56 protein-coding genes (2 of these 56 running past the window's edge) are annotated in these 53405 nt (G+C 71.7%); 26 read left to right on the top strand and 30 right to left on the bottom strand.

The genetic code is table 11. The features are described 5' to 3' along the window. The 3 genes from AC0IW9_RS02490 to AC0IW9_RS02480 all read left to right on the top strand — a co-directional run. Window positions 1-277 carry the end of a tripartite tricarboxylate transporter substrate binding protein gene (locus AC0IW9_RS02490; protein WP_471646623.1) on the top strand. It extends 692 nt beyond the left edge of the window, so 277 of the gene's 969 nt are visible here — the last part of the coding sequence; the start codon falls outside the window, past its left edge; it ends in the stop codon at window positions 275-277. Between the two features lie 96 nt (window positions 278-373). Next, window positions 374-1369: a Bug family tripartite tricarboxylate transporter substrate binding protein gene (locus AC0IW9_RS02485; RefSeq protein ID WP_471646622.1), complete on the top strand. Its 996-nt coding sequence runs from the start codon at window positions 374-376 to the stop codon at window positions 1367-1369. Further along, window positions 1366-2304: a hypothetical protein gene (locus tag AC0IW9_RS02480; RefSeq protein ID WP_471646621.1), complete on the top strand. Its 939-nt coding sequence runs from the start codon at window positions 1366-1368 to the stop codon at window positions 2302-2304. Before AC0IW9_RS02485 ends, AC0IW9_RS02480 begins: the two co-directional genes overlap by 4 nt. Before the next feature lie 52 nt (window positions 2305-2356). Here the strand turns inward: AC0IW9_RS02480 and AC0IW9_RS02475 are convergent, their stop codons facing one another. Further along, entirely contained in the window at window positions 2357-2695 is a 339-nt protein-coding gene (locus AC0IW9_RS02475) for a hypothetical protein (protein WP_471646620.1), read from the bottom strand. A gap of 141 nt (window positions 2696-2836) precedes the next feature. Continuing rightward, the gene (locus AC0IW9_RS02470; protein ID WP_471646619.1) at window positions 2837-3154 is read right to left on the bottom strand and encodes a hypothetical protein; all 318 of its coding nucleotides are present in this window, start codon (window positions 3152-3154) and stop codon (window positions 2837-2839) included. Window positions 3155-3368: 214 nt separating this feature from the next. On the opposite strand from AC0IW9_RS02470, the gene AC0IW9_RS02465 reads away from it, so the two are divergent. Beyond that, a complete protein-coding gene (locus AC0IW9_RS02465; RefSeq protein WP_471646618.1) occupies window positions 3369-3848 on the top strand; it encodes a DUF1203 domain-containing protein in 480 nt (159 codons plus the stop codon). Here the strand turns inward: AC0IW9_RS02465 and AC0IW9_RS02460 are convergent. After that, window positions 3845-5728: an ABC-F family ATP-binding cassette domain-containing protein gene (locus AC0IW9_RS02460; RefSeq protein ID WP_471646617.1), complete on the bottom strand. Its 1884-nt coding sequence runs from the start codon at window positions 5726-5728 to the stop codon at window positions 3845-3847. The two genes, AC0IW9_RS02465 and AC0IW9_RS02460, sit on opposite strands and share 4 nt — an antisense overlap. A gap of 69 nt (window positions 5729-5797) precedes the next feature. Continuing rightward, on the bottom strand, window positions 5798-6022 hold the full coding sequence (locus AC0IW9_RS02455) for a hypothetical protein (RefSeq protein WP_471646616.1): 225 nt from the start codon (window positions 6020-6022) through the stop codon (window positions 5798-5800). A gap of 115 nt (window positions 6023-6137) precedes the next feature. Between AC0IW9_RS02455 and ndk the strand changes: the two genes are divergently transcribed. Beyond that, complete coding sequence (gene ndk / locus AC0IW9_RS02450) at window positions 6138-6560, top strand: nucleoside-diphosphate kinase (RefSeq protein WP_471646615.1); 423 nt, start codon at window positions 6138-6140, stop codon at window positions 6558-6560. Window positions 6561-6610: 50 nt separating this feature from the next. On the opposite strand, the gene AC0IW9_RS02445 is transcribed toward ndk, so the two are convergent. The 3 genes from AC0IW9_RS02445 to purM are packed head-to-tail and all read right to left on the bottom strand — an operon-like array spanning window position 6611 to window position 8525. Then, window positions 6611-6766 carry a preprotein translocase subunit SecE gene (locus AC0IW9_RS02445; RefSeq protein ID WP_471646614.1) on the bottom strand — a complete coding sequence of 52 codons (156 nt, stop codon included), beginning with the start codon at window positions 6764-6766 and terminating at the stop codon, window positions 6611-6613. 32 nt (window positions 6767-6798) lie between these two features. Then, the gene (purN, locus tag AC0IW9_RS02440) at window positions 6799-7449 is read right to left on the bottom strand and encodes a phosphoribosylglycinamide formyltransferase (protein ID WP_471646613.1); all 651 of its coding nucleotides are present in this window, start codon (window positions 7447-7449) and stop codon (window positions 6799-6801) included. Then, the gene (gene purM, locus AC0IW9_RS02435; RefSeq protein WP_471646727.1) at window positions 7449-8525 is read right to left on the bottom strand and encodes a phosphoribosylformylglycinamidine cyclo-ligase; all 1077 of its coding nucleotides are present in this window, start codon (window positions 8523-8525) and stop codon (window positions 7449-7451) included. The genes purN and purM overlap by 1 nt, the downstream gene beginning before the upstream one ends. A gap of 131 nt (window positions 8526-8656) precedes the next feature. Here purM and AC0IW9_RS02430 point away from each other — a divergent pair, with 131 nt between their 5' ends. The 6 genes from AC0IW9_RS02430 to AC0IW9_RS02405 are packed head-to-tail and all read left to right on the top strand — an operon-like array spanning window position 8657 to window position 15698. Next, entirely contained in the window at window positions 8657-9388 is a 732-nt protein-coding gene (locus AC0IW9_RS02430; protein ID WP_471646612.1) for a hypothetical protein, read from the top strand. Then, window positions 9372-10004 carry a CDP-alcohol phosphatidyltransferase family protein gene (locus AC0IW9_RS02425; protein WP_471646611.1) on the top strand — a complete coding sequence of 211 codons (633 nt, stop codon included), beginning with the start codon at window positions 9372-9374 and terminating at the stop codon, window positions 10002-10004. The genes AC0IW9_RS02430 and AC0IW9_RS02425 overlap by 17 nt, the downstream gene beginning before the upstream one ends. Further along, window positions 10001-11182 carry an AI-2E family transporter gene (locus AC0IW9_RS02420; protein ID WP_471646610.1) on the top strand — a complete coding sequence of 394 codons (1182 nt, stop codon included), beginning with the start codon at window positions 10001-10003 and terminating at the stop codon, window positions 11180-11182. Before AC0IW9_RS02425 ends, AC0IW9_RS02420 begins: the two co-directional genes overlap by 4 nt. Beyond that, the gene (locus AC0IW9_RS02415) at window positions 11179-11946 is read left to right on the top strand and encodes a P-loop NTPase family protein (RefSeq protein ID WP_471646609.1); all 768 of its coding nucleotides are present in this window, start codon (window positions 11179-11181) and stop codon (window positions 11944-11946) included. Before AC0IW9_RS02420 ends, AC0IW9_RS02415 begins: the two co-directional genes overlap by 4 nt. 9 nt (window positions 11947-11955) lie before the next feature. Next, window positions 11956-14145: an RNA degradosome polyphosphate kinase gene (locus AC0IW9_RS02410; RefSeq protein ID WP_471646608.1), complete on the top strand. Its 2190-nt coding sequence runs from the start codon at window positions 11956-11958 to the stop codon at window positions 14143-14145. Window positions 14146-14183: 38 nt separating this feature from the next. Further along, window positions 14184-15698 carry a Ppx/GppA phosphatase family protein gene (locus AC0IW9_RS02405; protein WP_471646726.1) on the top strand — a complete coding sequence of 505 codons (1515 nt, stop codon included), beginning with the start codon at window positions 14184-14186 and terminating at the stop codon, window positions 15696-15698. A gap of 19 nt (window positions 15699-15717) precedes the next feature. Here AC0IW9_RS02405 and AC0IW9_RS02400 read toward each other — a convergent pair whose 3' ends face one another. The 3 genes from AC0IW9_RS02400 to rnd form a co-directional block, all read right to left on the bottom strand. Continuing rightward, on the bottom strand, window positions 15718-15996 hold the full coding sequence (locus tag AC0IW9_RS02400; protein WP_471646607.1) for a YMGG-like glycine zipper-containing protein: 279 nt from the start codon (window positions 15994-15996) through the stop codon (window positions 15718-15720). 13 nt (window positions 15997-16009) lie between these two features. Beyond that, entirely contained in the window at window positions 16010-16495 is a 486-nt protein-coding gene (locus AC0IW9_RS02395) for a Rap1a/Tai family immunity protein (protein ID WP_471646606.1), read from the bottom strand. A gap of 159 nt (window positions 16496-16654) precedes the next feature. Beyond that, window positions 16655-17839 (bottom strand): ribonuclease D, encoded by a 1185-nt coding sequence (gene rnd, locus AC0IW9_RS02390; RefSeq protein ID WP_471646605.1) that lies wholly within the window; start codon window positions 17837-17839, stop codon window positions 16655-16657. Between the two features lie 110 nt (window positions 17840-17949). On the opposite strand from rnd, the gene aspS reads away from it, so the two are divergent. Together aspS and AC0IW9_RS02380 are read left to right on the top strand one after the other, a co-directional pair. Then, complete coding sequence (gene aspS, locus AC0IW9_RS02385) at window positions 17950-19749, top strand: aspartate--tRNA ligase (protein WP_471646604.1); 1800 nt, start codon at window positions 17950-17952, stop codon at window positions 19747-19749. A gap of 30 nt (window positions 19750-19779) precedes the next feature. Then, entirely contained in the window at window positions 19780-20601 is an 822-nt protein-coding gene (locus tag AC0IW9_RS02380; RefSeq protein ID WP_471646603.1) for an EipB family protein, read from the top strand. Window positions 20602-20610: 9 nt separating this feature from the next. On the opposite strand, the gene AC0IW9_RS02375 is transcribed toward AC0IW9_RS02380, so the two are convergent. Beyond that, on the bottom strand, window positions 20611-22182 hold the full coding sequence (locus AC0IW9_RS02375) for an ABC transporter substrate-binding protein (RefSeq protein WP_471646602.1): 1572 nt from the start codon (window positions 22180-22182) through the stop codon (window positions 20611-20613). Between the two features lie 166 nt (window positions 22183-22348). On the opposite strand from AC0IW9_RS02375, the gene AC0IW9_RS02370 reads away from it, so the two are divergent. Continuing rightward, a complete protein-coding gene (locus AC0IW9_RS02370) occupies window positions 22349-23212 on the top strand; it encodes a TauD/TfdA dioxygenase family protein (protein ID WP_471646601.1) in 864 nt (287 codons plus the stop codon). Between the two features lie 4 nt (window positions 23213-23216). Here AC0IW9_RS02370 and AC0IW9_RS02365 read toward each other — a convergent pair whose 3' ends face one another. The 4 genes from AC0IW9_RS02365 to AC0IW9_RS02350 form a co-directional block, all read right to left on the bottom strand. Beyond that, window positions 23217-24395, bottom strand: a complete 1179-nt coding sequence (locus AC0IW9_RS02365; protein ID WP_471646600.1) for a multidrug effflux MFS transporter — start codon at window positions 24393-24395, stop codon at window positions 23217-23219. A 71-nt stretch (window positions 24396-24466) separates the two neighbouring features. Beyond that, window positions 24467-26548 (bottom strand): TonB-dependent receptor, encoded by a 2082-nt coding sequence (locus tag AC0IW9_RS02360; protein ID WP_471646599.1) that lies wholly within the window; start codon window positions 26546-26548, stop codon window positions 24467-24469. Between the two features lie 53 nt (window positions 26549-26601). Then, a complete protein-coding gene (locus AC0IW9_RS02355) occupies window positions 26602-28209 on the bottom strand; it encodes a DUF4214 domain-containing protein (protein WP_471646598.1) in 1608 nt (535 codons plus the stop codon). Between the two features lie 118 nt (window positions 28210-28327). Next, window positions 28328-29065, bottom strand: coding sequence for a maleate cis-trans isomerase family protein (locus tag AC0IW9_RS02350; protein ID WP_471646597.1), 738 nt, complete (start codon window positions 29063-29065; stop codon window positions 28328-28330). A gap of 118 nt (window positions 29066-29183) precedes the next feature. Here AC0IW9_RS02350 and AC0IW9_RS02345 point away from each other — a divergent pair, with 118 nt between their 5' ends. The 4 genes from AC0IW9_RS02345 (at window position 29184) to AC0IW9_RS02330 (ending at window position 31110) form a co-directional block, all read left to right on the top strand. After that, window positions 29184-29636 carry an Rrf2 family transcriptional regulator gene (locus AC0IW9_RS02345; protein WP_471646596.1) on the top strand — a complete coding sequence of 151 codons (453 nt, stop codon included), beginning with the start codon at window positions 29184-29186 and terminating at the stop codon, window positions 29634-29636. A 91-nt stretch (window positions 29637-29727) separates the two neighbouring features. Next, window positions 29728-30120 (top strand): group III truncated hemoglobin, encoded by a 393-nt coding sequence (locus AC0IW9_RS02340; protein ID WP_471646595.1) that lies wholly within the window; start codon window positions 29728-29730, stop codon window positions 30118-30120. An 83-nt stretch (window positions 30121-30203) separates the two neighbouring features. Continuing rightward, window positions 30204-30620: a rhodanese-like domain-containing protein gene (locus AC0IW9_RS02335; RefSeq protein ID WP_471646594.1), complete on the top strand. Its 417-nt coding sequence runs from the start codon at window positions 30204-30206 to the stop codon at window positions 30618-30620. Window positions 30621-30642: 22 nt separating this feature from the next. Further along, a complete protein-coding gene (locus AC0IW9_RS02330) occupies window positions 30643-31110 on the top strand; it encodes a DUF3237 domain-containing protein (RefSeq protein ID WP_471646593.1) in 468 nt (155 codons plus the stop codon). On the opposite strand, the gene AC0IW9_RS02325 is transcribed toward AC0IW9_RS02330, so the two are convergent. Beyond that, window positions 31103-32254, bottom strand: coding sequence for an AGE family epimerase/isomerase (locus tag AC0IW9_RS02325; protein WP_471646592.1), 1152 nt, complete (start codon window positions 32252-32254; stop codon window positions 31103-31105). The genes AC0IW9_RS02330 and AC0IW9_RS02325 overlap by 8 nt on opposite strands. 119 nt (window positions 32255-32373) lie before the next feature. On the opposite strand from AC0IW9_RS02325, the gene AC0IW9_RS02320 reads away from it, so the two are divergent. Then, entirely contained in the window at window positions 32374-33273 is a 900-nt protein-coding gene (locus AC0IW9_RS02320) for a c-type cytochrome (RefSeq protein WP_471646591.1), read from the top strand. Between the two features lie 99 nt (window positions 33274-33372). Here AC0IW9_RS02320 and AC0IW9_RS02315 read toward each other — a convergent pair whose 3' ends face one another. Genes AC0IW9_RS02315 through AC0IW9_RS02300 form a run of 4 tightly spaced genes read right to left on the bottom strand, consistent with a single transcriptional unit; the run spans window position 33373 to window position 36380 of the window. After that, the gene (locus AC0IW9_RS02315; RefSeq protein WP_471646590.1) at window positions 33373-34053 is read right to left on the bottom strand and encodes an amino acid ABC transporter permease; all 681 of its coding nucleotides are present in this window, start codon (window positions 34051-34053) and stop codon (window positions 33373-33375) included. A 4-nt stretch (window positions 34054-34057) separates the two neighbouring features. Further along, a complete protein-coding gene (locus AC0IW9_RS02310) occupies window positions 34058-34738 on the bottom strand; it encodes an amino acid ABC transporter permease (protein ID WP_471646589.1) in 681 nt (226 codons plus the stop codon). A gap of 2 nt (window positions 34739-34740) precedes the next feature. Beyond that, complete coding sequence (locus AC0IW9_RS02305) at window positions 34741-35502, bottom strand: amino acid ABC transporter ATP-binding protein (protein ID WP_471646588.1); 762 nt, start codon at window positions 35500-35502, stop codon at window positions 34741-34743. Next, a complete protein-coding gene (locus AC0IW9_RS02300) occupies window positions 35499-36380 on the bottom strand; it encodes a transporter substrate-binding domain-containing protein (RefSeq protein ID WP_471646587.1) in 882 nt (293 codons plus the stop codon). Before AC0IW9_RS02300 ends, AC0IW9_RS02305 begins: the two co-directional genes overlap by 4 nt. A 259-nt stretch (window positions 36381-36639) precedes the next feature. Between AC0IW9_RS02300 and AC0IW9_RS02295 the strand changes: the two genes are divergently transcribed. Further along, window positions 36640-36858, top strand: coding sequence for a hypothetical protein (locus AC0IW9_RS02295; RefSeq protein WP_471646586.1), 219 nt, complete (start codon window positions 36640-36642; stop codon window positions 36856-36858). On the opposite strand, the gene AC0IW9_RS02290 is transcribed toward AC0IW9_RS02295, so the two are convergent. Further along, window positions 36836-38398 (bottom strand): OprO/OprP family phosphate-selective porin, encoded by a 1563-nt coding sequence (locus AC0IW9_RS02290; RefSeq protein ID WP_471646585.1) that lies wholly within the window; start codon window positions 38396-38398, stop codon window positions 36836-36838. The two genes, AC0IW9_RS02295 and AC0IW9_RS02290, sit on opposite strands and share 23 nt — an antisense overlap. Window positions 38399-38567: 169 nt before the next feature. Between AC0IW9_RS02290 and AC0IW9_RS02285 the strand changes: the two genes are divergently transcribed. Then, window positions 38568-39953, top strand: a complete 1386-nt coding sequence (locus AC0IW9_RS02285; RefSeq protein ID WP_471646584.1) for a hypothetical protein — start codon at window positions 38568-38570, stop codon at window positions 39951-39953. A 9-nt stretch (window positions 39954-39962) separates the two neighbouring features. On the opposite strand, the gene AC0IW9_RS02280 is transcribed toward AC0IW9_RS02285, so the two are convergent. From AC0IW9_RS02280 to AC0IW9_RS02265, 4 genes are all read right to left on the bottom strand, one after another. Continuing rightward, the gene (locus tag AC0IW9_RS02280; RefSeq protein WP_471646583.1) at window positions 39963-40553 is read right to left on the bottom strand and encodes a hypothetical protein; all 591 of its coding nucleotides are present in this window, start codon (window positions 40551-40553) and stop codon (window positions 39963-39965) included. A gap of 75 nt (window positions 40554-40628) precedes the next feature. Further along, window positions 40629-41714 carry an S-methyl-5-thioribose-1-phosphate isomerase gene (gene mtnA, locus AC0IW9_RS02275; RefSeq protein ID WP_471646582.1) on the bottom strand — a complete coding sequence of 362 codons (1086 nt, stop codon included), beginning with the start codon at window positions 41712-41714 and terminating at the stop codon, window positions 40629-40631. Window positions 41715-41927: 213 nt separating this feature from the next. Next, window positions 41928-42455, bottom strand: coding sequence for a UPF0262 family protein (locus tag AC0IW9_RS02270; protein WP_471646581.1), 528 nt, complete (start codon window positions 42453-42455; stop codon window positions 41928-41930). Next, window positions 42448-42957 carry a DUF983 domain-containing protein gene (locus AC0IW9_RS02265; protein WP_471646580.1) on the bottom strand — a complete coding sequence of 170 codons (510 nt, stop codon included), beginning with the start codon at window positions 42955-42957 and terminating at the stop codon, window positions 42448-42450. Before AC0IW9_RS02265 ends, AC0IW9_RS02270 begins: the two co-directional genes overlap by 8 nt. Window positions 42958-43287: 330 nt before the next feature. On the opposite strand from AC0IW9_RS02265, the gene AC0IW9_RS02260 reads away from it, so the two are divergent. The 3 genes from AC0IW9_RS02260 (at window position 43288) to AC0IW9_RS02250 (ending at window position 47640) form a co-directional block, all read left to right on the top strand. Then, window positions 43288-43797, top strand: a complete 510-nt coding sequence (locus tag AC0IW9_RS02260) for a ferritin-like domain-containing protein (RefSeq protein ID WP_471646579.1) — start codon at window positions 43288-43290, stop codon at window positions 43795-43797. A 95-nt stretch (window positions 43798-43892) separates the two neighbouring features. Further along, on the top strand, window positions 43893-44555 hold the full coding sequence (locus tag AC0IW9_RS02255) for an aspartate/glutamate racemase family protein (protein WP_471646578.1): 663 nt from the start codon (window positions 43893-43895) through the stop codon (window positions 44553-44555). A 121-nt stretch (window positions 44556-44676) separates the two neighbouring features. After that, window positions 44677-47640, top strand: a complete 2964-nt coding sequence (locus AC0IW9_RS02250; RefSeq protein WP_471646577.1) for a PAS-domain containing protein — start codon at window positions 44677-44679, stop codon at window positions 47638-47640. Between the two features lie 15 nt (window positions 47641-47655). Here the strand turns inward: AC0IW9_RS02250 and AC0IW9_RS02245 are convergent, their stop codons facing one another. Continuing rightward, window positions 47656-47955: a hypothetical protein gene (locus AC0IW9_RS02245; protein ID WP_471646576.1), complete on the bottom strand. Its 300-nt coding sequence runs from the start codon at window positions 47953-47955 to the stop codon at window positions 47656-47658. Between the two features lie 83 nt (window positions 47956-48038). Further along, window positions 48039-49001, bottom strand: a complete 963-nt coding sequence (locus tag AC0IW9_RS02240; RefSeq protein ID WP_471646575.1) for an N-carbamoyl-D-amino-acid hydrolase — start codon at window positions 48999-49001, stop codon at window positions 48039-48041. A 99-nt stretch (window positions 49002-49100) separates the two neighbouring features. Here AC0IW9_RS02240 and AC0IW9_RS02235 point away from each other — a divergent pair, with 99 nt between their 5' ends. Both AC0IW9_RS02235 and AC0IW9_RS02230 read left to right on the top strand, forming a co-directional pair. Next, entirely contained in the window at window positions 49101-50072 is a 972-nt protein-coding gene (locus tag AC0IW9_RS02235; protein ID WP_471646574.1) for a Bug family tripartite tricarboxylate transporter substrate binding protein, read from the top strand. 78 nt (window positions 50073-50150) lie between these two features. Further along, window positions 50151-50339 carry a hypothetical protein gene (locus AC0IW9_RS02230; protein WP_471646573.1) on the top strand — a complete coding sequence of 63 codons (189 nt, stop codon included), beginning with the start codon at window positions 50151-50153 and terminating at the stop codon, window positions 50337-50339. A 99-nt stretch (window positions 50340-50438) separates the two neighbouring features. Here the strand turns inward: AC0IW9_RS02230 and AC0IW9_RS02225 are convergent, their stop codons facing one another. The 3 genes in view from AC0IW9_RS02225 to AC0IW9_RS02215 are tightly spaced (at most 32 nt apart) and all read right to left on the bottom strand, a layout consistent with a single transcriptional unit that may run on beyond the window. Next, a complete protein-coding gene (locus tag AC0IW9_RS02225) occupies window positions 50439-51386 on the bottom strand; it encodes an N-carbamoyl-D-amino-acid hydrolase (RefSeq protein WP_471646572.1) in 948 nt (315 codons plus the stop codon). Between the two features lie 3 nt (window positions 51387-51389). Beyond that, entirely contained in the window at window positions 51390-52778 is a 1389-nt protein-coding gene (locus AC0IW9_RS02220) for a dihydroorotase (RefSeq protein ID WP_471646571.1), read from the bottom strand. A 32-nt stretch (window positions 52779-52810) separates the two neighbouring features. Then, on the bottom strand, window positions 52811-53405 hold the 3' portion of the coding sequence (locus tag AC0IW9_RS02215; RefSeq protein ID WP_471646570.1) for a LysR family transcriptional regulator. It continues 314 nt past the right edge of the window; the window shows 595 of its 909 coding nt (coding positions 315-909); its start codon lies beyond the right edge, outside the window — the gene reads right to left on this strand; it ends in the stop codon at window positions 52811-52813.

Below are 53405 nucleotides of genomic sequence, written 5' to 3'. Positions count from 1 at the left end.
CTTCCCCGAGATCCCCACCCTGCGGGAGGTCGGCATCGATATCGTCAGCGCCTCCCCCTACGGCATCGCCGGCCCGAAGGGCATGGATGCGGGGCTGGTCCGCGCCATCCACGATGGCTTCAAGGCGGCGCTGGAGGACCCCGCGCATCTCGCGGTGCTCGAGCGCTTCGACATGCCGGTGATGTACAAGAACACCGCCGACTACCAGGCCTTCGTCCGCCAGCAGATCGAGGAGGACCGGGTCATGATCCAGAAGCTCGGCCTGCGTATCAACTGACCCGGGGAGCGTGACAGGGGGTGGCGGACCGGCGCGGTTCCGTCGCATGCTTCCACGAGACCGGCCGTGCAAGCCGGCGATCCAGTGGAGGATGCCATGCCCCAGCCGGGACTTTCCCGCCGCGCGATGCTCGGCGCCTTGGCCACGTTGCAAGGCGCCGGCCTTGCCACGCCGGCGCTGGCCCAGTCGCGCTCGGCGGAGGCGCGCTACCCCGACCGCCCGATCCGCATCTACGTGCCCTGGACCCCCGGCGGAGCGACCGACATCCAGATGCGCTCGGTCTGCGACATCGCTCAGCGCCATCTCGGCCAGCCCATCGTGGTGGAGAACCGGCCCGGCGCCAGCGGCACCCTCGGCGCCGTGACGGTGCGGGAGGCGAAGCCGGACGGCTATAGCCTCTCGCAGATGGCCCAGGGCGTCTTCCGCCTGCCGGCGATGCAGGCGAAGCCGGCCTGGGACCCGGTGCGGGACTTCACCTGGATCGTCCGCCTGGTCGGCTACATGGGCGGCGTCGTGGTCCGCCCCGATGCGCCCTGGCGCACGATGGCGGAGCTGGTGGACTTCGCCCGCGCCAATCCGGGCAAGGTCAACTACGGCACCCCCGGCGCCAATACGACTGACGTGCAGATGCAGCGCCTGGCCAGGGTCACCGGGGTGGACTGGGTCCCGGTTTCCTTCCGCGGCGCCGCGCCCAACCTGCAGGCGCTGCTGGCCGGCGACATCCACTTCTCCGCCGAGACCAGCGCCTGGGCCGAGATGGCGCTGGAAGGCCGGGTCCGCCCGCTCGCCGTCTGGACCAGCGACCGGGCCAAGCGCTTCCCCGAGGTCCCCACCTTCCGCGACCTCGGCTGGGACGTGCTGGGCGAAAGCGCCTATGGCATCGCCGGTCCGCGCGGCATGGAGCCGGAGGTGGTGGAGATCCTCCACCAGGCCTTCCGCCGCGCCGTCCACGACCCGGCCCATCTCGCCGTCCTCGCCCGCTTCGACATGCCGGTGCGCTACATGCCGCCCGAGGATTTCGCCAACGACGCCGTGGTCCAGGCGGAGGAAGCGCGACGGGTGGTGCAGGAGCTGGGGCTGCGCATCGGGTGACGCCGCTTCTCCACCTGCGCTGCGGGGACGACCTGCGCGGCCGCCTGCAACAAGCCGGCATCACCGGCGAATACCAGGCCTTCGCCGATCCGGTCTGCATGGGCCCGGCGCCCGGCGAGACCCGGGACGAAGGCGAGCTGATGGCTTGGCTGGGGCTGCGCGCCCGCTACGTCGCCCTGCATACCGGGCAGGATGCCGCCGCGGTGCGGCTGCGGCTCGGCCGGGAATATGCCGCGCTTTTCGCCCTGCACCGGCGGGAAGCCGTCTGGCTCTGGTTCGAGCACGACCTCTGGGACCAGGCGGCGCTCATCCGCATCCTCTCGCTGCTGGCGGAGAAGCGGCTGCTGCGCGGCAAGCTGCTGCTGGTGCCGGCCGATGGCCATCGCTGCTTCCCCGAGCTCAGCGATGCCGAGCTGGCCATGCTGAAGCCCGCCCCGCTCTCCGACCTGCAGCTGGAACAGGCGGCCGAGGCCTGGGCCGCCTTCGCCGCGCCCGATCCCGGCGCGCTGGATGCCCTCAGCCGGCGCGAATTGGCCCTGCCGCACCTGGCCGCGGCGATGCGCCGGCACCTGCGGGACCTGCCATGGACCACGGATGGCCTGGGCGAGACCGAGCGCGCCGTGCTGCGGGCCATCGCCGCGGGTGCCGCGGATGAGGCGGCGGTCTTCCAGGCGGTCGGCCGCGCCGACCCCATCTTCCACCTGACCGACCTCATCGTGCGGGAGATAATCGGCCGGCTGCGGCAAGGCCCGAAGCGGCTGGTGACGCAGGCCGCGCCCCTGCGGCCGACCCCGCGGGGCGTCGCCGTCCTGGCCGGGCAGGACCGCCACCGGCCGGCGCCGCGGGCCCATGCCGGCATCGCCGTCCTGCCCGACCCGCCCTGGCTCTGGGATCCGGATCAGGCCGGCACCGTCGCCGGCAAGCCGCGGAATTGAGAACGGGGAGGGACCTGCGTCCCTCCCCGTCATCGTGCCAAGCCGTTGGGCTTTAGCTACGCGGCGCGCCGGTCTCGACGCTGGCGAGGCCATTGGCATGCTGCACCGGCTCATAGGCCACATAGGCATCGGCGCCGCCGCCGACGAGCCGGCCGACCTGGCCCGGGAAGGCATTCACCCGGCCATACTGGTAGGTGCGGTCGCGGTCGCCGCCGCTGAGGCGGACCTGGGCGCTGCCGACGACATTGTCCGGCAGGCCGGTGCCGTTGCCATAGACGACTTCCGGGCCGCCATTGCCATTGCCACCGACCAGTCGCGGGCCTTCCTGGGCCACGGCGGCACCGGCGGCGCCGACAGCGATGACGGAAGCAAGCAGAAGATTGCGGAACATTTTAACTCTCGATCCTTTGTCTCGGATGGCGCTGGCCCGGGATACGGGGGGCCATCCTTCACAGTCGAAGATGGGACGCATGGCTCGGCTCCGCCAATGCGTTTGACGCATGATGAGTATTTGCGCCGTGGATGGTAACCTTCAGCCGCCGAGGCTTGCGCTGCCGCCCTGCGCCAGTCCGGCGGGAGCCCCGCCGGGCAGGTAGACCAGCCGCGCCTCATCGCCGCCGCCGACCAGCACCGCCACGCGGCCCGGCTGCGCCCGGAGGCCGGCATAGCCATAGCTGCGGTCCGCACCGCCGCCGCTCAGCGTCACATCGCCGCCGCCCACCAGCGAACCGCCCGGTGCAAACCCGTATTCGACATGGGAATCCTCGCCGCCGCCCACAAGCTGCGGGGCGGCCTGGGCGGTGCCGAGGCCGAGGGCGACGGTGGAAGCAAGCAGGATGCTGCGGATCATGACGGGTCTCCTTCAGGTCCGGGATGGTCGTGCCATCCCCTTGACCCGGAAGATGCGCCGCCGCGGCGCCCGCGCCCAATCCTCGTTACGGATCCTGCCTATTCATATGACAAATGAGTGAGCAGATGCAGCATAATGTTCGCATGCCGGCGCAACCGCCGGATGGCTGTCCTCCCGGCCCCGCCGCATCCTCCGCCCAGCCCGAGGAGCCGCCATGACCGCCTTCCGCTGCATCCCCATCGAGACCGCGACCGCCGAGCGCTTCCGCCGCACCGGCCGCGACGACCGCGGCCTGCCGCTGCACCACCGGATCGTGGATGGCCCCGGCTACCCCTGCCGCCACTGCCTGCAGCTGGGCGAGCCGGGCGAGGCGATGCTGCTCGGCAGCTACGACCTGCCGCATCCGCAGGGCGTCTACTGGACCCCGAGCCCGATCTTCCTGCATGCCCGGGATTGCGCGCCCTTCGACGCGGCAAACGAGATCGCCCCGACCGTGCTGGCCAATGGCATCGTCTCGGTCCGCGCCTACGACGCGGCGGAGCTATGCCTCTACGACCTCGGCGCCATCGGCGAGGGCAGCGCCGTGGCGCCGCTGCTGGACCGCGCCCTGGCCGATCCGCGGACGCGCTTCGTCAACATCCATACCGCCCGGCCCGGCTGCCTGCTCTGCCGGGTGGAGCGGCTGGCGGCCTAGGCGGCCTCCAGCTTCTCCGTCAGCTCCAGCCACTCGGTCTCGAGCCCCGGCAGGATCTTGCCGATCACCGCCCGGCGCGTCGTCGCCCGGTTCACCAGGTCCGACTTGTTGCCGGCATAGAGCCGCGGATCGGCCAGCGCCTTGTCGAGGACATTGGCCTCGTCCTGCAGCTTGGCGATCTGCGCCTCGAGCTGCTTCAGCCGCTCCTTCAGCGGCGCCAGCGCCCGGCGTGCCTCCGCCTGGCCCTTCTTGTCGACCGCCCGGTCGCCGCCGCCGCGCGCCGCCGTCCCCGGCTCGGCACGGGAGGCGCGGCGGCCGCCGCCGCCCAGCATGGCGCGGTAGTCGTCGAGGTCGCCGTCGAAATTGGCGACCACGCCATTGCCGACCAGCCAGAGCCGGTCCGCCACCAGCTCCACCAGATGCGGGTCGTGGCTGATGAGGATGACGGCGCCGTTGTACTCGGCCAGCGCCTTCACCAGCCCGTCGCGCGCATCGATATCCAGATGGTTGGTCGGCTCATCGAGGATCAGCAGCTGCGGCGCATCCCGCGTGCAGAGCGCCAGCAGCAGCCGCGCCTTCTCCCCGCCCGAGCAGGCCGAGATCCGCGTCGTCGCCCGCTCCACGTCGAGGCCGAAGCGGGCGAGCTGGGACCGGCATTGCTGCACGGTCGCCCGCGGCATCACCGCCTGCATGTGGGACAGCGGCGTGCCGTCCATGTCCAGCTCGTCGGTCTGGTGCTGGGCGAAGTAGCCGACCTTCAGCTTGGGCGAGCGGAACATCGTGCCATGCATCAGCGGCAGCCGCCCGGCGAAGAGCTTGGCCAGCGTGGACTTGCCGTTGCCGTTGGCGCCGAGCAGGGCGATCCGGTCATCCTGGTCCAGCCGCAGGTCCAGGCCCTTGAGGACCACCCGCTTATCGTAGCCGATGCTGCCCTGGCTGATCGACAGCACCGGCGGGGCCAGCTCGGCCGGCTCGGGGAAGGCGAAGCGGGTGACGTGGTCCTCGACGATGCTCTCGATCGCCGGCATCCGCTCCAGCGCCTTGATGCGGGACTGCGCCTGGCGAGCCTTGCTGGCCTTGGCCTTGAAGCGGTCCACGAAGGACTGGATATGCGCCCGCTCGGCGGTCAGCTTCTCGTTCTGCGCCGCCTGCTGCGCCTGGCGCTCGGTCCGGACCCGGACGAAATTGTCGAAGGCGCCGGGGTAGAGCGTCAGCTTGGCCCGATCCAGATGCGCGATCGCATCGACGCAGCGCTCCAGCAGCCCACGGTCGTGGCTGACCACGATGGCGGCGCCGGAGAAGCGCTGCAGCCAGCCCTCCAGCCACATGGTGGCCTCAAGGTCGAGGTGGTTGGTCGGCTCGTCCAGCAGCAGGATCTCGGGCTCGAGGAAGAGCACCCGCGCCAGGGCCACCCGCATCCGCCAGCCGCCGGAGAATTCCGTGCTCGGCCGCGCCTGGGCGGCGGCATCGAAGCCGAGGCCGGCGAGGATGGTCGCGGCGCGCGACGGCGCGCTGTCGGCGCTGATGGCGATCAGCCGCTCATGAATCTCGGCCATCCGGTGCGGCTCGGGGTGGCCCTCGGCCTCGGCCAGCAGGCTGGCCCGCTCCTCGTCCGCAGCCAGCACCGTCGCCAGCAGACTCTCCGGCCCACCGGGCGCCTCCTGCGCCACATGGCCCATGCGGGCCCGGGCGGCGAGGCGGATCTCGCCCCCATCCGGCTGGATCTCGCCGGTGATGCATTTCAGCAGGGTGGACTTGCCGGCGCCGTTGCGCCCGACCAGACCGACCTTGCGGCCGGGGTCGACGATCAGGTCGGCGTTTTCCAGCAGCAGCCGGCCGGCGATGCGAAGCGTGAGGTCGCGGATGGCAAGAACGGTCATGCGGAGGCTTCTAACGCCGCCGCCGCGCCCCGTCACGCATCGCCGGCAGCACGGCTGCCCCGCGCGGGGCTAGGCCGGCTTGGTCGGCAGCGCTTCCGGGTCCGCCGGCTCCTGGGACGCATCCGGTCGCGGCCGCTGTTCCGGCCCGGCGGTGCCTTCGCTCCATTCGTCGGTGATCAGCCCCTGCTGGCTGCTGACCTGGTCGACATCGGCCTGGCTCGGCGGGCGCGGGATATAGCCGGCCTTGGTCTGGCCCCCGGCGGCATCACCCTGGGGCTTCTCGTCATTGGCCATGGCGGCATTCCTCCTGTGTGTCGGAGGCCCAACGCAGCCCGGCGCCCCGGGTTGGGCTTGCATCGCGCCCTTGGCCCGCCTATCCCGCCGCCACCGTCACAAAGGAACGCCGCCCATGGCCATCGAGCGCACCCTCTCCATCCTCAAGCCCGACGCGACCCGCCGCAACCTGACCGGCAAGATCAACGCCAAGTTCGAGGCCGCCGGCCTGCGCATCGTCGCGCAGAAGCGCCTTCACCTCAGCGAGGCCCAGGCCGGCGCCTTCTATGCCGAGCACAAGGCCCGCCCCTTTTACAAGGATCTGGTCGGCTTCATGACCAGCGGCCCGGTCGTGGTGCAGGTGCTGGAAGGCGAGAACGCCATCGCCAAGAACCGCGAGATCATGGGCGCCACCAACCCGGCCAATGCCGCGGAAGGCACCATCCGCAAGGAATTCGCCGAGAGCATCGAGGCGAACAGCGTGCACGGCTCGGACGGAACCGAGGCCGCCGCCCGCGAGATCAGCTTCTACTTCGCCGGCACCGAGATCGTCGGCTGAGGCGTCATGGGCCGGCCGCAAGGCCGGCCCATCGGTTTCAGGCCCCGTCTTCAGGCCACGAAGACCAGCAGCGCCAGCAGGATCAGCACGGTCACGCCGATGCCCCAGGTGGCGAATTGGACGAAGCCTTCCCAGCCCCGCTGCCGGTCGGCCAGGATCTCCTGGGTATCGGTCGCCGCGAATTCGTAATGCGTGTCTTCGGCCACGGGGCTGGTCCTCATCGGGTCTCGGGTTGGGTTTAGAAAGCGCCAGCCGGCTTCGCAAGGGGGCTGCAATCCGGGTTCCGTAGCACCGCACCGGCCGGCGGCAGCGCCACCGCCCCGCCCGCCGCCTGGCGCAGCGCCGCCGGGTACAGCAGGTGCTCCTGCGCCAGCACCCGCGCCGCCAGGGCCGGCTCGTCATCCTCCGGCAGCACCGGCACCGCGGCTTGGGCGAGGATCGGACCCTCGTCCATCCCCTCCGTCACCCAATGCACCGTGCAGCCATGCAGCTTCACCCCCGCCGCCAGGGCGCGGGCATGGGTGTCGAGGCCCGGGAAGGCCGGCAGCAGGCTCGGGTGGATATTCAGCATCCGCCCCGCCCAGAGCCCGACGAAATACGGCGTCAGCAGCCGCATGTAGCCGGCGAGGCAGACCAGCCGCACCCCATGCTGCTCCAGCACCGCCTGCACCGCCGCCTCATGCGCCGCCCGGTCGCGGCCGAAGTCGCGGCTCGGCACCACCGCGGTCGGCACCCCGGCGGCGGCGGCCAGCGCCAGCCCGCCGGCATCCGCCCGGTTGGCCAGCACCAGCGCAATCTCGGCCGGGAAGTCGGCCGCCCGCGCCGCCTCCAGCAGCGCCACCATGTTGGAGCCGCGGCCGGAGATCAGGATGGCCGTCTTCACCCGCATCAGCGCGGCCAGCTGGCCGGCAGGTTGTCGATGCGGACCTGCGCCTCGCCGCTGCCGGCCTCGAGCTGGCCCAGGCGGGATACCGTCTCGCCGGCGCCCTCCAGCAGCGCGGTCGCCGCGGCCACCGCTTCGGCTGCGACCACCACCACCATGCCGATCCCGCAGTTGAAGACCCGCAGCATCTCCTCCGGCGCCACGTTGCCGGTCCGGGCGAGCCAGCCGAAGACCGGCGGCACGGCCCAGGCCCCCGCATCGACCACCGCCGCCACCCCTTCGGGCAGCACCCGCGGCAGGTTGCCCGGCAGGCCGCCGCCTGTGATATGCGCCGCCGCCTTGAGCAGCCCCGCCTTGTGCAGCGCCAGCACCGATTTGACATAGATCCGGGTGGGCGCCATCAGCGCCTCGCCCAAGGTCTGGCCCGCCGCGAAGGGCGCCGGGCTGCCCAGCCCGGCATTGCCCGCCTCGACGATCCGCCGCACCAGGGAGAAGCCGTTGGAATGCACCCCGGTGCTGCCCAGGCCGAGCAAGACGTCCCCCGGCCCGACATCCGGCTTCGGCAGCAACCCGTCCCGCTCCGCCGCGCCGACCGAGAAGCCGGCGAGGTCGTAGTCCTCGGCCGCGTACATCCCCGGCATCTCCGCCGTCTCGCCGCCCACCAGGGCGCAGCCGGCCTGGCGGCAGCCCTCGGCGATGCCGGCGATGACCGCCTTGGCCACCTCCAGCCGCAGGCGGCCGGTGGCGAAGTAGTCCAGGAAGAACAGCGGCTCGGCGCCCTGCACCACCAGGTCGTTGACGCACATGGCCACCAGGTCGATGCCCACGGTGTCGTGCAGCCCGGCATCCAGCGCGACCCGCAGCTTGGTGCCGACGCCATCGGTGGAGCTGACCAGCACCGGGTCGGTGAAACCCGCCGCCTTCAGGTCGAACAGCGCGCCGAAGCCGCCGAGGCCGCCCATGACGCCGCGGCGCCCGGTGGATTTCGCCAGCGGCTTGATCGCCTCGACCAATGCATCGCCGGCGTCGATATCCACCCCGGCGTCACGATAGGTCAGGCTCTTATGGGTGGAACTGGTCAGGTCAGCCTCCGATCGGCTAAGGGGAGTTGGCGGCTTTCTAGCGCGCCTTGACCGGCGCGTCCCGCCCCGGCGACGGCGTAATGCAGGAGATGAGCGGAATGCAGGGCAAGCATCGGCGCCTGGGGTGCGGCATGGCGCCATGGCGCCTGGGCTGCGGCATGGCGCTGGCGGCCCTGGTCACCCTGGGTGTGGCCGCCCCGGCCGCCGGGCAGTACCTGCCCCCCGCCGCCGCGCCCTTCACGGCGGCCCCGGCCGCGGAAGCCCCGCCGCCGATCAACCTCAGCCAGCGCGGCATCCCGGCCGAGGCCAGCGCCGAGAACGGCGTGCTGGCCCGCGACAAGGCGCTGGCCGCTGGCCGCCGCCTCGCCTGGGAGAAGGCGCTGTCCGAGGCCGGGCTCCCCGCCACCACCCTTTCCGACCAGCGGATCGAGGGTCTCGTCTCCTCCATCGTCATCGAGCAGGAACGCACCGCGCCGACCCGCTATACCGGCCGGATCACGGTGAATTTCGACCCGAACCGGGTCCGCTCCGCCCTCGGCGGCAATGCCACCGTCCCCGGCGCCACCCAGCCGGCAGTCGCCGCCGCCCCGGCCTCGAATTGGCTGGAGGCCAGGGCCACCTATCGCGGCATGGCGGAATGGCTCGACCTGCAACGGCGGCTGCGCATGGCCGGCCCGGTGGCCTCGGTGGATATCCTGGCGATCTCGGTCGATCAGGCGCGGCTGCGGCTCGGCCTGCGCGCCCCGGCGCCGGATGCCGCGGCCAGCCTCATCGCCGCCGGCATCGCGCTGGAGCCGATGATGACCCAGCCGGGCATGCCGGCCGATGCCTCCTGGCGGCTTGGCCTTGCCGGCGGAGGCTGAACCGCCGCCGGCCCCCGTGGCGGCGGAGACGCCCCCGCCCGAGGCCCCGGCACCCGACCCGGGCCCGCCGCATGTGCTGGTGACGCTGCCGAATCTCATCACCCTGGCCCGGCTCTGCGCCGTGCCGGCCACCATCTGGCTCATCCTGCACCAGCGGCTCGACCTCGCCTTCTACCTCTTCATCGGCGCGGGCGTGTCGGATGGGGTGGACGGCTGGCTGGCACGGGTCCGCAATGCCCGCAGCGCGCTGGGGGCCCTGCTGGACCCGGTGGCGGACAAGGCGCTGCTGGTCTCGGTCTACCTGGCGCTCGCCGGGATCGGCGTGCTGCCCGATTGGCTGGCGATCCTGGTCGTCTTCCGAGACCTGCTGATCGTCGGCGGGATCCTGGTGCTCTGGGTGCTCGGCCAGCCGCCGGCGATCCGGCCGCTGCTGGTCTCGAAGCTCAATACCTGCCTGCAGATCGCCCTCGCCGCGGTGGCGCTGGGGCTGGCCGGCTTCGGTTTCGATGCCCCCGGCGTGCTGGGCGCCTTTATCTGGGCCACCGCGGCCACCACCCTGGCCTCCGGCGCCGCCTATGTCGGCTCCGCCCTGCGGCATCCGCGGTCGACGCCATGACCCTGCCGCCCGCCGCGCCGCAGCGGCCGGAGCCTCCGGGGACGCCGGTGCCGGCGCCACCCGCCGCCATGTCCCTCGGCCGGCCGCGCATCGCCCCGCCGGTGGCGACCCGCCTGCAGCGCGCCGCCCTGGCCTTCGGCCTCGGCACCGGGCTGCTGCTGGTCTTCTGGCTCTTCTCGCCGATCCTGACGCCCTTCGTCCTGGCCGCCGTCATCGCCTATTTCCTCGACCCGCCGGCGACCCGGCTGACCCGCATCGGCATCCCGCGCGGGCTTTCGGCCCTGCTGATGATCCTGGCGCTGGTCGCCGTCGCCTTCCTCTGCCTGCTGCTGCTCTACCCGCTGCTGATCGCCCAGGTGACCGTGCTGCTGCAGCGGCTGCCGAGCTACGTGCTCGGCATCGGCCAGGCGGTGCGGGATGCGCTGACCGCCCTGTCCGAACGCCTCGGCCCGGATGTCTTCGACGCCAGGCTGCAGGACCTAGCGGTGGGGCAGGCGGGGGCCATCATCTCCTACCTCGGCACTTCGCTGGCGCGGATGATCAGCGGCGGCATCGCCATCTTCAGCGTCTTCACCCTGGTCACCGTCACCCCCGTGGTGGCCTTCTACCTGCTGCGGGACTGGCCGCGGATGATCCGGCGGATCGATGCCTGGCTGCCGCGCCGCTCCGCCGCCACCCTCCGCCAGCTGGCACGGGATACCGACCGGGTGCTCTCGGCCTGGCTGCGCGGGCAGCTGCTCTGCTGCGCCCTGCTCGCGGTCTACTATGCCGCAGCGCTCTCGGCGGTCGGGCTGGAACTCGGGCTGACCGTCGGGCTGATGTCCGGCGTGCTCTCCTTCATCCCCTATGTCGGCTCCATCACCGGGCTGCTGACCGCCCTGGCCCTGGCCCTGGCGCAATTCGGCACCTGGAACGGGGTGCTGGTGGTGCTCGCCGTCTTCATCGTCGGGCAGGTGGTGGAGGGCTACATCATCTACCCCCGCCTGCTGGGCGACCGGGTCGAGCTGCACGCCGTCTGGGTCATCTTCGCGCTGTTTGCCGGCGGCGTCGCCTTCGGCTTCCTCGGCGTGCTGCTGGCGGTGCCGCTGGCCGCCGTCATCGGCGTCATCGCCCGCTACTGGCTGCGCCGCTACATCGAAAGCCCGCTCTACCTGGACCCGCCGCGGACGGGCTCATGAGCGACGCCGTCACCCTGGTGCCCCCGGCGGGGTCCGTGCTGGCCCGCCAGCTCGCCCTGCCGCTGCCCCCGGCCACCCGCTACGAGCCCGGCGTCCTCCTGGCCGACGAGAGCAACGCGGAGGCCCTGGCCTGGCTCGACCGCCCGGAATCCTGGCCGCAGGGCCGGCTGGCGCTGCACGGCCCGGCGGCGGCCGGCAAGTCCCTCATGCTCCGCACCCTGGCGGCGCGGCGCGGCTGGCCGGTGCTGGAAGGCGCCGCGCTGCGCGGCCTGCCCGCCATGCCCGCCGGCCCCGGCCTCGCGGTGGACGATGCCGATTGCATGGCCGAGGAAGCGGCGCTGCTGCACCTGCTGAACCTCGCCGCCGAGGCCGGGCAGCGGGTGCTGCTCGCCGGCCGCGCCCCGCCCGCCCGCTGGCCGGTCGCCCTGCCGGACCTCCGCAGCCGGCTGCGGGCGATGACCGCGGTCGGCATCCGCCCGCCCGGGGAAGCCCTACTGGCCGCCCTGCTGCGGCAGGACTTCGCCCGCCGCCAGCTGCGGGTGGAGGATGGGGTCCAGGCCTGGCTGCTGCTGCACCTGCCGCGGGAAGCCGCCGCCGTCGCCGAGGCCGCCGCCCGGCTGGACCGCGCCGCCCTGGCGCATGGCGGCCGGGTCACCCGCGCCCTGGCCCGGGCAACCCTGCCCGAGCTGGTGGGTTTCGGATCCGATGACGAATCCATGGCACTGGCCGAGGGCGACTGCCCGCAACCACCGACCCTGCTGTAGGGTGGGGGCATGAGCCTCACCGAAACCCGGTCGCCGCCCGCGCCCGATGCTGCCCAGACCGCACTCCCGGAGGATCCGGACCGGTTCATCAACCGCGAGCTGTCCTGGCTCGACTTCAACACGCGGGTGCTGGAGGAGGCGGGCAATCCGCAGCATCCGCTGCTGGAACGGCTGCGCTTCGTCGCCATCTCGGCCGCCAACCTCGATGAATTCTACTCCGTCCGGGTCGCCGGGCTCATCGGCCAGGAACGCGCCGGCATCACCAGCCAGTCGCCGGACGGCCGTACCCCCTCGCAGCAGCTCACCGCCCTGCATGCCCATGCCCAGGTGCTGATCGAGGCGCAGCAGGCGGAATGGGGCAAGCTGCGCGAATTGCTGCGGGACGCCGGGATCGCCGTCTGCCGCAACGAGGAATTGACCGAGGCCGATCGCGGCTGGCTCGATACCTGGTTCATGGAACGGGTCTTCCCGGTGCTCACCCCGCTGGCGGTGGACCCGGCGCATCCCTTCCCCTTCATCCAGAACCTCGCCGCCTGCATGGTCCTGAAGCTGGTGCGGGAGGAGGATGGCGGCACCATGCGCGCCCTGCTGCCGCTGCCCTCGCAGATCGAGCGCTTCATCCGCCTGCCCAAGGTGGACGGCAGCACCGGCATCCGCTTCGTGCTGCTGGAGGACCTGATCCAGCTCAGCCTCCGCCGCATCTTCCCCGGCTTCATCCCGGCCGAGCATGGGCTGTTCCGGCTGATCCGCGACACCGACGTGGAATTCGAGGAGGAGGCCGAGGATCTCGTCCGCTCCTACGAGACCGCGCTGAAGCGCCGCCGCCGCGGCCGCGCCATCCGCCTCTCGGTCACCACCGCCACGCCGCCCGACATCGTCGACTTCGTCATCGAGGAGCTGGATGCCGAGCGCGGCAGCGTCTTCGTGGTGGAAGGGCTGCTCGGCCTCGACGACCTGAAGCAGCTCATCGTCGACGACCGCCCCGACCTGCTCTTCACGCCCTATGCCCCGCGCTTCCCGGAACGCATCCTGGATTACGGCGGCGACTGCTTCGCGGCGATCAAGGCCAAGGACATCGTCGTCCACCACCCCTACGAAAGCTTCGACGTGGTGGTGCAATTCCTGCGGCAGGCGGCGCGGGACCCGAACGTGGTGGCGATCAAGCAGACCCTCTACCGCACCAGCCGCGACAGCCCCATCGCCCGCGCACTGATCGAGGCGGCCGAGGCCGGCAAGTCCGTCACCGGCATCGTCGAGATCAAGGCCCGCTTCGACGAGGAGCGGAACATCGCCCTGGCGCGGGAGCTGGAAGCCGCCGGCGTCCAGGTCGTCTTCGGCTTCGTCGAGCTGAAGACCCATGCCAAGATGTCGCTGGTGGTCCGCCGGGAAGCCGGCAACCTGCGCAGCTATGCCCATTTCGGCACCGGCAACTACCACCCGATCACCGCCCGCATCTATACCGACCTGTCCTTCTTCACCGCCGATCCGGGCCTGACCGGCGATGCCGCCCGCCTGTTCAACTACATGACCGGCTATGCCCGGCCGGACCGCATGGAAGGCCTGGCCTTCGCGCCCCTGACCATCCGCCCGACCCTGCTGGGGCTGATCGAGCAGGAGCGGCGCTATGCCGAGGAAGGCAAGCCGGCCGGCATCTGGCTGAAGATGAACAGCCTGGTCGACGAACAGCTCATCGATGCGCTCTACAAGGCCTCCCGCGCCGGGGTGAAGGTGGATTGCGTGGTGCGCGGCATCTGCTGCCTGCGCCCCGGCGTCCCCGGCCTGTCCGAGAATATCCGGGTGAAATCCATCGTCGGCCGCTTCCTCGAGCATTCCCGCATCTACTGCTTCGGCAATGGCCATCGCCTGCCCTCCCGCCGCGCCCGGGTCTTCATCTCCTCGGCCGACTGGATGGCGCGCAACATGGACTGGCGGGTCGAGACCATGGTGCCGGTCGAGAATGCGACGGTGCATGCGCAGATCCTCGACCAGATCATGGTGGTGAACCTGAAGGACACCGCGCAGAGCTGGGAGCTGAGCGCCGACGGCAACTGGCGCCGGCTACCGCCCGGCCCGCATCCGGTCTCCGCGCATGAGTATTTCATGACCAACCCCTCCCTCTCGGGACGGGGCAGCGCCCTCAAGCGGACGGCCCGCAGCGCCCTGCGCAAGCCGCGTCCCGACCGCCTTGCCCAAGACTGATGACCCAAGACTGATCTCCGGGATTGAACCGCTTGTCCGTGTCACCACCCCATTCGCATCCCGCCCATCCGCACCCCGATGTCGCCCGCTGCGGCGTCGTCGACCTCGGCTCCAACTCCGTCCGGCTCGTGGTCTTCGAGGGCCGCGGCCGGAATCCCCAGGCGATCTTCAATGAGAAGGCGGTCCTCGGCCTCGGCCGCGGGCTGCAGACCACCGGCCGGCTGAACGAGGATGCGATCGGCCCGGCGCTGACCGTGCTGGCCCGCTACCACGCCGTCGCCGCCGCCATGCGGGCCGATCCGCTGCAGGTGGTGGCGACCGCCGCCGTCCGCGACGCGACCAATGGCCCCGCCTTCGTCGCGGCGATGCAGTCCAGCATCCCCGGCCTCTCGGTCCGCATCCTGACCGGGGAGGAGGAGGGGCGGCTCTCCGCCGATGGCGTGCTGCTCGGCTTTCCCGGCGCCGATGGCATCCTGGGCGACCTCGGCGGCGGCAGCCTCGAGGTGGTGCGGCTGACCGGGGGCAAGGTCGCCCGCGCCGCCTCCCTGCCCATCGGCGCCATCCGCCTGGCCGAACGCGCCGGCGGCGAGGTGATCCGCGCCCGCGCCATCGCCGAGGCCGAGATGGCCAAGGTGCCCTGGCTGGCCGAGGGCGGCGGCCGCGACCTGTATCTCGTCGGCGGCGCCTGGCGCGCGCTGGCGCGGATGCACATCGCCCAGACCGGCTATCCGCTGGCCATCGTCCACCACTACGTGCTGCGGCGCGAGGAAGCGCGCGACCTTTCCGGCGTGGTCATGGCCGCCTCGCGCCGGGTGCTGGAACGCATGCCGGGGGCACCGCAGAAGCGGCTCGGCGATCTGCCCTTCGCGGCCGTCACCATGCGCCGGCTGCTGCGCGCGACCGGCGCCGCCCGCGTGGTCTTCTCGGCCAATGGCCTGCGGGAGGGCTGGTATTCCCGGTTGCTGACCGAGGCGGTGCGCCGCGAGGATCCGCTGCTTGCCGCCGCCCGCGGCCTGGCCGAGGCCTGGGGCCGCGAGCCCGCGCTGCCGCCCGCCCTGCTCGCCTGGACCGATCCGGTCTTCCCCGACCAGGACGCGGCAAGCCGCACCCTGCGGGAGGCCGCCTGCTGGGTTTCCGACATCGGCAGCCACGACCACCCGGAATACCGGGCGGAACAGGCCTTCCTGCGGGTGCTGCGCCAGCATGGCGTCGGGCTGGACCACCATGCCCGCGCCTTCCTCGGCCTCTGCGCCGCCCTGCGCTACGAGGCCGACCCGGGCGCTGCCTTCCTCGGTGCGACGCGGGTGCTGCTGGATGTGGCGACCATCCGCCGGGCGGAGGCGATCGGCGCCGCGCTGCGGCTGGCCTATACGCTCTGCGGCGGCACCCCGGCGCTGCTGGCGGGCACGGTGCTGGAACGCAGCGGCGGCCGGCTGGTGCTGCGGCTCAGCGAGGGCACCGGCGTCTTCGCCGGGGAAAGCGTGCTGCGCCGGGTGGAACAGCTCGGCGCGGTGCTGGGTCTGGAAGCCGTGGTCGAGGTGGCGGAGGGCTGACGCCCCCCGCCGATCGGGCTCAGTAGCCGCCGCGATACCCGCGCGGGCCACGGCCGCCGTAGCCGCCGCCGTAACCGCGCGGCTGCGACTGGTCGTAGAGATAGCCACCCGCGCCGCCGACGCCGGCGCCGAGCAGCGCGCCCAGCCCGGCATTGCCGCTGAAGGAGCCGATGATGCCGCCGACCGCGCCGCCGCCGAGGGCGCCGGTCGCCGTCCGCTGCTGGGTCTGGTTGAGGCCGCCGCAGGCCGAGAGGGCCAGCGCGCCGAGGAGGGGAAGGGCGAGACGCATGCTGCGCATGATCATGATCCTCTCAGCGTGCCGCGTTCGGCGCAGCGGGGTGGGCCGGGCGCGTGGCGCGGCGGGCCGGGGCGGCCGCATCCGCCGGGCAGGGATATTTCGACTGGGCGAAGCGCAGCAGGCCGTCGAGCGCCGGTTCGGCGTTGTAGTTCGGGTTGGCGCGGCTCCAGGCGGCAAAGGCCAGGCCGGCCTCGGCCACGGTCGGCGCCGGATTCGGCACGCAGTACAGCGGCTTGCGGGCGCCACCGGCCGGATGCAGCAGGGTGTGGTACTGGCCGGCGCTGGTCAGGAAGCCCTGGCAATAGGCGATCGCCTCCAGCCGCGGCACGCCGGACCAGCCGGGATCGCAGACGGCGGCGAGATCGGCGACGGTCTGGACATGGGTCACGGCCGGCGTCGTCGCCGGCGCGTTGGCGGCCGGCATCTGGGCCATGGCGGGCGCCAGGGCGAGTGGCCCGCAGGCTAGCAGCGCGGCAGCAATTCGGGTGCGCATGGTCATTCCCCCTTTTCAGGCATGGGCGTGCCACCACGGCAAAGGCCTCGCCGTAAGGCGGGCGACCGGCGCCGTAGCAACCTATCCGATAGTGGATAGTGGCAGCTTAACCAGTCATTAGCGGACCGGTTCCCTCAACCCAGGGAAGAACCGCGTGAGCGGCTGTCACCCTGCGGCGATGAGCTTGATCTTCCGCCCTTCGACGCCGACCGCCAGGCGGCCGGCCTTCAGCGCCAGCGCCGCCTCGCCGAAGACCTCCCGCCGCCAGCCGCGCATGGCGGGCAGGTCGGGCTCGGGCTCGGTCGCCAGCCGGTCCAGGTCGTCCGAATTGGCCAGCAGCTTCGGCGCGACGTTGTGCTCCTCGGACTTCGCCGCCAGCAGCACCTTCAGCAGCGCGACCAGCGCCGGGGAAGGGGAGGGGCCGCCCCGGTCCTTCGGTGCTTCCGGCATGACGCTGTCCGGCAGCGCCTTGGCCTCCCGCAGCGCGGCGATCAGGCCGAGCCCGCTGCGGCCCTTGGCAAAGCCCTCCGAGATGCCGCGCGCCCGTGCCAGGTCGGTGGGATTGTCCGGCCCGGTCGCCGCCAGCTCCAGCAGGGTCTCGTCCTTCACCAGCCGCTGCCGGGGAATGTTGATCCGCTGCGCCTCCAGCTCCCTCCAGGCCGCCGCCGCCCGCAGCAGGCCGAGGAAGCGGCGGTTGGTGGTGCGGGGCTTGAGGCGTTCCCAGGCGGTGGCCGGGTCGGCGCGATAGGTCTCCGGCCGGTTCAGCACCGCCATCTCCTCGGCGACCCAGTCCAGCCGCCCCTCGCGCTCCAGCCGGGCGCTGAGCGCGGTGTAGATCCGCCGGAGATGCGTCACATCCCCCGCGGCATAGACGATCTGCGAGGCCGAGAGCGGCCGGGCCGCCCAGTCGGAGAAGCGGTGCGCCTTGTCGATCTGGGCATCCGCCAGGGACCGGCAGAGCTGGTCGTAGCTCACCTGGTCGCCGAAGCCGGCCACCATGGCGGCGACCTGGGTATCGAACAGCGGGGTCGGCACCGCATCGAATTTCAGCAGGAAGATCTCCACGTCCTGCCGCGCGGCATGGAAGACCTTGACCACCTTGGGGTCGGCCAGCAGCGCCCCGAGCGGCGCCAGGTCGAGGTCCGGCGCCAGGGCATCGACCACCGCCGTCTCCTGCTCGCCGCCCAGCTGGACGACGCAGAGCTCGGGCCAGTAGGTCCGCTCCCGCATGAATTCGGTATCGACGGTGACGAAGGTTTCGGCGCGCAGCCGCTCGCACAGGGCGGCGAGGGCGGCGGAGGTGGTGATCAGCGCCGGAATCGGCTCTGCGGCTGGCGGACGACGGCTCATGCATGCGTGTCTAGCCCCCCTGGCGGGGAAGGGAAAGCCGGCGCCGCTTGACAGAAGCCACCCCGGGCGCCTCTTACCGCGTTCCGACGCAATTGCAGGTCCCGAGCCCCATGCACGCCTATCGTACCCATACCTGCGGCGCCTTCCGTGCGACCGATGCCGGCAGCCCCGCCCGCATCTCCGGCTGGGTGCATCGCAAGCGCGACCATGGCGGGCTGCTCTTCATCGACCTGCGCGACCACTACGGCCTGACCCAATGCGTCATCGCCCAGGGCAGCCCGGTCTTCGAGCAGGCGGACCGGCTGCGCCCGGAAAGCGTCATCACCGTCACCGGCGACGTGGTCCACCGCGAAGGCGCCACCATCAACCCGAAGCTGCCGACCGGCGAGATCGAGCTGCGCGTCCGCGAGCTGGTGCTGCAATCCGCCGCCGAGGTGCTGCCCTTCCAGATCGCCGGCGAGCAGGAGGCGCCGGAGGAGATGCGGCTGCGCTACCGCTTCCTCGACCTCCGCCGCGAACGCCTGCAGCGCAACATGATCCTGCGGGCCCAGATCATCCAGGACATCCGGGAACGGATGATCGCCACCGGCTTCAACGAGTTCCAGACGCCGATCCTGACGGTCTCCAGCCCCGAGGGCGCCCGCGACTTCCTGGTCCCGGCCCGGCTGCATCCCGGCAAGTTCTACGCCCTGCCGCAGGCGCCGCAGCAGTACAAGCAGCTCACGATGGTGGCCGGCTTCGACCGCTACTTCCAGATCGCCCCCTGTTTCCGCGACGAGGCCGGCCGCGCCGACCGCACGCTGATGTTCTACCAGCTCGACGTCGAGATGAGCTTCGTCACTCAGGAAGACGTCTTCACCACCATGGAGCCGGTGATCCGCGGCACCTTCGAGCGCTTCGCCGAGGGCCGCCACGTCGATGCCGGCCCCTGGATCCGCATCCCCTATGCCCAGGCGATGCTCGACTACGGCTCGGACAAGCCGGACCTGCGCAACCCGCTGGTGATCCGCGACGTCACCGCGCAATTCGCCGGCTCCGGCTTCGGCCTGTTCGCCAAGATCGCGGCTTCCGGCGGCGTGGTCCGCGCCATCCCGGCCCCGGGCGCGGGCGCCAATCCGCGCTCCTTCTTCGACAAGATGAACGAGTGGGCGCGCGAGCAGGGCGCCGGCGGCCTCGGCTACATCACCTTCGACGCTGAAGGCCCCAAAGGTCCGATCGCCCGCAACCTCGAGGCCGATCGCGCCGAGGCGATCCGCGCCGCCTGCGGCCTGAAGGCGGGCGATGCCGTCTTCTTCGCCGCCGGCAAGCCGGCCGAGGCGGCGAAGCTCGCCGGCCAGGCCCGGCTCAAGCTCGGCCACGACCTCGGGCTGAGCGAGAAGACCGGCTTCCGCTTCTGCTGGATCACCGACTTCCCCTTCTACGAGCTGAACGAGGAGACCGGCCAGGTCGACTTCAGCCACAACCCCTTCTCCATGCCGCAGGGCGAGATGGCGGCGCTGGAAGGCCAGGACCCGCTGACCATCGGCGCCTATCAGTACGACGTGGTCTGCAACGGCTACGAGATGGCCTCGGGCGCCATCCGCAACCACAAGGCGGAGATCATGGTGCGCGCCTTCGGCATCGCCGGCTACCCGCCCCAGGCCGTCGAGGACCGCTTCGGCGGCATGCTCAACGCCTTCCGCTACGGCGCCCCGCCGCACGGCGGCATGGCCGCCGGCATCGACCGCATCGTCATGCTGCTGGCCGACGAGCCGAACCTGCGCGAGATCAACCTCTTCCCCATGAACCAGCAGGGCGAGGAGCTGATGATGGGCTCGCCCTCCCCGGTGGAGGAGGCGCGGACCCGCGAATTGCACATCCGCACGGTGATGCCGCCGGCGAAGGGTGCAGCCGGGCCGAAGGCTTCCTAGATCATCCTCTTCGCCCTGAAGGACATCCGCATGCCCATGCGCCGCCCGTTGCTCGCTGCCGCCTTCCTCTCGGCCGCTCTCCTCCCGGGTGCGCCAGGCGCCGCGGAGCCGGGCGTGGAGGCCATGGTCGGCCATCGCGCCGCCTATCGCCTCACCCTCGACCGGGTGCGGGACGGCTCCGACATCGCCCGGGCCGAGGGGGTGATGCTGTACGAGGTGATCGATGCCTGCGACGGCTGGGCCACCCGCCAGCGCTTCCAGCTCACCCTGACCGACCGGGACGGGACGGATGTGGAAACCACCTCCGACTACTCGACCTACGAGACCAAGGATGGCCGCAGCATCCGCTTCTCGCTGACCCAGACCTCCCAGGGCGCCGTCTCCCAGCGGGTGGCGGGGGAGGCCGAGGTGACGCCGCAAGGCGGCACCGTCCGCTATACCGAGCCCGATACCAAGCAGGAGACGCTGCCGCCCGGCACCCTGCTGCCGATGCTGCATACCATCCGCACCCTGGCCGCCGCCCGCGCCAACCAGCGGCTGCTGGTGGTCCCGCTGTTCGACGGCACCAGCGCCGACGGCGCGCAGGACACCACCAGCGTCCTCCAGGCCTTCCAGCCGCCGCAGCCCAATGCCCGCTTCCCGGCGCTGTCCAGCCTCGGCAGCGCCCGCATGCGCATCGCCTTCTTCGACCGCACGCCGAGCAGCAGCGCCGGCGGCGCCAGCAGCCCGGACTACGAGGTCGGGCTGCGCTACTACGAGAATGGCGTGGCGGATGAGCTGAAGATGGAATTCGGCGAGTTCAGCGTGGACGGCAAGATGCAGGAGCTGGCGGTCCTGCCCAACCCCTGCTGATCCGTCCCGCTACCCCCGTCTGAGGTTCCACAGGAAGGGGTTCGGCCCCTGCAGCACGCCGGTCAGGTCGCTGCGGAAGGCGGTCCGCAGCCGGAACAGCCCGGTCGGCGCGAAGGGCACGCTCTCCCAGGCCGCGGCCTGCAGCGCCGCCATGGCGCTGGCCTGGGTTTCCGCATCGGCGGCGCCGATCCAGCGCTCCACCTCCGCCTCGCTGGCCGCATCGGTCGGCCAGCCGAACCAGGCGCGCTCGCCATGGCCGCGGATGATCGGGCTGACCGCCGGATTGGCGATATTGGCCGCGGGGAAGTTGGTGTTGTGCAGGTTCCAGCCGCCTTGCGCCGGCGTCCCCTTGTTGGCCCGGCGGGCGATGATGGTCGCCCAGTCGCTCTCCACCAGATCGATGTTCACCCCGAGCCGCCGCATCAGGTCGGCCGTCACCCGCCCCTGCTGCGTCACCGCCGGGAAGTCGCTCGGGTTGATGTGGACGATCTTCTCCCCGGCATAGCCAGCCGCCTTCAGCGCCGCCCGCGCCCGGTCCATCGTCGCCTCGCCACGCGGGGCCGGGCTGAACTCCCGCACCTGCGGCAGCCCGCAGGGGAAGACCGCATGGCATTCCACCCAGTCGCCCGGCAGCGCGACGGCGGCCATGAAATCCGGCTGCACCAACACATCGCAGATCGCCCGCCGCACCGCCACGTCGTTGAAGGGCGGGTGCAGGTGATTGAACCGCAGAAAACCCAGAAAACCGTTCGGGTCGTAGACCTGGGTGCTGATGCCCCGTTCCCGCTGCAGCACCGGCACCAGGTCGGGCAGCGGATACTCGATCCAGTCGATCTCCCCGGTCCTGAGCGCCGCCGCCGCCGTGCCGCCATCCGGGATCCAGACCAGTTCCAGCCGGTCGAAATGCACCCGCTTGCCGCCCGAGGCGGCCTCGGCCGGCTCGTCCCGCGGCCGGTACTCCGCGTTGCGGGCATAGGCGGCGCGGGCCCCCTGGTTGAACTCATCGGCCAGGAAGCGCCAGGGTCCGCTGCCGATCATCTCGGTGATGGGCTTGTCGGCCGGGGTGGCGGCGATCCGCTCCGGCATGATGAAGGCGGGGCTGGCGCCCGGCTTGGCCAGCGCATCCAGCAGGGCGGGGAAGGGCCGGTGCAGCCGGATCACCAGCGTCCGGTCATCCGCCGCATCCCAGTCCGCCACGGCGCGGGCCAGCACCTGGCCGAAGCCGTCCCGCACCGCCCAGCGCTGCAGCGAGGCGGCGCAATCCCGCGCCCGCACCGGCGCGCCGTCGTGGAAGCGCAGGCCCTCCCGCAGGCGGATGCTCCAGGCCAGCCCATCGGCCGAGACGCTGTGCCCCTCCGCCATCTGCGGCCGCGGCCGCAGCGCCGCGTCGCAGCCATAGAGCGTGTCGAAGACGCAGTAGCCATGGGTGGTGGCGATGGTGGTCGGGTTGAACATCGGGTCCAGCACCGCTGGCGCCGCCTGCGGCATGAAGCGCAGGGTGCGGGCGCGGGCCGATTGCGCCAGGGCCGGCGCGGCCAGCGCCGCCAGCCCGGCGGTCGTCAACAGGGCGCGTCGCTGCATGGCCGTCTCCTCGGGGTTGCGCTGCCGATAGGCCAGCCACGGCCCAGGCGGAAGGGGGTGGGCTATCCCGCCGCCGCGCTTCGGCGCCATACTGCATCCACAGCCGTCGCAGAACGGCCCGCCCGTCACCCGGCCAGCGCAGCCCTGCCCCGGAGGCCACCCGGCCATGGACATGATGGTTTCGACCCGCTTCGAGGAACATCCCCTCGGCGAAAGCTTCGGCGCGGAATTGCGCGGCCTCCGCATCGCCGGCGACCTGCCGGAGGCGGAATTCTCCGCCTACATGGATGCCTTCCACCGCCACCACCTGCTGCTGGTGCGCGACGTGCCCTTCGACCCGACGGCGCAGGTCGAATTCAGCCGCCGCATGGGCCCGCTGGAGCTGCATTCGCAGAACCGCGCCACGCTCGAGACGCATCCCGAGATCTTCTGCGTCGGCAATTGGACCGTGAACGGCGAGCTGAAGGCCAATTTCGCCCGCGGCATCGAGCAGTGGCACGCCGACAGCAGCTACCGCGAGATCCCCAGCGCCGCCTCGCTCTTCTATGGGGTGATGTGCCCGCCGGAAGGCGCCGAAACCTGGTTCATCGATGCCGCCGGCGCCTATGCCGACCTGCCGGAGCAGACCAAGGCCAGCATCGACGGCCTGCGGACCGTGCATTCCCTGGCGACGCTGGCCGAATGGGGCCGCCGCCACAATCCGGACAAGCCGCCGCTGACCGAGGAGCAGACCCGCAAATGGCCGCCGGTCTCCCAGCCGCTGGTCCGTACCCATCCGGTCAGCGGGGTGAAGTCGCTGTTCCTCTGCCCCGCCGTTATCAGCCATGTCGAGGGGCTGGATGCCGAGGCCAGCCGGGTGCTGATCGATGGCCTCATGGCCCATGCCGCCCAGGAGAAATACATCTACCGCCACCGGTGGCGGGCGGGCGACCTGGTGATCTGGGACAACCGTTGCCTGTTGCATACGGCGACGCTGTTCGACCACGAGAAGTACCAGCGGCTGATGCACCGCACGACCGTCGCCGGCTGAGCCGTTAACTTCCCCGTCGCAGCGCCCAGAAGCAGGCCTGCGAGACCACCCCGGCGACCGCCAGCACGCTCGCCGCCGCCAGCGCCGGGTCCGGCCCGATCCCGGCCAGGGAGGTGCAGATCGCCCCGATCCCCATCTGCGCGAAGCCATAGAGCCCAGCCGCCGAGCCGATGACCTTCGGGTTGACGCTGACGGCCCGGGTCAGCGCCGCCGGGCTGGCCAGGCCGATGCCGAGGGTGAACAGCATCATCAGCCCCACCATCGGCCAGACCGCCAGCCGCCCCGCCAGCACCAGCCCCAGGAAGCCGAAGGCCGCCAGCACGCTGAGGAGATTGGCCCCCAGCATCGCCTTCGCCACCCCGAAGCGGCCGACCAGCCGTGCCGTCTGCACATTGCCCGCCGCCATGCCGAGGATCAGCAGCCCAAGATAGAGCCCCACCTCCTGCACCGGCACATGCAGCTCCTCGACGAAGATGAAGGGCGCCGCGGCGACGAAGGCATAGAGCGAGGTGGTGGCGCAGCCGCCGCCGATCGCCAGGGAGAGGAAAGTGCGAGAGCCCAGCAGCGCCCGGTATTCCCGCGCCAGCCCGCCGAGGCTGAGCCGCCCGCCACCGCGTCCCGTCTCCGGCAGCAGCCACCAGGCGCAGGCCATGCCCAGCGCTCCCATCGCCGCCAGCAGCAGGAAGATCGACCGCCAGCCGAAGGTCGCCGAGAGCAGCCCGCCCAGCATCGGCGCCAGCCCGGGCCCGACCAGCATCATCAGGGTCAGCAGCGCCATGCGCCGCACCGCATCCTCGCCGCCCCCGGCATCCCGCACCATGGCCCGGCCCAGCACCAGCCCGGCGCAGCCGCCCAGCGCCTGCACCAGCCTTGCCGCCACCAGGGATGGCGCATCCGGCGCGAAAGCCGCCGCCAGCCCGGCCAGGGTATAGAGCACCAGCCCCACCATCAGCACCGGCCGCCGGCCGAAGGCATCCGACAGCGGCCCATAGGCCAACTGCCCGAAGGCCAGGCCCAGCACATAGAGGCTGATGGTCATCTGCATGGTCGGCATGCTGGCGCCGAGGTCCCGCGCCGCCTCGGGCAGGGCCGGCACGAACATATGCATCGCCAGCGTGCCGCTGAAGGTGATCAGGGCGAGCAGCCACAAGGGCGCCTGGGTCTGCGGCAGCTTCTCCGCCATCGAGGGCCTTATCCCGGGAAGACCCCGAGCCTAGACCCCCGATGCTGCAGCGCGAAAGCCCCCGGCGGCTGTCAGAAGGCCCGGCTGAGCCCGCCGAAGATGCCGCGCCGCGTGCCGTACTGCGGCGCGCCGACGCCGATCCCGCTGCCGTCCCGCAGCTGGTAGGCGGTATCGAAGACGTTCAGCACATCCAGCCGCGCGGTCCAGGTGCCCTTGTCCGGCCCGGTGAAATCCTGCTGCAGGCCGAGGTTCACCGTCGCATAGGGCGACAGCTTCTCGGTATTGGCGAAGCCCCGCCGCAGCCCGCTGCCATAGAGCGAGCTGACCGAGACGCGCCCGCCCTCCCAGGCATTCAGCACCGCCCCGGCGGAGCCGGTGAACAGCTGGTCATGGTCGGTGCGGATCCACTTGCGGGCGATATAAGCCAGCTCATCCGCCTCGAAGGTGAATTGGGCCGAACGGATGTCCCGCGCGGTCGAGCGGCTGATGGCGAGGTTGCCGTAGAAGAGCCAGCGCTCGTCCCGCCAGTTGCCGCTGAACTCGACGCCATAGACCTTCCCTTCGCGGTAGTTGAAGGGGGTGAAGATCAGCGCATTGCCGAACTGGCCGAAGTCCAGCAGGTCCCGCACGTCCTTGTAGTAGGCATCGACGCCCAGCGTCAGGTTCGGGCCGATCCGCTGCGAGATGCCGGCATCGAAGCGATGCGCCCGCTCCGGCCGCACCGTGTCGTTGCGCAGGCTCTCGGGTGCGTTGGTCGTGTTCTGGAAGCGCTCCAGGGTCGGGCCCTGCACCAGCTCCTGCTGCGGCGGGGTGAAGGTGCGGGCATAGCCGGCATGGACCGTGGTGGTCTCGGTCGGCTTCCACACCAGGTTGGCGCGCGGCGAGAGCTGGCCATTGACCGTGTACTGCACCATCTGGTCCGCCCGCAGGCCGAGGTTCAGCGTCACCGCATCGCTGATCCGCCACTCGTCCTGCAGATAGACGCCATAGAGCCAGCCGACCCGGTTGGTGCGGTCGGCCAAGCCGAAGGGGTCGTCCTGCGGATCCCCGTTGGCATCCAGCGGCAGCACCGTGGTCTGGCTGCGGAAGCGGCTGGCCTCCCGGCTCGCCTGCATGCCGAAGCGCAGCGTGTGGTCGGCCGAGGCCCGCCAGGAGGCATCCGCCTGGCCCCCGACGGTGACGCTGCCCCGGTACACATCCGAGGCGACGCCGTTGAACCGTGTCTCCCCCACCACATCCGGCACGTAGTGGATGGAGCTGCTGCGGGTGAAGCCGGCCACCTGCAATTCCACGTCGCCGAGCGTCTTCTGCACCGCCGCCACGCCGTACCAGTTCCGCTCCCACTGCCGGGCGCGCAGGTCGCGGCTGTCGAAGGCATTGTCGCCGAAGGCGGTGAAGCCGGTCTCCTGCCCCGGCGTGACCGGGATGCGGAAGCGGTTCAGCGAGGTGCCGGCGATCACCGAGAGCCGCGTCGTCTCATCGAGCTGCCGCGCCGCATAGGCGAGGCCCCGGGTCTGCGAGGATTGCCCGTTCAGCGCCGTCCGCGTCCGCGCCGGATTCTCGATCCCCTGATCCGTCCGCAGCAGGCTGCCGGTGGCAAACACGTCCCAGCCGCCGGCGATCCCGGCCCAGCTCGCCGAAGGCTGCAGCGTCCCCCGCGATCCGCCGTACATGCCGATGCTGCCGCCCGGGTCGAGCGCGCCGCTGCGCGTCTCGAGGTCGATCACCGCATTGGTGCGGAAGCCGAATTGCGCCGGCAGCGCGCCGGTCAGGACGGAGACGCTGCGCAGCGCCCGCGCGTCGAAGACCTGGCCGAAGCCGGACAGCCCCTCCGGCAGGACCACGCCGTTCAGCCGGTATTGCAGGTTGCGGTGCTCGCCGCGGACATGGATGTCGCCGAAGCTGTCCTGCACCACGCCGGGGGTCTGGGCGATCAGCGCGTTCAGCGGCTGGTTGCCGCCGCCGGGCAGGCCCTCGATGGTGCGGCGGTCGATCGTCACCTCCCGCGCGCCGAAGCGGGCGAGGATGCCCTGGCGCGCCGCGGCGGCGCGCTGCGCCTGCACCACCAGCTCGGGCAGGGTGGCTTCGGTCGCGTCCTGGGCCGCGGCAGGAAGGGCGAGGAGCAGCAGGGGAAGTGCAAGGCGGCGTGTCATGGCGTGACGTTATGTTATAACGTCCCATCCTGACAATCCCATCTCTGGCCGATTCAGGCAAACAGGACCCCATTCGCGCTGACCGTCACCCAGGGGTGGTCCGGCAGCGCCTCCGCCATCGCCACTAGCAGCCCGGCCGCATCCAGCCCGCCCGCCATCTTCGCCAGCCAGGGTGCCGTCTCGGCCTCGCTCGCCGCATGGCCCAGCGCATGCTCCAGCAGCAGCGGCACCAGCGCCGCGGCATCCGCCCCGGCAGCCGGCGCCATGCCCAGGAATTCGGCTGCCAGCGCCTCCGCCGTGCCGCCGCCGGCCAGGGCGGCGGTCCAGGCGGTCCAATCCTCCGGCGCCGGCGCATGGCCCAGCGCCAGCCGGTACAGCACCGCCACCTGCTCCGCCGTCGCATGTTCGTCCCAGAGCCCGGCCGCCACATCCGCCGCCGTCGCCCGCCGCGCCGCCCAGCCATCGGCCAGCGCGACCAGCGCCTCCGCCCGGCTCGCCCCGCCGGCCAGCGCATCCCGCACGTCCCAGGCGAGGTCCGGCGCGCCCAGATGCCCGGCCAGCAGCCCGGCGAAGCCGGCATCGTCCAGGCTGCCGAAGCGTTCGGCGAATTCGGCACTGTTGATGAAGCCCGCCGCCACCGCGGCCTTCGAGGCCCCATGGTCCAGCGCCAGGGTCCAATGCGCCAGGCCGGTGTCATCCGGCAGCCGGTCCAGCGCGACGCGATAGAGCCGCGCCACCAGCGCCACCGTGTCATCCGCATCGGCCACCAGCCGGCCATCGGTGAACTGCACCACCTCGATATCCGATATCCGGTCCACCCCGTCCGGCGCGGCCACCCGGCCAGCGGCGAGGTCCACCGCCACCGCGGCCCGGACGAAGTCCAGCCGCAGCACGTCGATCCCGCCGCCGCCGAGGAGGGTGTCATCCCCGGCGCCCCCGACCAGCGTATCGGCCACCGCGCCACCCAGCAGCAGGTCGTCCCCGTCGCCGCCCAGCAGCAGGTTCGGCAGGTCCGTCCCCACCAGCCGGTCGTCGCCGGCGGTGCCGGTGCCCTGCACCGCGCCATCCTGCCAGGACCAGCGCTGCCCCAGCGCCTGTTCCGCCGCATCCGTCCCGTATAATTCCTGCACCGCCGCCGCATCCAGCGCCCGCGGCGCCACCGGCTGCGCCAGTCGGCCGGTTGTGCTCGACATCACCGTCAGGTCGCGGGTCGCGCCGGGGACCTCATCCGGGTGGTCGAGGCCGAGCGTATGGCCGATCTCATGCAGCAGCGTGGCGAAGCCGACGCGGGTGGCGCTGGGCGCCAGGCCATCGCCACGGAACAGGGGGAGGCTGAGGGCGATATCCCCGTCGCCCGGCCCCGTCGCGCGGCCCAGCACGCCGAGCGCCATGCTTTCCAGCCGGAAGCGCAGGTCGATCCCCGCCCCGCCGATGGTATCCGGCACCTCCAGGAAGCCGAGACCCGAGGCCGCCGCCCAGGCCGCCAGCGCCAGCCGGGCGGAGGCCTGCTGCGCCGCCGTGAAGGCCGCCCAATTCCCATCCACCAGCCGGTTGCCGAGCTCGTCCAGCCCATCGGCGGCGAAGCTATAGGTCAGCACCAGGGCGCCGCCGCCCCGCCAGGGGGCGCCGCCGAGAAGGATGCCGGGATCGGGGTTGCTCATGCGGTCTTGCCTGGTCTCGGGCCGCCCGGGGCAGGCGGCCGTTCCGCAGACGTAAGGCCGCGCTTAACCTCTCATCAATAAAAAAAGAGACTGTTAATGTTTTAAAGACATCTTCATACTATCGGGGCAGACCGAAGAGCCGGCCGAAGCGCGCCAGGCCCCCCGTCTCCGCCCCTGCCGCCCGCATCGCCCCCCAGAGCGAGACGGCAACGCTGTCCAGCACCGGGATGCCGGTCTCCGCCTCCAGCCCCGGCGCCACCGGGGCGCCGCGGAAATTGGTGCAGTGGATGGCGATCGCCTCCGGCCGCGCCGCCGCCACCTCCCGCACCAGCCCGGCCACCACCGCCTCCCCATGCTCGGCGAAGCTGTAGTTGCCGGGATCCTCCAGATGCCGCTCCGCCACGCAGTCGAGCCCGGCCTCCGCCCAGCGGGCGACGATCGCCTCCTGCACGCTGCCGAGATAGGGCGTCACCAGCCCGATCCGCCGCGCCCCGAACAGGGCGAAGGCCTCCATCAGCGCCATGGTCGCGGTCAGCGCCGGGATGCCGGTATGCGCGGTGATGGCGGCGCAGACGCGGCGGTCCTGTTCCAGCCCCAGCCAGGCGCCGGAGGTGCCGTTCCAGCAGATGGCCTGCACCTTCGCATCGGCCAGCAGCTCCGCCGCCGCCAGCATCGGCGCGATGTCGAATTGCGCGCGGGAGCCGGCGCCGAGGTCGATCGCCACCACCCGGATCCGGGCGAAATGCGCGGTGACCTGGGGTCCCTTGGGCGGCATCCCCGCCAGCATCGCCGCCGTCGCCGGCTCCAGCACCGTATTCGAGGAGGGGGTCAGCATGCCGAGGCGGATCGCATTCATGCCGCATGGTCGCGGCGGCCCCGCCAGGGGTCAAGCATTGCTCCTCTGGCATTGCCCCTCTTGGCATTGCCCCTCTTGGCATTGCCCCGACGCATCGCCGGACCCTAATAGCCAGGCCATGCGCCTGACCCTGCACACCGACTACGCGCTGCGCCTGCTGATGCTGCTGGCGATGGAGCCGGGGCGGCTGCATACCATCGAGGAAGTCGCCCGCCGCCACGGCATCTCCCGCAACCACCTGATGAAGGTGACGCAGACCCTGGCGCAATCCGGCTTCGTCGAGAGCCTGCGCGGCCGCGGCGGCGGGCTGCGCCTGGCGCGGGAGGCCGCGGCCATCGCCCTCGGCGACGTGCTGCGCGCGACGGAGGACAGCTTCGCCCTGGTCGAATGCTTCGATCCCCCGCGCAATACCTGCGTCCTCGCCACCGCCTGCGGCCTGCGCGGCCCGATCGAGGAAGCGCTCGCCGCCTTCCTCGCCGTGCTGGACGGCTACAGCCTCGCCGATCTCCTCCGCAGCCCCGGCACCCTGCGGCAGATGCGGCGGCTGCTGCCGGATGCCGCGCCCGGATGACGGCCCGGATGACGGCCCGGATGATGGCATTGACGGGACCCGTCCGGCGGCGCGATATAACAGGCATCTGATCTACCTCTTTGAGGCCGCCATGTCCCCGCAACCGCCCGCCGGCCTCGATGAGGCGATGATCGAAACCCTGGTCCATGCCTTCTACGACCGCATCCGCGCCGATGCCGTGCTCGGTCCCATCTTCGCCGCGCATATCGAGGACTGGGCGCCGCATCTGCGGCAGATGACCGCCTTCTGGTCCTCGGTCGCGCTGACGAGCGGCCGCTACCAGGGCAACCCGATGCAGAAGCACCAGCCGCTGCCCATCGGCCCGGCGCATTTCGCCCATTGGCTGGCGATCTTCGAGGCGACCGCCCGCGACCTCTGCCCGCCCGCCGCGGCCGAGCACCTCATCGTCCGGGCCCGCCGCATCGCCGATAGCCTGCTGCACGGCATCGCCGCCTCCCGCGGCGAATTGCCCCGGGTCGCCTGAGGGTCCCTGGGCGACAGGGCGGCCGGCATTGCCCTGACGGCCCCCGGCCGCCATTCTCCGGCGAACCGCAGGAGATCCCGCCCATGCCCGGCGTGCCCGACGTCACCCCCGCCGCCACCTGGGAATCCCTCTCCCAGGACCCCGCCGCCGCCCTGATCGATGTCCGCACCGATGCCGAGTGGAATTTCGTCGGCGTCCCCGACCTCGCCGAGCTCGGCAAGCAGGTCGTGCTCATCCCCTGGCAGGTCTATCCCTCCATGCAGGTGAACGGCGCCTTCGCCGAGCATCTCCGCAAGGCCGGGCTCAACCCCGAGAGCAAGCTCTACTTCATCTGCCGCTCCGGCGTGCGCAGCCTGGCCGCCGGGCAGGCGGCGCAGGCGGCCGGCTTCCCGCTGGCCTACAACGTCGCCGGCGGCTTCGAGGGCCCGGTCGATGCCGAAGGCCACCGCGGCCAGGTCGCCGGCTGGAAGGCCGATGGCCTCCCCTGGCTGCAGCGCTGATCCTGGGCTGAAGGAGACCCGCATGACCCCCTTGCCGCTTGCCAGCGAATTCCTCTTCCGCGCGACGCTCTCGGTCGGCGCCCCCCAGGCCGTCGGCACCACCCGCACCGGCGAGCTCCGCATCATCCCCGTCACCGGCGGCACCATCGAGGGCCCGGCGCTGACGGGTGAAGTCATGCCCGGCACCGCCGCCGACTGGCTGCGCGTCGACCCGGACGGCACCGCCCACATGGATGTCCGCCTCACCATCAAGACGACCGAGGGCCATGTCGTCTTCATGCACTACAGCGGCATCCGCACCGGCAAGCCGCCGGTCCTGGCCCGGCTGAATGCCGGCGAGGCGGTGGACCCGTCCGAGTACTACTTCCGCACCGCGATCCGCTTCGAGACCGGCGCCGCGCCGCTGTCCTGGCTGAACCGTATCCTCGCCATCGGCATCGGCCAGCGCCCGCCGAGCGGCCCGACCTACGACGTCTACGCGATCAAGTAGGACCCAGCGCCCGCCGCACCTCCGCATAGGCGACAAAGAGGTGATAGAGCGAGGTGGCGGGGATCGGCCCCGCCACCGGCCGCAGGCCGGCATCGAAGGTCTCGGTCCAGAGCCCGCGCGGCCGCCGCGCCAGATGCAGCGCCATCAGGCCGCGGAGAAGCCCCGGCGCCCAATCCGGCCGCAGCGCCAGCGCCGCCTTCACCGCCTCCGTCTGCGGCCAGAGCCGGATGCCGGGGTCGAGCGACACCCCCGCCTCCGTCACCGCATAGCGCAGCAACCCGTGCCGCGGCTCCCGCCCATGCCGCCGGGCGAAGCCGACCAGCGCCCGCGCCTCGCCCCCCGCATCGCTGCCGAGCAACAGCCGGGCCTGCTCCAGCAGCCAGACCCATTCGCAGTGATGGCCCGGCCAGATGGTGCGGCCGGGCCAGGGCTCCGGCAGGCGCTGCCAGGCCGGGCCGTAGTATTCCGCCAGGGTGCCGGTGGCGGGGTCAAACAACCGTTCCCGGAACAGCGCCACCATCGCCCGCGCCGCCGTGGCGAAGCGCGCCTCGCCGCTGGCCGCATGCAGCGCCAGCAGCGCTTCGAGCAGATGCATATGCGGGTTCTGCTGGCGTGGCCCCGGCGCCTCCGGGGAGGCATTGGCGAAGCCCGGCGTATCGCCCAGCCGCATCCGCCGCTCGATCGCATCCAGCGTCCGATGCGCCCAGCCCAGTGCCCCGGCCTCGCCGGCGCGCGCCAGCCAGGCCAGCGCCAGCAGCACGAAGGCCTGGTCGTAGAGCTCGACGACCGGGTCGAGCACCGCGCCATCCGCCCCGGTTTCCCGCACCCAGCCGCCACCGCTGCCCTCGGCCCAGCCGGCATCCCGCAGCCGGTGCCAGGCCGCGACGGCGGCCCCCGGCCCCAGCCCTGGCCCCGGCCCCGGCCGCCAGCCGAGCACCGCCGCATGGGCGAAGACGTAGATCTGCCGCGCCTGGGCCAGGGTGGTCCGCCCGGCCCGCGGCACCGGCCGCCCGGCGGCATCCAGCTGCTCCACGAAGGCCCCGTCGGGGTATCGCGCCGCGCCCCAGAGCGGCAGCGCCGCCGTCTCCATCCAGTCGAGAAAGGGCGCCGCGGCCTGCCGCAGCGCCGCCGGGTCCTGCGCCATGGCCGCAGGGTGCCGGAGGGCCAGCCCCGGGCGCGACCAACAGGAACGTGATCCCGCCGCCCCGTTGCCTCTCCGGCCCGATCGGTCTGTCCTGACCGCAACGAAGCGGGAGCGGTGCGATGCGGGCTGGAGTTGGGATCATGCTGGCGGCCTGGCTCGGCCTCGCCGTCCCCGCGATGGGCCAAGGGGCGGACCATGGGGCGGGCCAGGGGGCGGGCCAGGGGGCTGTTCAGGAAGCCGCCCTGCTGGAGCGCGGCCGCTACCTGGTGGAAGGCATCGCCGGCTGCGGCAATTGCCATACCCCCAAGGGCCCCGGTGGCGAGGTCCCCGGCATGGCGCTGGCCGGCGGCTTCGTCATCGAGGAGCCCAATGCCTTCCGCGCCGTCGTCCCCAATATCACCCCCGACATCGAGACCGGCATCGGCGCCTGGTCCGATGCCCAGGTCGCCCTCGCCATCCGCGAGGGCCGCCGCCCCGACGGCAGCCTGATCGGCCCGCCCATGCCGATCGAGCTCTACCGCGGCATCGCCGACCGCGACCTGGCGGCGATGGTCGTCTACCTCCGCAGCGTGCCGCCGGTGCGCAACGCCGTGACCGGAAAATCCACCTATCAATTCCCGCTGCCGCCCGCCTATGGCCCCGCCGTCGGCATGGTGCCGCTCCCGGCCGAGACCGCCGTGGCCCGCGGCGCCTATCTCGCCGGCCCGGTCGGCCATTGCATCGAATGCCACACGCCCATGGCCCCGGGCGGCGGGCGGGACTGGTCCCGCACCGGCGCCGGCGGTGCGCCGCTCGCCACCCCCTTCGGCCCGGTCGTCCCGCGCAACATCACGCCCCATCGCACGGAGGGCATCGGCGCCTGGAGCGACGACGAGATCCGCCGTGCCGTCACCGAGGGCATCTCCGCCAACGGCCATCCGCTCGGCCCGCCGATGGGCTATGCCTATTACGCCCGGATGCGCCGCGCCGACCTCGACGACGTCATCGCCTACCTCCGGTCGCTGCCGGCCTTGCCCTAGAGCGCGATCGTCTGAGGTGGCATCACCGAAGACGTGAATCGCGCGATAAAACCAAGGGGCTAGACCGTGATCCGCGCTTCTGCCAGCGCGGATCGCGGTCTAGCGCCGCCCGGCGAGCTGCCGGTTCTCCAGCCGGCTCAGCAGCCGCACCACCGGCCAGAGCAGGATGAAGTAGACCACCGCGGCGGCGACGATCGGCGTCGCGTTGTAGGTCACGCTCTGCGCCTGCCGCGCCTGGAACAGCAGCTCCGGCAGCGCCACCACGCTGGCGATGGAGGTCAGCTTCACCACCTCCAGCGTATTGCTGATCAGGTCCGGCAGCACGTTCCGCACCGCCTGCGGCAGCACGATATAGGCCAGCGTCTGCGCCCGGGTCAGCCCGGTGGAGCGCGCCGCCTCGAGCTGCCCGCGCGGCACGCTCTCGATCCCCGCCCGCAGCACCTCGCCGTAATAGGCGCCGGTATTGAGGAAGAAGCCGATGGCGACCGCGCCGATCGGCGAGACCTCGATCCCGGCGAAGGGCAGCCCGGCATAGACGAAGACCAGCAGGACGAGGGGAGGGATCGCGCGGAACAGATCCACCCAGGCGATCAGCGGAAAGCGCACCCAGCGGCTCCGCACCGTGGACAGCAGGGCCAGCACCGTCCCGCCCAGCAGCCCCAGCGGCACGACGATGGCCGAGAGCAGCAGGGTCATCCGCAGCCCGGCCCAGAGGATGGGCCAGGCCTGTTGCAGGATATCCAGGCTGAAGAAGGCCAGCAGGAAGTCGTCGAAGGTCATGCCGTCACCGCTTCCAGGCAAAGCGCGTCTCGACCCAGCGGCCGAGGATCACCACGGGCAGGAACAGCACCACATAGGCCATCGCCCCCAGGGTCAGCGGCGTCGGGTTGAAGCTGAAGGAGACGCCGGCCTGCGCCGCGCCGAGGATATCCGGCACCGCCACCACGCTGGCCAGCGCCGTGCCCTTGGTGATGGCGATGGTGCGGTTGGTCAGCGGCGGGATGGTCATCCGCATCGCCTGCGGCAGCACCACCATCCGCAGCGTCTGGAAGAAGCCGAGGCCGGTCGAGCGCGCCGCCTCCCATTGCCCGCGTGGCACCGCGGTGATGCCGGCCCAGAAGATCTCCTCGGTGAAGGCCATCAGCACCAGCGACAGCGACAGCCAGGCCGCGGTGAAGCCGTCCATCGACAGCCCCGCCGCCGGCAGGCCGAAGTAGAACAGCGCGATCAGCACCAGCGGCGGCAGCGCCCGGAACAGGTCCACCACGAAGATGATCAGCCAGTTCAGCGGCCGGATGGCGAAGCTGCGCACCACCGCCAGCCCCAGCCCCGCCGCCAGGCCGGAGAGGATGATGCAGCCTGCCAGCAGCACGGTGAGCCAGAAGCCCTCGATGATCTTCGGCAGGTATTCCGCCGCCACCCGGGCATTGAAGAAGCTGTCGAGGAAACGGTCCCAATTCGTCAAGGTCAGTGCCGATCAATCTGGCCGATGAAGGCGCGGGTCCGCTCATGCTGCGGATTGCCGAAGATCTCGGCCGGCGGCCCCTGCTCGACGATGCGGCCGTCGTCCATGAAGATCACTCGGTCCGCGGCGGCCTTGGCGAAGCCCATCTCGTGGCTCACCACCACCATGGTCATGCCGCTCTCGCGCAGCTCCCGCATCGCCGCCAGCACGCCGCCGACCAGCTCCGGGTCCAGTGCCGAGGTCGGCTCGTCGAACAGCATCACGCGGGGCTCGAGCGCGATGGCCCGGGCGATGGCGACCCGCTGCTGCTGCCCGCCGGAAAGCTGCCCCGGGTAATGCCCGGCTCGGTCGGCCAGGTGCACCCGCTCGAGCGCCGCCCGGGCCCGTTCCTCGGCCGCCGGCTTCGCCAGCCCCTGCACCTTGCGCAGCGCCAGCGCCACGTTCCCCAGCGCGGTCATGTGCGGGTAGAGGTTGAAGGACTGGAAGACCATCCCGATCCGCTGCCGCGCCTTGTTGATGTCCGTGGCACGGTCGAGCATGTCGATACCATCGACGGTAATGGACCCGCCGCTCGGGTCCTCCAGCCGGTTCAGGCAGCGCAGCAGGGTGGACTTGCCGGAGCCGCTCGGCCCGATGACGAAGACCAGCTCCCGCTCCCGCACCTCCAGGTCGACGCCCTTCAGGACATGCAGGGCGCCGAAATGCTTGTGGATGCCCCGTGCTGCAACGATGGGGGCGGCGACGATGGGGGAGGCAGCGCTCACCCGCAGGCGGCCCGGCTCGGCGTCGCGTCGTAGCCGGGCAGGCCGGGCGGGCCATAGCCCGGGAAGACCACGCGCTCGGCGTCATCCTCCTTCGGCGGCGCGCCGAACCACTTCTCGGACAGCCGCGCCACGGTGCCATCCTTCTTGAGGCATTCGATCGCCTCCTCCAGCGCATTCCGCATCGCCGTGTTGTCCTGCCGCACCGGCGTGCCCCAATGCAGCCGCGTCCCCGGCAGCACGAAATCCGCCACGTATTGCGGCGCCCGGCTGGCCGAGTACTTCACCACGGTATTGCCCGAGAGATTGGCGAAGGCGCGGCCCTGGATGACGGCCTGCACCGCATCCGGCTGGGTCTCGAAGGCCAGCAGGGTCAGGTTCAGCCGCTCGGCGTTGCGGGTCACCCATTGCTCGTAGGGCGTGCCCTTGTTCACGCTGATGGTCTTGCCGCGGAGATCCTCCTCCGAGCGGATCGGCGTGCCGCCGCGGCGGATGCCGAATTGCAGCTCGGTCCAGAGATAGCCCTCGGTGAAGATCAGGCTGGCGGCGCGCTCCGGCGTCACCGTCGTCGGTGCGCAGAGGAAGTCGTAGCGCCCGGCATTCATCGCCGGGATCAGCCCAGAGAAGGTGGCGCTGTCGATCACCAGCGCCCGGCCCATCCGCTTCGCCACGGCGTCGAAGAGGTCGATCTGGAAGCCCTGCACCCCGCCCGACAGGTTCTGGAAGGCATGCGGCGCGAAGGTGCCGTCGACGGCGCAGCGCAGCGGCGGCTGGCTGGAATTGGCCGCGCCCACGGTGGTCTGCGCCAGGGCAGGGGCGGTCCAGGCGGCGGGTGCCAGGGCGGCGCCCAGCAGCAGGGCGGCAAGCAGCTTGCGGGTCACTCGGCGTTTCTCCGGCCTGAGGGGAAGGGGCGGCCGGACGATCCTGCATTCCCTGCTGCGGCGCAACCCGGGGCCTGTTGCGGCGCAACCCAGACCCTGCTGCGGCGCAACCCGGGGCACCCCGGACCCACATGCCATGAAATGGCCGCACCATCTCCGCGAAGCCGCCAAGCCAGGGGGGTTAATCAGGGTGAGCGCCAAGGCAGCCCACCCGCCCTGGCCCCGTCATCGAGCCAACCCTTCCGAAGGAGCTTCCCCCATGCAAAGGATCGCCTGCGGCCTGATCGGAGCCTCCCTGTCGGTCATCGCCGCCCTGGTCGCCCTGCTGCTCAGCGATGCCTTCTCGCCCGGCCGGCTCCCGCCGATGCTGGCCTTCTGGGCCGCCTCCGGCGCCGGCGGCCTGCTGATCGCCGGTCTGCTGCTGCTGGAACGCAGCAGCCGGCATGCGCCCGATTTCAGAAGGCCAATTGCGTCCTGAGGGCGACGGTGTGGAACCGCTGGCCGATCTGCGTCGTGCCGCCCGGGTTCAGCCGGTCCACGTTCACCATATCCCAGTTGAGCATGAAGCGTAGCAGGCTGTTCGGGTACCAGCTCAGCCCCATCCCCACCACTTCCTGACGGCCGCCATAGACGCCGCCGGTGGTGCTGGAGGCGATGCCGCGGGTCACCTTGTCGTTCAGGTCGGCGACGCTGTAGCGCGCCATGACCTCCCAGGCGCCCCAGCCGCCTTCCGCCATGCTGAAGGGCTGGCGCGGGCTGGGCCGGGTGAAGGCCCCGGAGGAGGCGCTGTAGCGCCGCGGCTCGCCGGTCAGCACCCAGCTGCCCTCGACATAGCCGCCGGTGAAGCCCAGGTCCGGCCGCGGTGCCGCCCCCGCCTGGGACTGCTCCAGGCCGATCTTGATGTATTCGCCCTGCAGCATGAAATTCCGCCAGCGGACGCCGAATTCCGGCCCATAGGTATAGGCCCGGTCGGCGGCGATCGAGCCGGTATCGATCAGCCGCGACTGGTCGATCCGCAGCTCCGGCCGGTCCCGCAGTTGCAGGGTCTGGCCGCTGGAGCTGCGGCGGATATCCGAGGCATAGGATCCCGAGAAGCCGAGATGGACGTCCATGTCGTCCGTCGCCACCGGCCGCCCGGCGATGCGCGCCACGCCGCCGGTCTGGTCCGGCGTGCTCTGCGTCGCATTGCCGCCGTAGCTGCCGCCGGTGAGATAGGCGGCCAGGAAGTAGCGGTCCGCCGCCCAGCGCCCGCCCACCGAGGACCGGCCGTCGCCGCCCGCCACATTCCGGGCAATCTCGACGATGCTCGGCCGTTCCAGGAACAGGAAGTCGTTCGAGCTGGTCGAATCGCCGAGCGTCACCCAGGGCTTGAAGTAGCCAAGCGTCAGGGTCAGCGGCTTCACCGGGTTCCAGTTGAAATTCGCCTCGTAGAGGCTGGGGGAGCCATCCGGGGAGCCGCCGAAATCCGGGGTGAAATTCAGGGTGAAGTCATCGTAGCGGAAGCTGAACAGCAGCCGGCCGCGCCGCAGGTTCTGCCCGAAGCTATCGAGGTCGCGGACCCCGCGGTTGTTCGGCGTTCCTGGCGAATCTCGAAGATAGCCGCCCAGGTCGTACTGGAACTGCCCGCCCATCGAGGCGGAAAAGCGGCCATCCGCGGAGGTCAGGGTCGGCCGGTTGCCGGGGAAGGTCAGCCGCCCGGTATCGGGGGCCGCGGCGGGCGCCGGGGCCGGCGCTGCCGCCGCCACGGCCGGGGCGGTATCCAGCCGGCGCCGCGTCTCCCGCGCCTCCGCCCGCACCGCCTCGGTTTCCTGCCGGGCGGCGCGCGCCTCGGCCTCCCGCGTTGCCGCATCGCGGCGCAGCCGGCCCAGCTCGGATTGCAGCGCGCGCAGCTGCCGCTCGATCGCCTCCATCCGGGCGGCCTCCTGCGCCTGGGCCGGCCGCGGCAGGGCGGCGGCCAGCAGCGCCCCGCCGAGCAGGAGGCGTGGGGCAACCGAGACGATACGTGATGGCTTGGTCATGTGTGGGCTATCCGGCAATAGGGGTCGGCAGTGGACTAGCCCCGGCCTATAGCCGAGGCGTGACGTTCAGGTTGCCGATAAAATACAATACGCTCAGGCATTTGCCGCAATCGCCATGGAACGATCCGCGCCCGCGCGCGCTGCGGTTGAGGCAGGACGAAGTGGGGCCATGTTGCGCGCGATGACGGGGTGGGGCAGGCGGGCGGCACCGCTTCTGGCGCTGTGGCTCGCCGCCTGCAGCGTGGTGGATTTCGCCCGTCCCGGCACCCGCGACCCCGAGGCCACCTATGCCGGCACCTATCGCTACTACGCCGAGTTCTGCGCCCTGTCGCAGATCCGCAAGCTGCCCGGCTTCGGCGCCGAGATCCGCGGCGAGATCGGGGGCCATGCCGTCTTCTGGCTGAACGGCGCCTGCCGCAGCACCGGCCCCGACCCGCAGGTGCTCCGCCTCTGCGAGCCGGGCGAGGCCGATGGCGTCGGCATCAGCATGAACGAGCATTTCCGCAACGCGAAATGGGTCGCCATCCCCGGCCGCGACTTCTTCTTCGACGGCGGCCTGCCGCCCGGCGCGCCCTTGACCCGCGCCAGCTATGGCCAGACCCAGGCCGAGGCCCGCCGCCTCGGGATCTACGACGGCATCGATTTCCACCCCCGCTTCCTCGCGGACAGGCCGGCCGGCACCTCGCCGGAGGCCTGGAAATACGAGATCTCCGTCGCCACCGACTATGCGATCAGCCATGGCCGCGGCCGCTACTGCGCGCGCGTCCCGGTGGACCAGGCGCAGATGCTGGCGATGATCGGCTTCCTGAATGCCGAGAACGCCCCCTACCGCAGCGGCGCCCGCGAGTTCCGCTGGAGCCTGTTCCAGGACAACTGCATCCACCTGGCGCACAACGCCCTGGCCGTCGCCGGCGTCTGGCCGCGTTGGCCGACCAACCGGCCGCTGCTGGTCTCCATCCTCGACTTCCCCGTCCCGAAGAACGAATTCGTCAACCTGATGCGCCGCGCCAACGATGCCGCGCTGCTCGACCCGATCGCCGCCTGGCGGGACCCGGCGGCGCGCCGCGCGGTGCTGGAATTCGGCCAGCTTCCGGTGCGCCCCGGCAGCCTCGCCCTGTCCTGGCCCGCCCGCATGCCGAACGATCTCTACGAGACCGCGCTGAAGCTGGTCTTCTACGACGAGCCGCATTTCGGCCCCTACCGCTTCTGGCTCGAGGCTATCCTCGCCGACCCAAGCCAGACCGACCTCGCCGAGAACCTCCGCCACGTCGCCGGGCTCTACCGCCGGCAGCAGGCCGCCTGGCAGCCGCTGTCCTGGTGGCTGGCGCAGCCCGAGTTCCGCGACCTGCCGCCGGCCGAGGCCCGCCGCTTCCGCGACCGCTTCGCCGCGGCGCTCCGCCGGGATATCGCCGGGCTGGACCGCCAATTGGCGCAGGTGGAGCGGGCCCGGGGCGTCGCCCGGCTCGGGCAGGCGGCATGGCAGGCGCCTGGGCCGCCACGGATCAGCCCATCGCCGCCCGATCCGATCACCCCCCGGCCCGGAAAGCCGGGCTAGGCCGGCCCGTCAGACCGTATCGAGGTATCGCGCGATCTTCTCCCGATCGTCATAGGCCGCCGATTCGCCGAGGAAGAAGGATCCGTTCGGGATCGTGGCAACGCCATTGGCATCGACTGCCAGCGCGATCAGGAATTTGCATCGCCGCCGCAACCTCCATTGCAGGCCGCCGCCTCCCATCGGGTATTGCCGGTCCGGGGAGATATCTGGGGAATGCCTGGTGACCGGAAGGACCTTGACGATCCGGTTCTCGCCCTTCGGCGTTATGGACGTCAGCGCGTTCCTCCTGGCCCTTTCGTATCCCTCGGGCCCGAGCCTGGCCAAAACCTCGTCATGGACGCGCGAGCGCTTCTCGTCGGCCTCCCAACTCGTGGCCGGCAGGCCGAGCCTTCCGCCGGACCGCAGGGTGATGCCGCCGAACTCGAAGTCATCCGGCTCCAGCCCGTCCTGCAGCACGGCCACCCACCAGCCAGCGGACAGCCGTCCCGTGCCATAGCCCAGGCTTGCTTCCAGCGCCCGTGCCGAGCGGGCGCCGACCCAGCGGTTCTGGGTGACGTCGCCGTCCAGATAGACGATCTGGCCAAGCGCCAGGGCAATCATGTCGGTCATGGTCGGGCTCCGCCGGCAGCATCGCCCCATGATTCCGCTAGGCTTCCGGGTGATGCAACGACGTCTTCAGCCGGAATGGTCGGGATAGAGCCCCGCCAGCCCCGCCTCGCTGGCCTCGCAGCGCCCGCGCTCGGTGATCAGCCCGGTCACCAGCCGCGCCGGCGTCACGTCGAAGGCCGGGTTGGCCGCGGCGCTGCCGGCCGCGACCACCCGGATGGTCTCGATCCGCCCATCGGCGGTGCGACCGGTCAGCTCCGTCACCTCCGCCTCGCCGCGCTCCTCGATCGGGATCTCGGCCACGCCGTCCCGCACCTTCCAGTCCAGCGTCGAATGCGGCAGCGCCACCCAGAAGGGGACGCCGTTGTCATGCGCCGCCAGCGCCTTGAGATAGGTGCCGATCTTGTTCGCCACGTCGCCCTGCCGCGTCACCCGGTCGGTGCCGACGATGCAGAGATCGACCTCGCCATGCTGCATCAGGTGGCCGCCGGCATTGTCGGCGATGACCGTGTGCTTCACGCCATGGGCGCCCAGCTCGAAGGCGGTCAGCGCCGCGCCCTGGTTGCGCGGCCGGGTCTCGTCCACCCAGACATGCACGTCGAGGCCCGCGTCATGCGCCTGGTAGATCGGGCTCAGCGCCGTGCCCCAGTCCACCGTCGCCAGCCAGCCGGCGTTGCAATGGGTCAGGACATTGACGCGGCCCTTGCGCGCCGCGACCTCGGCCAGCAGCGGCAGGCCATTCTCGCCGATGCGGCGGCAGGTCTCGGCATCGTCGTCGGCGATCGCCGCCGCCTCGGCATAGGCGGCCGCGGCGCGGCCCTCCACCGGCAGGTTGTGCAGCTTCGCCCGCTGCCGGTCGAGAGCCCAGCGCAGGTTGATGGCGGTCGGCCGGGTGGCATTGAGCGCCGGCAGCACCGCATCCAGGCTGGCCGGATCCGCCCGCATCGCCAGGGCCACGCCATAGGCGGCGACGGCGCCGATCAGCGGCGCGCCGCGCACCTGCATGGAGCGGATGGCATGCGCCGCCTCCTCCCAGGTGGTGAGCCGCAGCACCTCCACCGCCCAGGGCAGCCTGGTCTGGTCGAAGATGCGGATGGACCAGCCATCGGCCGGGTCCACCCAGACGCTGCGATAGGGGGTGCCGTCGATCTTCATGGGTCAGTTCCCTGGTTTCGCCGCTCGATAGCCCGCGCCGGGTCAGGCCACCAGCCGCACCTGGCCGGGATGCCGCGCGACCAGGGCAGCGGCGGTCGGCAGGATCGCGCCCCCGGTCTCCGCCTGCGCCACCAGCATCCGGCCGAAGGGGTCGCGGTGCGGCGGCGGCCGCCGCCGCGGTTCGGCTTCGCCCAGCCCGACAGGACCGCCGCCTCAGATCCGCTGATGCAGCGCGCAGACCAGGGTGAAGACCCGCCGCGCCGTCTCGAAGTCGAGGCCGATCCGCCCCTCAAGCCGCGCCATCAGCAACTCGGCGCCCTCGTTGTGCAGGCCGCGCCGGCCCATGTCGATCGCCTGGATCCGCGCCTCGTGGCCGCCCTCGGTCACCGCCTGCTCATGGCTCTCCACGATCATGTGGTAATCCTTGATCAGCCGGCGGAAGGGCCCGAGCGCCAGCGCCACCGCCCGCACCGGTGCCTCCAGCGCATCGCGGATGTCGAAGACCAGTCGGCCGTCCCGCACGCAGAGGTAGAGCACGAAGGGCCCGCCCGGCACGCCGAGCGGGTCGAAATTATTGCCCATCAGCAGGTCGGCCACCGCCTGCCGCCGGTCCGCCTCGGCATAGGCCGAGGGCAGCGCCGTCGCATCCGGCAGCACGATATTCTCGATCCGCCGGACTTCCGGCTGATGCGGCGCCGGCTCCGGCCCCGCGGCCGGCAGGCGCCGCCCGCGTTCAGGCATGCGGGCCGGGCACCCGCGGCGCCATCGGCGGCACCGCCTCGTCCGCGCCCTGGTCGATCCCCAGCGTGCTCATCCACCCCACCACCGCGCCCTTGATGGGCCGCAGCAGCAGCATGCAGAGGATGGTGAAGAGAGGCAACCAGACGACCATGTGCAGCCACATCGGCGGCTCATAGGCCTTCTCGATCCAGAAGACCGGCGGCACCAGCACATGGCCGACCAGGAAGATGGTGAAATAGGGCGGCGCATCATCCGCCCGCAGCCGGCCGAGCGGCGCATGGCAGTTGCTGCATTCCGGCACCACCTTCAGGTAGCCCGCGAAGACCTTGCCCACCCCGCAATAGGGGCAGTGGTTGCCCAGGCCCCGCCGCACCGCGGTCCAGAAGGGTGCCGGCACATGGCCGGTCACCGGGTTTACCCCAATCGGGTTCACCCCGGCTGGAGCTGCCACGGGCGTCGTCGCGGGCATACTAGTCGCGGGCATCGTCGTCTGGCCGGGCATGCGGCAATCCTCCTGTCACGGCCTCGCCGTGCTTGTCCTCGTCGCGGTCCGGGCTGGCCATGCCCATCCGGGCTGCTGCCCCGGGCTGTCGCAGTCGCGCCAGGGCGGCGCCGCCATCGTACGGGCTGACCCGGTGCCATATCGGCCCGCAGCCCCCCCTGGTTCAAGCGTTCCAGCACCGCGCCGCGTTCCCCGCTGGCCCGCTTCCAGAACAAGGCTCCGGGTTGCGCGGATGGACCGCCGCGCCCCACCGGCGGAACGGCCGGGAACTGCCTGCGACGCTGCCTGTTCCTCGCAATACTGAACGTCCAGCACGGAGAAGACACGCAAATGGCTGAATCAGCCCAGGATATCTACATCGCCGGCCTCCGCAACGCCCATGCCCTCGAAGTCCAGGCGATGCAGCTGCTCGAGCGTCAGGTCGAGCGGATCGACAGCTACCCCGAGATGGTCGGCCGCATGAAGCAGCACATCGAAGAGTCCCGCACCCAGTCCGAACGGCTTCAGCAGATCCTGGAACGCCTTGGCTCCAGCAACTCGACGCTGAAGGACATGGGCACCGGCCTCATGGGCAACCTGGCCGCCATGGCGCATGTGCCGGCGTCGGACGAGATCCTCAAGAACACCTTCGCCAACTACGCCTTCGAGCATTTCGAGATCGCCGCCTACCGCGGCCTGATCGAGATGGCCAAGGCCGCCGGCGACCAGGCGGGCATCCCGCTCATCGAGCAGAGCCTGCAGGAAGAGGTGCAGATGGCGGAATGGATCGGCCAGAACCTGCCGGCCACCGTCCAGAAGTACATCGCCCTCGAAACCAGCGGCCAGAAGTCCGGCATCTGAAGTCGGGCATCTGAGGTCGGGCATCTGAGGTCGGTTACCTAAAGTCGGGCATCCGACCCTCTTGTCGCGATGACGCGGCCGGGCAAGGTTCCGCCATGCCCGACCGCATCCTCGTCATCAATCCCAACCGCTCCATCCCCTGCACCGAGGGCATCGCCGCCGCCCTCGGCCCGCTCGGGCCGCATTTCCGGGTCACCCGGCTGGCCGATGGCCCCCCCGCCATCGCCAGCTGGCGAGACTGGTTCCAGGTGGCCGAGCCGCTCTGCCGGATGGTCGAGCAGGACCCGGCCCCGGCCTATCTCATCGCCTGTGTCTCCGACCCCGGGCTGGAGGCGATCCGCACCGTGACCCCCCACCCGGTGCTGGGCATGTTCCGCTGCGCCGTCGCCACCGCCCTGGAAGCCGCCCCCCGCATCGGGGTCATGGGTTTCGTCGCCGCCAGCGAGGCACGGCAACGCCGCATCCTCCAGGCCATGGGGGTGGAGCCGCGGCTGGCCGCCTGGGCGCCGCTCGACCTGCCGATGGAGGTGCTGCTGGACCCCGAGGCGCCCCGCGCCCGCATCCAGGCCGTGGCCCGCAGCCTGGCCGCGGCCGGGGCAGGGGCTATCGTGCTCGGCTGCACTGGCCTCGCCGGCCATGCCGCCGCCGCCGAGGATGCCGCCGGCATCCCGGTCATCGAGCCCTGCCTGGCCGCCGGCGCCATGGCGCTGCGCGCCCTCTCGGCCCCCGCCGGCCTGCCCGCCATGCTCGCGGCCTGAGGCCGGCCCGGAACATCCTCCGGACGATCCAGCCATAGTCGGTAGCCTGCGGGATCGCCCCACTCTAGGGTGTGGCCCGCGCCGCCGCCACTGCCACTTCCCGCCCAAGAGGGGCGCCTGGATGACCGAGACGAAGCCAGGCCTCGCGTCCCCGCCGAGGTTTCCCGCCTGGGGCCGGGCCAGTCGGCGCCTCATGCCCGGCGGGCTTCACGCGGCCTGGGCGCGCTACCGTCCCGGCCTGCAGGACCGCCGCAGCCTGCTGGCCGCCGCCGCCGTCGCCGCCCTGCTCTGGTTCGGCATCCTGCTGGACGGCCGCGCCGACGAGGCCCGCGCCGGCGATGCCGCCCTGCGGGATACCTCCAACCTGGCCCGGACCCTGGAAGCCCAGCTGCAGGGCCGGATCGGCACCATCGACGCGACCCTCCGCTCGGCCCAGGCCAGCTACGCCCGCGACCCCGCCGGCTTCACCGCCGGCCTCGGGACCAATGCGGAGGCGATGCGGGGGCCGGATGCGCTCGCGCTGACCATCATCGGTCCGGATGGCTTCGTCCGCGCCACCGATGCGGGGCCGCCGGACCGGCCGGTCTTCCTCGGCGACCAACCCCATGTCGCGGCGCTCATGGCGGCACCGCAGGCCGACCAGCTCATCATCAGCCCGCCGATGCCCAGCCTCGCCGACCGCCGCCCGGTGATCTGCATCGCCCGCCCCCTGCGCGGCCAGGATGGCGGCTTCGCCGGCATCGTCGCGATCACGGTGGCCGGCGACAGCTTCTCCCGGCTCTACAGCACGCTCGAGATCCGCAACGGCCGCATCGCCCTCTTCGGCCTCGACGGCATCTTCCGCGGCCGCTTTCCCGATAGGGAGCAGGCCACCGGCACGCCGGTCGCGGAGGCGGTGGTCGCGCCCTTCCGCGCCGGCATCCAGCAGATCTCCGATCGCCGGATCAGCACCGTCGATGGCCGGGACCGCTTCGCCACCCAGCGCCGGGTGGAGGGCTATCCGCTGGTGGTTTCGGTCAGCATCCCGGCCGATGGGGTGCTGGCGGAAAGCCGCCGCATGCAGGGCCAGCTTCGCCTCTTCGGCGGGCTGCTGACCGGGCTGATCCTCGCGGTCTGCCTGGTCCATGCTGGCAAGCGGCGCCAGGAGGTCGCGGCCCGGGCGGCGCTTGAGGGCATCGTCGCCCATGTCGGCCAGGGCATCGTGCTGCTGGATGCGGCGGGCCGCATCGTCCTCGTCAACCGCCGCTTCGGCGAGATGCTGGGGCTGCCGCCCGGCCTCGCGGTGCCCGGCCGGCCGCTGGAGGAGGTGGTCGCCTGGCAGGAGGCGCAGGGCGAGTTCGACGGCCCCGCGCCCCGCATCCATACGGATGCCGATTTCGCCGCAGCCGGCGCCGCGCCGCTGGTCAGCCTGCGTACCCGGCCCGATGGCACCATCCTCGAGATCCGCTCCGAGCCGATGCCCGACGGCGGCCAGGTCCGCACCCTCACCGACATGAGCGCGGCGCGGCGCATGACGGAGGCCGTCGCCGCCGCGCGGGACCGGGCCCTGGCCGCCGAGGCGGCCCTCGTCGCCGCCCTCGAGAATGCGCCGCATGGCGTGTCCCTCACCGGCGCCGACAACCGCGTCATCCTGGTCAATAGCCTCGCCACCCGGCTGCTGGGCCTGCCGCCGGAACTCGCCCGGCCCGGCACCACCGCCGAGGCGATCATGGCCTTCCAGCGCCGGCGCGGCGACTTCGCCGAGTACCGCCCGCTGGCCGAGATCTCCCGCTCCGTCTTCATGGACCGCGGCGCCCGGGTGCCGGACTACGAGCGCCCGGCCTTCGGCGGCGGCACGCTCGAGGTGCGGACCGTGGTGCTGGCCGACCGCCGCGTCGTCCGCACCTATACCGACGTCACGGCGCGGCAGGATGCGCTGCGCGAACAGCAGGCCGCGCGGGAGCGCGCCCAGGCGGCCGAGGCGGCGCTGGTCGCCGCCTTCGAGAATGCGCCGGTCGGCGTCCTGCTGCTCGGCCCCGACCGGCGCATCCAGATCATCAACGCCACCGCGGCGGATCTGCTGGCCCTGCCCGCCGAGCTGACCCGCCCGGGCGCCCGGGCGGAGGATATCGCCCATTTCCAGCTCGCCCGCGGCGACCTCGCCGGGATCCCCGGGGTCGAGGCCCAGGCCCGCGCCGAGCTCGACCGCATGCCCGGCCACCTGCCGCCCTATGAACGCCAGACCCAGGACGGCCGGGTCATGGAGGTCCGCACCAGCCTGCTGCCGGATGGGCGGCTGCTGCGGACCTATACCGACGTCACCGCCCGCCACACGGTGCTGCGCGAGCAGCAGGAAGCCCGTCGCGCCGCCGAGACCGCGGCCCGCACCCGCACCGAATTCCTCGCCATGGTGAGCCATGAGCTGCGCACCCCGCTGAACGCCGTCATCGGCTTCTCCGGCCTGCTGCTGGACCAGGGCGGGCCGGCCGGCCAGGCGGAATACCTGCGGCTGATCCGCGATGCCGGCGACGACCTGCTGCGGCTGGTCAACGACATCCTCGACTTCGCCCGGCTGGAACGCGGCCGGCTGCCGCTGGAGGAGACCGGCTTCGACATCCGCCAGGAAGCCGCCTCGGTGCTGGAGGTGCTCCGCCCCCAGGCCCGCATCCGCAAGCTGGACCTGGTGTCGGAGGTCGCCGCGGATGTCCCCGCCCGGGCCATCGGCGATCCCGGCCGGCTGCGCCAGGTGCTGCTGAACCTGCTGGGCAATGCGCTGAAATTCACCACCGCCGGGCAGGTCTCGCTCAGCATCGCGCTGGCCCCGCCGCCGGAGGGCCTCGATGCGGAGCCGGCCGGCGACGTGCTCCGCCTCGCCTTCGCGGTGCGCGATACCGGCATCGGGATCGAGCCGGCGATCCTGCCCAACCTCTTCGAGGTCTTCACCCAGGCCGACAGTTCCACCGCCCGCCGCTACGGCGGCGCCGGCCTCGGCCTCGCCATCTGCCGCCTGCTGGTGGAGCGGATGGGCGGCGAGATCGGCGCCGAAAGCCGGCCCGGCTGCGGCAGCGTCTTCCACTTCACCGTCGCCCTGCGCCCCGCCGCCTAGCGGGAGAGGCCAGGCTCAGCGCTGCGGATTCTGGCTGCCCGAGGGCGGCCGCGTACCGCCGGTGGCGCTGGTCCCGGCCTCCTCCGGCCGGCCCACGTCGGGCTGCAGCGAACGCCGGTCGGCCTCGAGCGGCAGCACCTGCGCCGGCGGCACCACCGGGGTGATGCCGCGCGCGCTCTCGGCCGCCTCGTTGGCGCGGTCGCGCCGCTCGCCCTGTTCCAGCTGGCGGGAGGCACGCTCCGCCGGGGTCTGCGCGAAAGCCGGCAGGCCGAGCAGCACGACGGGCAGCAGGCGAAGGATCGGGACGAGGCGCATGGCTGGCAAGGTTCCGCAGGGCGGCATGCCCCGGGGCTTCCAGCGCCTCGCTCGCGCTGCGGTTCCGGACCAGGCCGCCGACGTCAGCCTTGCGGCGTCCAGACCGGCGGCGCCTCGCTGCCCACCTGCGCGGTGATGCGCCCATAGGCTTCCGGCCGCCGGTGCCGGGCGAAGTCGAAGATCGTCCGCCGCCCCAGCTCGCACATCGCCAGGTCGCAATCGGCGACGATCAGCTCATCCCCCCAGCTCGTCGCCTGGGCCATGATCTCGCCCGAGGGATTGACGATGATCGAATGGCCGAACAGCTCGTGCCCGTCCTCGTCCCCCGCCTTGGCGACGCCGGCGGCGAAGCAGGCATTCTGGTAGCAGCCCGCCTGGATGCTGAGGTGGCTGTGCGCGACCCGCAGGTGATGCGCCTCGAAGCCGCGGTTCTCCATGTTGAGCGACGGCGTGTTGTAGCCCAGCATCACCACCTCGACCTGCTGCAGCCCGAGCACCCGCCAGGCCTCCGGCCAGCGCCGGTCGTTGCAGATCAGCATGCCGATGTTGACGTCCTTGTCGCCGATCGGCGCCCGCACCACCGGGAAGCCGAGGTCGCCCACCTCGAAGTACCGCTTCTCCAGGTGCTGCACCTTCCGCTGCGGGTCGTACTCGCGGTGCCCGGGCAGGTGCACCTTGCGGTATTTCAGCACCACCTCGCCGTTCGGATGGACATAGACCGCGGTGTTGTAGCGATGCCCGTCCGGCGTCTTCTCCGCGTACCCCAGATGGAAGCCGATGCCGTATTTCCGCGCCGCCTCGAACAACGGCGCGGTTTCGTTGGAGGGGAGGGCGCTCTCGTACCAATGCTCCGCATTGGCCAGGTCCTCCTCGTACCAGCGTGGGAAGAAGGTGGTCAGCGCGAGTTCGGGGAAGACCACCACCTCCGCGCCGCGGCGATGCGCTGTCTCCATCAGCCGCACCATGCGGCCGACGGCGACGTCGCGGCCCTCGGCCTTCTGGATGGGGCCGAGCTGGGCGGCGGCGAGGACGAGGCGGCGGGACATGCGGTTGCTCCGGCGGAAGTTGCGGCAGCTTTCCCCCGGCTGCAGCCTGATGACAAGGGGACGGCCTTGCGGCATGTCCCGCTGAGGAGGACCGCCCCAATGCTCACCCGCCGCACCACCCTCGCGCTCGCCGGCGCCACGCTCGCCGCGCCCGCGCTGTCTCAGGGTACCGACTTCCCCAACCGGCCGCTGCGCATGGTCATCCCCTTCCCGCCGGGCGGCGGCAGCGACATCCTCGGCCGGCTGCTGGCCCAGCGCATCGGCGATGCCCTCGGCCAGCCCGTGGTGCCGGAGAACCGCTCGGGTGCCGGCGGCAACATCGGCACCGATGCCGTGGCGAAGTCCCCGCCCGATGGCTACACGCTGGTCACCGTCTTCAACACCATCGTGGTCAACCAATTCGTCTTCCGCTCCATGCCCTTCGACCTGAAGAAGGACCTGGTGCCGATCGCCCGCGTCGCCCTGGCCCCGACGGTCATCGCCGGCGGCCCCAAGCTGAAGGCCCGCGACCTCGCCGAGGTCATCGCCATCTCCCGCGCCCAGCCCGGCCTGCTCAACCACGGCACCCCCGGCCTCGGCACCATCACCCATGTCAGCGCGGAACTGATGGACAGCATGTCCGGCGGCAAGCTGACCCATGTCCACTACCGCGGCACCGGCCCGGCGGTGACCGCCGCCGTCGCCGGCGAGGTCGAGCTGGTCTCCGCCCCCTGGTCGGCGGTCGAGCAATTGGTCAAGGGCGGCCAGCTCCGGGCGCTCGGCAACCTCGCCGCCCAGGACAGCCCGCTGATGCCCGGCGTCCCGACCGTCGCCGCCGCCGCCGGCCTGCCCGGCTATGCCGTGGACAACTGGGGCGCCGTCCTCGCCCCCGCCGGCCTGCCGCCCGCCGTCCTGGCCAAGATCACCGCCGCGGTGCGCCAGGCGGTGGACACGCCGGAAGGCAGGCAGGCCATGGCCGCGCGCGGCATCGAGGCCGCCTATACCGACGGCGCGACGCTGGCCCGCATCATCGAGGAGGACGGCGCCCGCTGGGAGCCGGTGATCCGACGCGCGGATATCCGCGTCGAGTAGATCGCGCCGAACGTCTCGCATCCGTCCCCACAGGGAACCCGTATCGCCCCAGCGACGAACCGATGGGGGCGATGCGGGATGCGGGACGGGGGAGAGGGACAGCCCGGCGGCAGGCCGGTCCTGGCCGAGGCAAGACTGCAGGAAAGGCTGGCGGCCGACCTGGCCCATGCCCTCCTGGCGGCGGATCTGCTGGCACTGCCCCGGACCCGCGCCGCCCTCGCCAAGGCCCTGGCGATCCTCGATGCCGAGACCGCGCCGGCCCCCTAGATCATGACCGGCGCCTTGGCCGGCGCCGATCATGATCCAGGCTGTCGTTCCGTCGCGTGATTCACGCCTTTCGGCGCGTCCGCCTCAGGCGATCGCGCTTCAATCCGGCGCCACCACCCCCACCTGCTCGACGATCGGCCCGTACCACTGCGGCCGGCGATGGGCGGCGAAGTTGAACATCTTCTGCTTGCCCTGCTGGCACAGCGAGAAATCCGCATCCGCCACGATCAGCTCGTCGCCCAGGGTCTTGGCCTGCGCCACCACCCGGCCGTTCGGGTCCACGATGCAGGACCCGCCGATCAGCCCGGCGCCATCCTCGACGCCGGCCTTGGCGACCGAGACCGCCCAGGTCGCGTTCATATAGGCATTGGCCTGGACCACCATGGTCGAGTGGAAGGTCCGCAGCGCAAGGTCCTCGGCCGGCCCGCCGTTCGGGTCGTAGGCGGCGGAATTATAGCCGATCAGCATCAGCTCGATCCCCTGCAGCCCCAGCACGCGCCAGGCCTCCGGCCAGCGCCGGTCGTTGCAGACCAGCATGCCGAGCACCGGCGCGTTCCAGACCTTCGGCCCGCGGAAGGCCTTGAAGCCCATGTCGCCGTATTCGAAGTAGCGCTTCTCGAGCTGCTGGTACTCCTGGCCGGGACGGAACTCGCGTGAGCCCGGCAGGTGCACCTTGCGGTACTTGCCGAGGATGCTGCCATCCGGCCCCACCGTGATGGCGGTGTTGAAGTGCTTGCCCTCCGGCGTCCGCTCGGCATAGCCGAGGTAGAAGCCGATCTGCAGCGCCTTCGCGCGGTCGAACAGCGCCTGCACGTTCGGGTTGGGCATCGAGGTCTCGAAATAGCCGGCCAGCTCCGGGTCGGCGCCATCCATCCACCAGCGCGGGAAGAAGGTGGTCAGCGCCAGCTCGGGGAAGACCACCAGCTCGGCGCCCTCGGCGGCGGCGGCCTCCATCAGCGCGATCAGCCGCGCCAGCGTCGCCGCCCGGTCCGCGTCACGCTGGATGGGGCCGAGCTGCGCGCCGGCGATACGAAGGTTGCGGGACATGGTTCAGGCTTCTCCCAGATAGGTCTCGCGGTGCTGGCGCGGCACGAAGCGCCCGGTGCCCGGCTGCGCCAGCACGGCGCTGCCATCCCAGACGCAGGCGCCACGCAGCCAGGTGGCCGCGACGCGAGCCCGCATCGCACGGCCATGATAGGGCGACCAGCGGGCATCCGGCCGATCCTCTATCATTGCTTCATCGAAAAGAAAATCGCCCTGTTGCAACACCAGCAGATCGGCATCCGCGCCCACCCGGATCGCCCCCTTCTTCGGAAACAGGCCATGGAAGCGCGCCGGCCGCTCGGCGCAGTATTTCGCCATCAGCGTCACCGGCAAGCCGCGTTCCGCCAGCAGGGTGAACATCAGCGGCGCGAAGCTCTGCATCCCCACCAGCCCGGCGCCGGGGGCGAAGATATCCCCGGTGTAGATCTTCTTCTCCCGCGGCCAGGGCGCATGGTCGGTCGAGACATAGGCGATCTGCCCGGCGGCGAAGGCCAGCCACATCCGCTCCACCTCCTCGGCGGTGCGGAAGGGCGGGTTGCACTTGCCGAAGCCCTCCAGCCGGATGAGGTCCTCCTCGGTCATGCAGAGGTACTGGATGCAGGCCTCCCCACTCGTCTTCGCCCCCTGGCCGCGGAACAGCGCCGCCAGGTCGAAGCCGCGCGCCAGCGAGGAATGGGCGATATGCACATGGCAGCCGGTCTCGAGCGCCATCTCGAAGATCTCGAGGTCGGCCATGCTCTCGACCAGCGGCGGCCGGGTGCGGCAATGCATGATCGGATCGGTGCGCCCCGCCGCCTTCGCCTCGGCGGTCAGGCGGACCACCATCTCCTGGTCCTCGTTGTGGATGGCGCACATCAGCCCGGTGCGGGCGATCTCGCGGAAGGCGGCCAGCATGGTCGGGTGGTCGATGCGCGGGAAGCGCACCGCGTCGTATTCATAGGTGGAGAGCTTGAAGGAGCAGACCCCCGCCTCCGCCAGCCCGGCGATCGCCTCCACGCCGCCGTCCTTCCGGATGGTCCCGTACAGCGCCATGTCGACGTGGCTGGTCGCATTCACCACCGCGATCTTCTCGGCGAGGATGCCGGCATCCGTCACCGGCCGCGGCACGTCGTAGGGCATGTCGACGCAGGTGGTCACGCCGCCCGCCGCGGCCGAGCGCGAGGCGCCCTCGATCCCGGCCCAGCCGGTGCTGCTGCTGGTATGCATATGCCCATCGACCAGCCCCGGCAGCACCAGCATGCCGGAATGATCCGCCACCGCGGCGGCCGACGGCGGCGCGCCCTGGCCGATGGCGGCGATGGTCTCGCCGCGGATCGCCACATAGCCGCCCGGCAGCACGCCATCGGGCAGCACGAGGTCACCGAGGATCACCCGGTCATAGGGCGCAGGCTGCATCGACGAATCCTTGAGCTGGCGTTTGGCCGAACCTAGCCCTTCTCCGCCGCCTGAAAAACCCGGCCCGCCACCCCGATCGCCAGCCGCGCCGCTTCCGTCTCCCGCTCCCCGTTCCAGACCAGCGCCACGCCGACGGAGGCGACCGGCCCCGCCAGCCCGCGGAAGGCGACCCCCGGCGGCCGCAGCACCGCCATCCCCGAACTCACCAGCGCGACGCCGAGCCCCGCCGCGACGAAGGCGAGCTGCGCCATGGCCGAGCCCACCTCGCGCATCGCCACCGGCTCGAAGCCCGCGGCGCGGCAGGCGGTCACCTGCCGGTCGAAATAGGCCGGGCTGATGCTGCGCGGTAGCAGCACCAGCGCCTCCCCGGCGAGCGACGCCAGGGGGAGGGGGCCCGGCTCTCCCAGCAACGGATGCCCTTCGGGCAATGCCACCACCAGCGCATCGGCGCCCAGCGGCAGCACCCGCAGCGGCGGCCGGTCGCGGTCCAGCCGGGCGAGGGCGAAATCCACCTCGCCGCGCCGCAGCGCCTCCACCGCATCCGCGGTATCCATCTCCCGTACCGCCAGGGCGCTGTCGGGGGCGGCCGCCCGCAGCCCGCGCACCAGCGGCGGCAGGTAGTCGAAC

Source organism: Belnapia sp. AC561, assembly GCF_979252845.1.
The sequence above is the reverse complement of the archived record's forward strand: the minus strand, read 5'-3'. Positions and strand labels throughout refer to the sequence as shown.

What these genes read in the sequence shown, in the direction of transcription:
- AC0IW9_RS02485 (WP_471646622.1), top strand. Translation starts at nt 374, where the DNA reads ATGCCCCAGCCGGGACTTTCCCGCCGCGCGATGCTCGGCGCCTTGGCC.
- AC0IW9_RS02475 (WP_471646620.1), bottom strand. Translation starts at nt 2,695, where the DNA reads ATGTTCCGCAATCTTCTGCTTGCTTCCGTCATCGCTGTCGGCGCCGCC.
- AC0IW9_RS02470 (WP_471646619.1), bottom strand. Translation starts at nt 3,154, where the DNA reads ATGATCCGCAGCATCCTGCTTGCTTCCACCGTCGCCCTCGGCCTCGGC.
- AC0IW9_RS02465 (WP_471646618.1), top strand. Translation starts at nt 3,369, where the DNA reads ATGACCGCCTTCCGCTGCATCCCCATCGAGACCGCGACCGCCGAGCGC.
- AC0IW9_RS02460 (WP_471646617.1), bottom strand. Translation starts at nt 5,728, where the DNA reads ATGACCGTTCTTGCCATCCGCGACCTCACGCTTCGCATCGCCGGCCGG.
- AC0IW9_RS02455 (WP_471646616.1), bottom strand. Translation starts at nt 6,022, where the DNA reads ATGGCCAATGACGAGAAGCCCCAGGGTGATGCCGCCGGGGGCCAGACC.
- ndk (WP_471646615.1), top strand. Translation starts at nt 6,138, where the DNA reads ATGGCCATCGAGCGCACCCTCTCCATCCTCAAGCCCGACGCGACCCGC.
- purN (WP_471646613.1), bottom strand. Translation starts at nt 7,449, where the DNA reads ATGCGGGTGAAGACGGCCATCCTGATCTCCGGCCGCGGCTCCAACATG.
- AC0IW9_RS02430 (WP_471646612.1), top strand. Translation starts at nt 8,657, where the DNA reads ATGGCGCCATGGCGCCTGGGCTGCGGCATGGCGCTGGCGGCCCTGGTC.
- AC0IW9_RS02420 (WP_471646610.1), top strand. Translation starts at nt 10,001, where the DNA reads ATGACCCTGCCGCCCGCCGCGCCGCAGCGGCCGGAGCCTCCGGGGACG.
- AC0IW9_RS02415 (WP_471646609.1), top strand. Translation starts at nt 11,179, where the DNA reads ATGAGCGACGCCGTCACCCTGGTGCCCCCGGCGGGGTCCGTGCTGGCC.
- AC0IW9_RS02410 (WP_471646608.1), top strand. Translation starts at nt 11,956, where the DNA reads ATGAGCCTCACCGAAACCCGGTCGCCGCCCGCGCCCGATGCTGCCCAG.
- AC0IW9_RS02400 (WP_471646607.1), bottom strand. Translation starts at nt 15,996, where the DNA reads ATGCGCAGCATGCGTCTCGCCCTTCCCCTCCTCGGCGCGCTGGCCCTC.
- AC0IW9_RS02395 (WP_471646606.1), bottom strand. Translation starts at nt 16,495, where the DNA reads ATGACCATGCGCACCCGAATTGCTGCCGCGCTGCTAGCCTGCGGGCCA.
- rnd (WP_471646605.1), bottom strand. Translation starts at nt 17,839, where the DNA reads ATGAGCCGTCGTCCGCCAGCCGCAGAGCCGATTCCGGCGCTGATCACC.
- aspS (WP_471646604.1), top strand. Translation starts at nt 17,950, where the DNA reads ATGCACGCCTATCGTACCCATACCTGCGGCGCCTTCCGTGCGACCGAT.
- AC0IW9_RS02380 (WP_471646603.1), top strand. Translation starts at nt 19,780, where the DNA reads ATGCCCATGCGCCGCCCGTTGCTCGCTGCCGCCTTCCTCTCGGCCGCT.
- AC0IW9_RS02375 (WP_471646602.1), bottom strand. Translation starts at nt 22,182, where the DNA reads ATGCAGCGACGCGCCCTGTTGACGACCGCCGGGCTGGCGGCGCTGGCC.
- AC0IW9_RS02370 (WP_471646601.1), top strand. Translation starts at nt 22,349, where the DNA reads ATGGACATGATGGTTTCGACCCGCTTCGAGGAACATCCCCTCGGCGAA.
- AC0IW9_RS02365 (WP_471646600.1), bottom strand. Translation starts at nt 24,395, where the DNA reads ATGGCGGAGAAGCTGCCGCAGACCCAGGCGCCCTTGTGGCTGCTCGCC.
- AC0IW9_RS02360 (WP_471646599.1), bottom strand. Translation starts at nt 26,548, where the DNA reads ATGACACGCCGCCTTGCACTTCCCCTGCTGCTCCTCGCCCTTCCTGCC.
- AC0IW9_RS02355 (WP_471646598.1), bottom strand. Translation starts at nt 28,209, where the DNA reads ATGAGCAACCCCGATCCCGGCATCCTTCTCGGCGGCGCCCCCTGGCGG.
- AC0IW9_RS02350 (WP_471646597.1), bottom strand. Translation starts at nt 29,065, where the DNA reads ATGAATGCGATCCGCCTCGGCATGCTGACCCCCTCCTCGAATACGGTG.
- AC0IW9_RS02345 (WP_471646596.1), top strand. Translation starts at nt 29,184, where the DNA reads ATGCGCCTGACCCTGCACACCGACTACGCGCTGCGCCTGCTGATGCTG.
- AC0IW9_RS02340 (WP_471646595.1), top strand. Translation starts at nt 29,728, where the DNA reads ATGTCCCCGCAACCGCCCGCCGGCCTCGATGAGGCGATGATCGAAACC.
- AC0IW9_RS02335 (WP_471646594.1), top strand. Translation starts at nt 30,204, where the DNA reads ATGCCCGGCGTGCCCGACGTCACCCCCGCCGCCACCTGGGAATCCCTC.
- AC0IW9_RS02330 (WP_471646593.1), top strand. Translation starts at nt 30,643, where the DNA reads ATGACCCCCTTGCCGCTTGCCAGCGAATTCCTCTTCCGCGCGACGCTC.
- AC0IW9_RS02325 (WP_471646592.1), bottom strand. Translation starts at nt 32,254, where the DNA reads ATGGCGCAGGACCCGGCGGCGCTGCGGCAGGCCGCGGCGCCCTTTCTC.
- AC0IW9_RS02320 (WP_471646591.1), top strand. Translation starts at nt 32,374, where the DNA reads ATGCGGGCTGGAGTTGGGATCATGCTGGCGGCCTGGCTCGGCCTCGCC.
- AC0IW9_RS02315 (WP_471646590.1), bottom strand. Translation starts at nt 34,053, where the DNA reads ATGACCTTCGACGACTTCCTGCTGGCCTTCTTCAGCCTGGATATCCTG.
- AC0IW9_RS02295 (WP_471646586.1), top strand. Translation starts at nt 36,640, where the DNA reads ATGCAAAGGATCGCCTGCGGCCTGATCGGAGCCTCCCTGTCGGTCATC.
- AC0IW9_RS02290 (WP_471646585.1), bottom strand. Translation starts at nt 38,398, where the DNA reads ATGACCAAGCCATCACGTATCGTCTCGGTTGCCCCACGCCTCCTGCTC.
- AC0IW9_RS02285 (WP_471646584.1), top strand. Translation starts at nt 38,568, where the DNA reads ATGTTGCGCGCGATGACGGGGTGGGGCAGGCGGGCGGCACCGCTTCTG.
- AC0IW9_RS02280 (WP_471646583.1), bottom strand. Translation starts at nt 40,553, where the DNA reads ATGATTGCCCTGGCGCTTGGCCAGATCGTCTATCTGGACGGCGACGTC.
- mtnA (WP_471646582.1), bottom strand. Translation starts at nt 41,714, where the DNA reads ATGAAGATCGACGGCACCCCCTATCGCAGCGTCTGGGTGGACCCGGCC.
- AC0IW9_RS02270 (WP_471646581.1), bottom strand. Translation starts at nt 42,455, where the DNA reads ATGCCTGAACGCGGGCGGCGCCTGCCGGCCGCGGGGCCGGAGCCGGCG.
- AC0IW9_RS02265 (WP_471646580.1), bottom strand. Translation starts at nt 42,957, where the DNA reads ATGCCCGGCCAGACGACGATGCCCGCGACTAGTATGCCCGCGACGACG.
- AC0IW9_RS02260 (WP_471646579.1), top strand. Translation starts at nt 43,288, where the DNA reads ATGGCTGAATCAGCCCAGGATATCTACATCGCCGGCCTCCGCAACGCC.
- AC0IW9_RS02255 (WP_471646578.1), top strand. Translation starts at nt 43,893, where the DNA reads ATGCCCGACCGCATCCTCGTCATCAATCCCAACCGCTCCATCCCCTGC.
- AC0IW9_RS02250 (WP_471646577.1), top strand. Translation starts at nt 44,677, where the DNA reads ATGACCGAGACGAAGCCAGGCCTCGCGTCCCCGCCGAGGTTTCCCGCC.
- AC0IW9_RS02245 (WP_471646576.1), bottom strand. Translation starts at nt 47,955, where the DNA reads ATGCGCCTCGTCCCGATCCTTCGCCTGCTGCCCGTCGTGCTGCTCGGC.
- AC0IW9_RS02240 (WP_471646575.1), bottom strand. Translation starts at nt 49,001, where the DNA reads ATGTCCCGCCGCCTCGTCCTCGCCGCCGCCCAGCTCGGCCCCATCCAG.
- AC0IW9_RS02235 (WP_471646574.1), top strand. Translation starts at nt 49,101, where the DNA reads ATGCTCACCCGCCGCACCACCCTCGCGCTCGCCGGCGCCACGCTCGCC.
- AC0IW9_RS02230 (WP_471646573.1), top strand. Translation starts at nt 50,151, where the DNA reads ATGCGGGACGGGGGAGAGGGACAGCCCGGCGGCAGGCCGGTCCTGGCC.
- AC0IW9_RS02225 (WP_471646572.1), bottom strand. Translation starts at nt 51,386, where the DNA reads ATGTCCCGCAACCTTCGTATCGCCGGCGCGCAGCTCGGCCCCATCCAG.
- AC0IW9_RS02220 (WP_471646571.1), bottom strand. Translation starts at nt 52,778, where the DNA reads ATGCAGCCTGCGCCCTATGACCGGGTGATCCTCGGTGACCTCGTGCTG.